General features: G+C 64.3%; 52 protein-coding genes (1 of these 52 only partly in view). 24 read left to right on the forward strand and 28 right to left on the reverse strand.

What is annotated here, in order from left to right; genetic code table 11:
* From DFR45_RS08590 to DFR45_RS08610, 5 genes are all read left to right on the forward strand, one after another.
* Positions 1–1,426 (forward strand): AMP-binding protein (locus tag DFR45_RS08590; protein WP_114483300.1); only part of this gene is annotated, 1,426 nt, incomplete at its 5' end.
* Between the two features lie 109 nt (positions 1,427–1,535).
* Positions 1,536–3,188 carry a cyclohexanecarboxylate-CoA ligase gene (locus DFR45_RS08595; RefSeq protein ID WP_114483301.1) on the forward strand — a complete coding sequence of 551 codons (1,653 nt, stop codon included), beginning with the start codon at positions 1,536–1,538 and terminating at the stop codon, positions 3,186–3,188.
* A 50-nt stretch (positions 3,189–3,238) separates the two neighbouring features.
* Positions 3,239–4,888 (forward strand): cyclohexanecarboxylate-CoA ligase, encoded by a 1,650-nt coding sequence (locus tag DFR45_RS08600; RefSeq protein WP_114483302.1) that lies wholly within the window; start codon positions 3,239–3,241, stop codon positions 4,886–4,888.
* 106 nt (positions 4,889–4,994) lie between these two features.
* Entirely contained in the window at positions 4,995–6,227 is a 1,233-nt protein-coding gene (locus DFR45_RS08605) for an acyl-CoA dehydrogenase family protein (RefSeq protein WP_114483303.1), read from the forward strand.
* Positions 6,228–6,265: 38 nt separating this feature from the next.
* Positions 6,266–7,045 (forward strand): alpha/beta fold hydrolase, encoded by a 780-nt coding sequence (locus tag DFR45_RS08610; RefSeq protein WP_114483304.1) that lies wholly within the window; start codon positions 6,266–6,268, stop codon positions 7,043–7,045.
* A 77-nt stretch (positions 7,046–7,122) separates the two neighbouring features.
* On the opposite strand, the gene DFR45_RS08615 is transcribed toward DFR45_RS08610, so the two are convergent.
* Both DFR45_RS08615 and DFR45_RS08620 read right to left on the reverse strand, forming a co-directional pair.
* On the reverse strand, positions 7,123–8,541 hold the full coding sequence (locus DFR45_RS08615; protein ID WP_114483305.1) for an MmgE/PrpD family protein: 1,419 nt from the start codon (positions 8,539–8,541) through the stop codon (positions 7,123–7,125).
* Between the two features lies 1 nt (position 8,542).
* The gene (locus tag DFR45_RS08620; protein ID WP_114483306.1) at positions 8,543–9,307 is read right to left on the reverse strand and encodes an enoyl-CoA hydratase-related protein; all 765 of its coding nucleotides are present in this window, start codon (positions 9,305–9,307) and stop codon (positions 8,543–8,545) included.
* 162 nt (positions 9,308–9,469) lie between these two features.
* On the opposite strand from DFR45_RS08620, the gene DFR45_RS08625 reads away from it, so the two are divergent.
* The 4 genes from DFR45_RS08625 to DFR45_RS08640 all read left to right on the forward strand — a co-directional run bounded on the left by DFR45_RS08625 (position 9,470) and on the right by DFR45_RS08640 (position 13,281).
* On the forward strand, positions 9,470–10,759 hold the full coding sequence (locus DFR45_RS08625) for a CaiB/BaiF CoA transferase family protein (protein ID WP_114483307.1): 1,290 nt from the start codon (positions 9,470–9,472) through the stop codon (positions 10,757–10,759).
* The gene (locus DFR45_RS08630) at positions 10,756–11,598 is read left to right on the forward strand and encodes a TauD/TfdA dioxygenase family protein (RefSeq protein WP_114483308.1); all 843 of its coding nucleotides are present in this window, start codon (positions 10,756–10,758) and stop codon (positions 11,596–11,598) included. The genes DFR45_RS08625 and DFR45_RS08630 overlap by 4 nt, the downstream gene beginning before the upstream one ends.
* A gap of 166 nt (positions 11,599–11,764) precedes the next feature.
* On the forward strand, positions 11,765–12,631 hold the full coding sequence (locus DFR45_RS08635) for a 3',5'-nucleoside bisphosphate phosphatase (RefSeq protein WP_114483309.1): 867 nt from the start codon (positions 11,765–11,767) through the stop codon (positions 12,629–12,631).
* Between the two features lie 14 nt (positions 12,632–12,645).
* The gene (locus tag DFR45_RS08640; protein ID WP_114483310.1) at positions 12,646–13,281 is read left to right on the forward strand and encodes an L-threonylcarbamoyladenylate synthase; all 636 of its coding nucleotides are present in this window, start codon (positions 12,646–12,648) and stop codon (positions 13,279–13,281) included.
* 69 nt (positions 13,282–13,350) lie between these two features.
* Here the strand turns inward: DFR45_RS08640 and tal are convergent, their stop codons facing one another.
* The 3 genes from tal to DFR45_RS14370 form a co-directional block, all read right to left on the reverse strand.
* Positions 13,351–14,298, reverse strand: coding sequence for a transaldolase (gene tal / locus DFR45_RS08645; protein WP_114483311.1), 948 nt, complete (start codon positions 14,296–14,298; stop codon positions 13,351–13,353).
* Positions 14,299–14,417: 119 nt separating this feature from the next.
* The gene (katG, locus tag DFR45_RS08650; protein ID WP_199755311.1) at positions 14,418–16,577 is read right to left on the reverse strand and encodes a catalase/peroxidase HPI; all 2,160 of its coding nucleotides are present in this window, start codon (positions 16,575–16,577) and stop codon (positions 14,418–14,420) included.
* A gap of 140 nt (positions 16,578–16,717) precedes the next feature.
* On the reverse strand, positions 16,718–16,900 hold the full coding sequence (locus DFR45_RS14370; protein ID WP_147269960.1) for a hypothetical protein: 183 nt from the start codon (positions 16,898–16,900) through the stop codon (positions 16,718–16,720).
* Between the two features lie 302 nt (positions 16,901–17,202).
* On the opposite strand from DFR45_RS14370, the gene DFR45_RS08655 reads away from it, so the two are divergent.
* The 4 genes from DFR45_RS08655 to DFR45_RS08670 all read left to right on the forward strand — a co-directional run bounded on the left by DFR45_RS08655 (position 17,203) and on the right by DFR45_RS08670 (position 22,354).
* Entirely contained in the window at positions 17,203–18,405 is a 1,203-nt protein-coding gene (locus DFR45_RS08655) for an ammonium transporter (protein WP_114483313.1), read from the forward strand.
* A 261-nt stretch (positions 18,406–18,666) separates the two neighbouring features.
* Entirely contained in the window at positions 18,667–20,265 is a 1,599-nt protein-coding gene (locus DFR45_RS08660) for a thymidine phosphorylase family protein (protein ID WP_114483314.1), read from the forward strand.
* Positions 20,266–20,322: 57 nt separating this feature from the next.
* Positions 20,323–21,240 carry a ribose-phosphate diphosphokinase gene (locus DFR45_RS08665; RefSeq protein WP_114483315.1) on the forward strand — a complete coding sequence of 306 codons (918 nt, stop codon included), beginning with the start codon at positions 20,323–20,325 and terminating at the stop codon, positions 21,238–21,240.
* 142 nt (positions 21,241–21,382) lie between these two features.
* The gene (locus tag DFR45_RS08670) at positions 21,383–22,354 is read left to right on the forward strand and encodes an Rpn family recombination-promoting nuclease/putative transposase (protein WP_114483430.1); all 972 of its coding nucleotides are present in this window, start codon (positions 21,383–21,385) and stop codon (positions 22,352–22,354) included.
* A 169-nt stretch (positions 22,355–22,523) separates the two neighbouring features.
* Here DFR45_RS08670 and DFR45_RS14510 read toward each other — a convergent pair whose 3' ends face one another.
* Complete coding sequence (locus DFR45_RS14510) at positions 22,524–22,679, reverse strand: hypothetical protein (RefSeq protein ID WP_158637011.1); 156 nt, start codon at positions 22,677–22,679, stop codon at positions 22,524–22,526.
* A 228-nt stretch (positions 22,680–22,907) separates the two neighbouring features.
* On the opposite strand from DFR45_RS14510, the gene DFR45_RS14820 reads away from it, so the two are divergent.
* The 4 genes from DFR45_RS14820 (at position 22,908) to DFR45_RS08680 (ending at position 24,394) form a co-directional block, all read left to right on the forward strand.
* Positions 22,908–23,057: an antitoxin MazE-like protein gene (locus DFR45_RS14820; protein ID WP_422386742.1), complete on the forward strand. Its 150-nt coding sequence runs from the start codon at positions 22,908–22,910 to the stop codon at positions 23,055–23,057.
* A 22-nt stretch (positions 23,058–23,079) separates the two neighbouring features.
* A complete protein-coding gene (locus tag DFR45_RS08675) occupies positions 23,080–23,703 on the forward strand; it encodes an isochorismatase family protein (RefSeq protein ID WP_114483316.1) in 624 nt (207 codons plus the stop codon).
* Complete coding sequence (locus tag DFR45_RS14515) at positions 23,700–23,843, forward strand: hypothetical protein (RefSeq protein WP_158636990.1); 144 nt, start codon at positions 23,700–23,702, stop codon at positions 23,841–23,843. Before DFR45_RS08675 ends, DFR45_RS14515 begins: the two co-directional genes overlap by 4 nt.
* Positions 23,844–23,998: 155 nt before the next feature.
* Positions 23,999–24,394 carry a hypothetical protein gene (locus DFR45_RS08680; protein WP_241659405.1) on the forward strand — a complete coding sequence of 132 codons (396 nt, stop codon included), beginning with the start codon at positions 23,999–24,001 and terminating at the stop codon, positions 24,392–24,394.
* Here DFR45_RS08680 and DFR45_RS08685 read toward each other — a convergent pair.
* From DFR45_RS08685 to DFR45_RS08695, 3 genes are all read right to left on the reverse strand, one after another.
* Positions 24,360–24,659, reverse strand: a complete 300-nt coding sequence (locus DFR45_RS08685; RefSeq protein ID WP_421782416.1) for a hypothetical protein — start codon at positions 24,657–24,659, stop codon at positions 24,360–24,362. The genes DFR45_RS08680 and DFR45_RS08685 overlap by 35 nt on opposite strands.
* 259 nt (positions 24,660–24,918) lie before the next feature.
* Positions 24,919–25,740, reverse strand: coding sequence for a CsgG/HfaB family protein (locus DFR45_RS08690; RefSeq protein WP_114483317.1), 822 nt, complete (start codon positions 25,738–25,740; stop codon positions 24,919–24,921).
* Positions 25,741–25,866: 126 nt separating this feature from the next.
* The gene (locus tag DFR45_RS08695; RefSeq protein ID WP_114483318.1) at positions 25,867–27,789 is read right to left on the reverse strand and encodes an ATP-binding cassette domain-containing protein; all 1,923 of its coding nucleotides are present in this window, start codon (positions 27,787–27,789) and stop codon (positions 25,867–25,869) included.
* 37 nt (positions 27,790–27,826) lie between these two features.
* On the opposite strand from DFR45_RS08695, the gene DFR45_RS08700 reads away from it, so the two are divergent.
* Together DFR45_RS08700 and DFR45_RS08705 are read left to right on the forward strand one after the other, a co-directional pair.
* On the forward strand, positions 27,827–29,095 hold the full coding sequence (locus DFR45_RS08700) for a PLP-dependent transferase (protein WP_114483319.1): 1,269 nt from the start codon (positions 27,827–27,829) through the stop codon (positions 29,093–29,095).
* 104 nt (positions 29,096–29,199) lie between these two features.
* Positions 29,200–30,018, forward strand: coding sequence for a DUF2189 domain-containing protein (locus DFR45_RS08705; protein ID WP_114483320.1), 819 nt, complete (start codon positions 29,200–29,202; stop codon positions 30,016–30,018).
* On the opposite strand, the gene DFR45_RS08710 is transcribed toward DFR45_RS08705, so the two are convergent.
* The gene (locus tag DFR45_RS08710) at positions 30,019–30,693 is read right to left on the reverse strand and encodes an arylesterase (RefSeq protein WP_114483321.1); all 675 of its coding nucleotides are present in this window, start codon (positions 30,691–30,693) and stop codon (positions 30,019–30,021) included. It abuts the gene before it with no gap.
* Positions 30,694–30,713: 20 nt separating this feature from the next.
* On the opposite strand from DFR45_RS08710, the gene DFR45_RS08715 reads away from it, so the two are divergent.
* The gene (locus DFR45_RS08715; protein WP_114483322.1) at positions 30,714–31,454 is read left to right on the forward strand and encodes an ABC transporter ATP-binding protein; all 741 of its coding nucleotides are present in this window, start codon (positions 30,714–30,716) and stop codon (positions 31,452–31,454) included.
* Positions 31,455–31,646: 192 nt separating this feature from the next.
* Here the strand turns inward: DFR45_RS08715 and DFR45_RS08720 are convergent, their stop codons facing one another.
* Genes DFR45_RS08720 through DFR45_RS08750 form a run of 7 tightly spaced genes read right to left on the reverse strand, consistent with a single transcriptional unit; the run spans position 31,647 to position 39,748 of the window.
* Positions 31,647–32,897 carry an ABC transporter substrate-binding protein gene (locus DFR45_RS08720; protein ID WP_114483323.1) on the reverse strand — a complete coding sequence of 417 codons (1,251 nt, stop codon included), beginning with the start codon at positions 32,895–32,897 and terminating at the stop codon, positions 31,647–31,649.
* Positions 32,898–32,939: 42 nt separating this feature from the next.
* Positions 32,940–34,190 (reverse strand): ABC transporter substrate-binding protein, encoded by a 1,251-nt coding sequence (locus tag DFR45_RS08725; protein WP_114483324.1) that lies wholly within the window; start codon positions 34,188–34,190, stop codon positions 32,940–32,942.
* 56 nt (positions 34,191–34,246) lie between these two features.
* On the reverse strand, positions 34,247–35,056 hold the full coding sequence (locus DFR45_RS08730) for an ABC transporter ATP-binding protein (RefSeq protein WP_114483432.1): 810 nt from the start codon (positions 35,054–35,056) through the stop codon (positions 34,247–34,249).
* Positions 35,057–35,113: 57 nt separating this feature from the next.
* Positions 35,114–36,187, reverse strand: a complete 1,074-nt coding sequence (locus DFR45_RS08735; protein ID WP_114483325.1) for a branched-chain amino acid ABC transporter permease — start codon at positions 36,185–36,187, stop codon at positions 35,114–35,116.
* Positions 36,188–36,192: 5 nt separating this feature from the next.
* The gene (locus tag DFR45_RS08740) at positions 36,193–37,080 is read right to left on the reverse strand and encodes a branched-chain amino acid ABC transporter permease (protein WP_114483326.1); all 888 of its coding nucleotides are present in this window, start codon (positions 37,078–37,080) and stop codon (positions 36,193–36,195) included.
* Between the two features lie 3 nt (positions 37,081–37,083).
* Positions 37,084–39,012 (reverse strand): AMP-dependent synthetase/ligase, encoded by a 1,929-nt coding sequence (locus tag DFR45_RS08745; protein ID WP_114483327.1) that lies wholly within the window; start codon positions 39,010–39,012, stop codon positions 37,084–37,086.
* Entirely contained in the window at positions 38,999–39,748 is a 750-nt protein-coding gene (locus DFR45_RS08750; protein WP_241659403.1) for an ABC transporter ATP-binding protein, read from the reverse strand. Before DFR45_RS08750 ends, DFR45_RS08745 begins: the two co-directional genes overlap by 14 nt.
* A gap of 499 nt (positions 39,749–40,247) precedes the next feature.
* Here DFR45_RS08750 and DFR45_RS08755 point away from each other — a divergent pair, with 499 nt between their 5' ends.
* Positions 40,248–40,832, forward strand: a complete 585-nt coding sequence (locus DFR45_RS08755; protein WP_114483433.1) for a C40 family peptidase — start codon at positions 40,248–40,250, stop codon at positions 40,830–40,832.
* Between the two features lie 84 nt (positions 40,833–40,916).
* On the opposite strand, the gene DFR45_RS08760 is transcribed toward DFR45_RS08755, so the two are convergent.
* Entirely contained in the window at positions 40,917–41,414 is a 498-nt protein-coding gene (locus DFR45_RS08760) for an FKBP-type peptidyl-prolyl cis-trans isomerase (RefSeq protein WP_114483329.1), read from the reverse strand.
* 54 nt (positions 41,415–41,468) lie between these two features.
* On the opposite strand from DFR45_RS08760, the gene DFR45_RS08765 reads away from it, so the two are divergent.
* The 3 genes from DFR45_RS08765 to DFR45_RS08775 all read left to right on the forward strand — a co-directional run bounded on the left by DFR45_RS08765 (position 41,469) and on the right by DFR45_RS08775 (position 43,581).
* Positions 41,469–42,611 carry a cupin domain-containing protein gene (locus DFR45_RS08765; protein ID WP_114483330.1) on the forward strand — a complete coding sequence of 381 codons (1,143 nt, stop codon included), beginning with the start codon at positions 41,469–41,471 and terminating at the stop codon, positions 42,609–42,611.
* A complete protein-coding gene (locus DFR45_RS08770; protein WP_114483331.1) occupies positions 42,608–43,132 on the forward strand; it encodes a hypothetical protein in 525 nt (174 codons plus the stop codon). Before DFR45_RS08765 ends, DFR45_RS08770 begins: the two co-directional genes overlap by 4 nt.
* 209 nt (positions 43,133–43,341) lie before the next feature.
* The gene (locus DFR45_RS08775; protein WP_114483332.1) at positions 43,342–43,581 is read left to right on the forward strand and encodes a hypothetical protein; all 240 of its coding nucleotides are present in this window, start codon (positions 43,342–43,344) and stop codon (positions 43,579–43,581) included.
* 212 nt (positions 43,582–43,793) lie between these two features.
* On the opposite strand, the gene bamC is transcribed toward DFR45_RS08775, so the two are convergent.
* The 10 genes from bamC to ntrB all read right to left on the reverse strand — a co-directional run.
* Positions 43,794–44,888, reverse strand: coding sequence for an outer membrane protein assembly factor BamC (bamC, locus tag DFR45_RS08780; protein WP_114483333.1), 1,095 nt, complete (start codon positions 44,886–44,888; stop codon positions 43,794–43,796).
* A 36-nt stretch (positions 44,889–44,924) separates the two neighbouring features.
* Entirely contained in the window at positions 44,925–45,821 is an 897-nt protein-coding gene (gene dapA, locus DFR45_RS08785) for a 4-hydroxy-tetrahydrodipicolinate synthase (protein ID WP_114483334.1), read from the reverse strand.
* A 116-nt stretch (positions 45,822–45,937) separates the two neighbouring features.
* Positions 45,938–46,708, reverse strand: coding sequence for an SIR2 family NAD-dependent protein deacylase (locus DFR45_RS08790; protein ID WP_114483335.1), 771 nt, complete (start codon positions 46,706–46,708; stop codon positions 45,938–45,940).
* 67 nt (positions 46,709–46,775) lie between these two features.
* Positions 46,776–47,594 (reverse strand): uroporphyrinogen-III C-methyltransferase, encoded by an 819-nt coding sequence (cobA, locus tag DFR45_RS08795; RefSeq protein WP_114483336.1) that lies wholly within the window; start codon positions 47,592–47,594, stop codon positions 46,776–46,778.
* Between the two features lie 38 nt (positions 47,595–47,632).
* Entirely contained in the window at positions 47,633–48,568 is a 936-nt protein-coding gene (ybiB, locus tag DFR45_RS08800) for a DNA-binding protein YbiB (protein ID WP_114483337.1), read from the reverse strand.
* Between the two features lie 66 nt (positions 48,569–48,634).
* A complete protein-coding gene (locus tag DFR45_RS08805; protein ID WP_114483434.1) occupies positions 48,635–51,469 on the reverse strand; it encodes a nitrate reductase in 2,835 nt (944 codons plus the stop codon).
* On the reverse strand, positions 51,466–51,870 hold the full coding sequence (nirD, locus tag DFR45_RS08810) for a nitrite reductase small subunit NirD (protein WP_114483338.1): 405 nt from the start codon (positions 51,868–51,870) through the stop codon (positions 51,466–51,468). The genes DFR45_RS08805 and nirD overlap by 4 nt, the downstream gene beginning before the upstream one ends.
* A gap of 60 nt (positions 51,871–51,930) precedes the next feature.
* A complete protein-coding gene (nirB, locus tag DFR45_RS08815) occupies positions 51,931–54,423 on the reverse strand; it encodes a nitrite reductase large subunit NirB (RefSeq protein WP_114483435.1) in 2,493 nt (830 codons plus the stop codon).
* A 22-nt stretch (positions 54,424–54,445) separates the two neighbouring features.
* On the reverse strand, positions 54,446–55,258 hold the full coding sequence (locus tag DFR45_RS08820; RefSeq protein ID WP_114483339.1) for an ABC transporter ATP-binding protein: 813 nt from the start codon (positions 55,256–55,258) through the stop codon (positions 54,446–54,448).
* Positions 55,255–56,075, reverse strand: the 3' portion of a protein-coding gene (ntrB, locus tag DFR45_RS08825) for a nitrate ABC transporter permease (RefSeq protein WP_114483340.1). 97 nt of this gene lie beyond the right edge of the window; only the last 821 of its 918 coding nucleotides appear in the window; its start codon lies off the right edge, out of view; the stop codon is at positions 55,255–55,257. The genes DFR45_RS08820 and ntrB overlap by 4 nt, the downstream gene beginning before the upstream one ends.

Raw genomic sequence — 56,075 nt, forward strand, 5'->3', positions numbered from 1 at the left:
GGAGCGTGGCGACGTGGTGTCGTACCAGCTGCCCAACTGGTGGGAATTCATCGCCCTGCACCTGGCCTGCCTGCACGTGGGTGCCGTCACCAACCCCGTGATGCCGATCTTCCGCCATCGCGAGCTCACGTTCATGCTGGGCCTGGCCGAGACCAAGGTCATGATCGTGCCGCAGAACTGGCGCGGCTTCGACCACCTGGCGATGGTGCGCGAGATTCAACCCAACCTGCCCAAGCTCGAGCACGTGTTCGCCCTGGGCGGCAGCGGCGACGCCTCGTTCGAGAAATACTTTCTCGAGCGGCGCTGGGAGCAGGAAATCCCCGACGCCGAAAAGATGCTCAAAGACCGGCGCATGCAGCCCAACGAGGTGATGCAGGTGCTCTACACCTCGGGCACCACAGGGGAGCCGAAAGGGGCAATGCACACGCCCAATACCCATTTTGCCAACCTGACGCAGATTGCCAAGCGCATGGAGCTGACCTCTGACGATGTTTGTTTCATGCCTTCACCGATGGCGCACCAGACTGGCTTTGGTATCGGCATGGAAACGCCGCTGATGTTGGGCTGCAAGATCGTTTTGCAGGACATCTGGGACGCAGAGGTCGGCCTGGGGCGCATCCAGGACGAGGCCGTAAATTTCATGATGGCGGCCACCCCTTTTCTGGCCGATCTGGCCGATCACCCGGCACTGCCCAAATTCGACGTTTCTTCATTGCGGGTGTTCATCTCTGCCGGTGCACCGATCCCGCGTGCGCTCGTGCAGCGCGCCACCGAGCGCCTCAAGGCGCATATCGTTTCTGGCTGGGGCATGACGGAAAACTTGCTCGTGACCACCACGCGCCTGAACGATCCACCCGAGAAAGTCTTTGGCACCGACGGCGTGCCCATGCCGGGGATGGAAATTCGCGTCATCGATCCGGCGGGGAAGGTGCTGGGCGTGGACCAGGAGGGTGAATTGCAGTCACGCGGCCCGAGCAATTTCGTCGGCTACCTCAAGCGCCCGGAAAAATTCGACACCGACGCCGAAGGCTGGTTCAAGACGGGTGACCTCGCACGCATTGACGCTGATGGCTACGTGCGCATCACGGGCCGGGCCAAGGACATCATCATCCGCGGCGGCGAGAACATCCCCGTGGTCGAGGTCGAGCAGCTGCTGCACAAGCACCCCGCGATCCAGGTTGCCGCCGTGGTCGGCGTGCCCGACCCGCGCCTGGGCGAGCGCGCCGCCGCCTACGTGATCCTGCGCCCGGGCCACAGCTTCACGATGGAAGAAATGCAGCGCTTTCTTGCCGAGCACCAGATGGCCAAGCAGTATTGGCCCGAGTTCCTGGCCGTGTCCGAAGCCTTGCCGAGCACGCCCAGCGGCAAGATCCAGAAATTCCGCCTGCGCGAGATGGCCAAAGAGCAATTCAAGGCGCCGCAGTAGGTGTTGCACGATGTGCACAAGCCAGCTTCAACCAAGCGCATTGCTTCATGGCAGCGGCTGGTTTGTGCGCGTTCCATTCCCTTTTCATTATTCCAAGGAGACCTGAGACATGATGACTTCACAAATGAGTCAAGAATTACAAAAAATCTACCAAGCGAGCGGCCACTGGCACAACAAGACGCTGCTCGACTATCTCGACGAAGTCGCACCCTCGCGGCTCGACAAAGTCGCGGTGACCGACATCAACAGCATGACGGGGCGCAAAAATTCCATCTCGTACCGGCAGCTGCTGCAAACCTCCAAGCGCATCGCCCTGGGCCTGATCTCGCTGGGCGTGCAGCGTGGCGACGTGGTGTCGTACCAGCTGCCCAACTGGTGGGAATTCGTCGCCCTGCACCTGGCCTGCCTGCACGTGGGTGCCGTCACCAATCCCGTGATGCCGATCTTCCGCCATCGCGAGCTCACGTTCATGCTGGGCCTGGCCGAGACCAAGGTCATGATCGTGCCGCAGAACTGGCGCGGCTTCGACCACCTGGCGATGGTGCGCGAGATTCAACCGAACCTGCCCAAGCTCGAGCACGTGTTCGCCCTGGGCGGCAGCGGCGACGCCTCGTTCGAGAAATACTTTCTCGAGCGGCGCTGGGAGCAGGAAATCCCCGATGCCGAAAAGATGCTCAAAGACCGGCGCATGCAGCCCAACGAGGTCATGGAGCTGCTCTATACCTCGGGCACCACGGGCGAGCCCAAGGGGGCGCTGCATACGCCCAACACCCATTTTTCGAATGTCATGACCCTCAAGGAGCGTTTTCGCAGGACGGGCGATCACGTGTTCTTCATGCCCTCGCCGATGGCGCACCAAACAGGTTTCCTTGCCGGTATGGAGCTGCCCCTGGCATTGGGCGCCAAGCTGGTGCTGCAGGATGTTTGGGATGCCGAGGTGGGGCTCGCCCGTATCCAGGATGAAGGCGTGAATTTCACGATGGCCTCGACGCCCTTTCTCGCAGACCTGACCGACCATCCGGCATTGCCCAAATACGATTTGTCGAGCTTCGAGATTTTTATCTGCGGTGGCGCACCGATCCCACGTGCGTTGGTGCAGCGTGCGACCGAGCGTCTCAAGGCGCACATCGTTTCGGTCTGGGGCATGACGGAAAACCTCATCGTCACGACCACGCGCCTCGAAGACCCTGCTGAGAAAGTTTTTGGTACCGATGGGCTGCCGCTGCCGGGCATGAAGATTCGTGTCGTCGATCCTGCGGGCAAGGTGCTTGGCGTGGATCAGGAAGGCGAATTGCAATCCTGGGGCCCAAACCATTTCGTCGGTTATTACAAGCGTCCCGAGCTCTACGGTATGGACGAGGAGGGGTGGTTCAAGACGGGCGACCTCGCGCGCATTGACGCTGACGGCTACGTGCGCATCACGGGCCGGGCCAAGGACATCATCATCCGCGGCGGCGAAAACATCCCCGTGGTCGAGGTCGAGCAGCTGCTGCACAAGCACCCCGCGGTGCATACCGCAGCTGTGGTCGGCGTGCCCGACCCGCGCCTGGGCGAGCGCGCCGCAGCCTACGTGATCCTGCGTCCTGGGCACAGCTTCACGATGGAGGAGATGCAGCGCTTTTTTGCTGAGCACCAGATGGCCAAGCAATATTGGCCCGAGTTTCTCGCGGTATGTGAAGACGTTCCGCGCACGCCCAGCGGCAAGATCCAGAAATTCCGCCTGCGCGAGATGGCCAAAGAGCAGTTCAAAGTTCCGCAGTGATTTAGTTATTTTTTCTTTTCTTTTTTCTGATCCCAAGGAGACTTCTGCATATGTTCGAATCCCAACTGCCCCCCCATCTGCAAGCGCGCTACCAAGCCAGTGGCCACTGGCACAACAAAACGCTGCTCGACTTCCTCGACGAAGTCGCGCCCTCGCGCCTCGACAAAGTCGCGGTGACCGACATCAACAGCATGACGGGGCGCAAAAACTCTGTCTCGTACCGGCAGCTGCTGCAAACCTCCAAACGCATCGCTTTGGGCCTGATCTCGCTGGGTGTGGAGCGCGGCGACGTGGTGTCGTACCAACTGCCCAACTGGTGGGAATTCGTGGCCTTGCACCTGGCCTGCCTGCACGTGGGCGCCGTCACCAACCCCGTGATGCCGATCTTCCGCCACCGCGAGCTCAGCTTCATGCTGGGCCTGGCGGAAACCAAAGTCATGATCGTGCCGCAGAACTGGCGCGGCTTCGACCACCTGGCGATGGTGCGTGAGATTCAACCCAACCTGCCCAAGCTCGAGCACGTGTTTGCGGTGGGCGGCAGTGGCGATGCTTCGTTCGAGAAATACTTTCTCGAGCGGCGCTGGGAACAAGAAATCCCCGACGCCGAGAAGATGCTCAAAGACCGGCGCATGCAGCCCAACGAGGTCATGGAGCTGCTCTACACCTCGGGCACCACGGGCGAGCCGAAAGGCGCGCTACATACTTCGAACACCCACTTCGCGAATCTCAGACAAATCGTCCAACGCTTTCGTTTGACGGGCGACCATGTGTTCTTCATGCCATCGCCCATGGCGCACCAAACGGGCTTTCTCGTCGGCATGGAGATGCCGCTTTCCCTTGGCGGGAAGATGGTGTTGCAGGACATCTGGGATCCAGAAGTGGGCTTGGGGCGTATCCAGGACGAGGGCGTGAACTTCATGATGGCGGCCACGCCTTTCATGGCCGACCTCACCGACCATCCGGCGCTGCCGAAGTACGACATCTCCACTTTCGATATTTTTCTCTCAGCGGGAGCGCCGATCCCGCGTGCGCTCGTGCAACGTGCGACCGAGCGCCTCAAAGCGCACATCATCTCGGCCTATGGGATGACGGAGAACTTGCTCGTCACCTCGACGCGGCTCGAAGATCCGCCAGAAAAGGTTTTTGGCACTGACGGCGTACCGGTTCCTGGTATGGAGTTGCGCATCGTCGACCATACGGGCAAGGTGCTGGGGCCGGAACAAGAGGGCGAGATACAGTCCCGCGGGCCGGGGCAATTCGTGGGCTACCTCAAGCGCCCCGAAAAGTTCGACACCGACGAAGAAGGCTGGTTCAAGACGGGCGACCTGGGCAAGCTCGACCCCGATGGCTACGTGCGCATCACCGGCCGCGCCAAGGACATCATCATCCGCGGCGGGGAAAACATCCCCGTGGTCGAGGTCGAGCAGCTGCTGCACAAGCACCCCGCGATCCAGGTGGCTGCGGTGGTCGGCGTGCCCGACCCGCGCCTGGGCGAGCGCGCTGCTGCTTACGTGATCCTGCGCCCCGGGCACAGCTTCACGATGGAAGAAATGCAGCGTTTTCTTGCCGAGCATCAGATGGCCAAGCAATATTGGCCTGAGTTCCTCGCGGTTTCTGAAACCTTGCCGAGCACACCCAGCGGCAAGATCCAAAAATTCCGCTTGCGTGAAATGGCCAAAGAGCAGTTCAAGACGGCCTGAGGTTTCCGTCAGACCCGCTTTGCGCGCCCGCCTCCCCACTCTTTGGCGTCAGGGGCAGGCGTGCGGCGGCTTTTTCTGATCCTGGCCACCCAACGAGAGATACCCCATGGACTTTACGATTGATTCCGACACCCAGGCGATTGCCGAGGCGCTGCTGCGCTTCGTCGAGCGCGAGGTGCTCCCGCTCGAGGAGCAGCACCGCGAGCTCCTGGGTAGCGAGCGCACGATGTTCGACGCGCAGGGCCGCTACGTGCCCGAGGTGCTTGCGCTGCGGCGCCAGGTGCGTATGCGCTCGGCCGAGCTCGGCTTTTACAACCTGTTCGGCGCCGAGTCGCTGGGCGGCAGCGGGCAGGGCGCGCTGGCGATGGCGCACATCCAGGAGGCGCTGAACCACCGCGTGGGCCCGGGGCATCCGCTGGTGCAGACCGTGGTGATTTCGTCTCCCTTCACCAACGGCTTGTCGCCGGTGCTGCGTTATTTGAAGCCCGAAGTGTTTGCGCTGTATGGCGCGGGTATTGCGAGCGGCGAAAAGACGCTGTGCTTCGGTCTGAGCGAGCCCGATGCAGGCTCGGACGTGTTCGGCATGAAGACGCGCGCCGTGCGCGACGGCGATGAATGGGTGATCACCGGCACCAAGCAGTGGATCACCAATTCACCTTATGCCGACTATGCGATGGTGTTTGCGCTCACCGACCCTGAAGCCGCAGCGCGCCACAAGGGCGGCGTGACGGGCTTTTTCGTCGATACGCGCGCGCCGGGCTTTTCGGTACCGCGCGTCATCAACACCATGGGGCATCTGGGCGGCGACACGGGCGTGATCGTGCTCGAGGGCGTGCGCGTGCGCGATGACCACCGGCTCGGTGAAGTCGGTCGCGGCCTGCAAGTGGCCATGGACGGCGTCAACACGGGGCGCATGGGCATGGCAGCGTCGTGTCTGGGGCTGGCGCGCTGGGCGCTCGACCAGGCGACCGAATACGCCAAGGTGCGCAAGACCTTCGGCGTGCCGATTGCCGAGCACCAGGCGATCCAGTTCATGCTCGCCGAGAGCGCGATGGACATCTACGCGGCCAAGAACATGATCCAGAACTGCGCCTGGCGCCTCGATACGGGGCGCAACGCGACCGCGCAGGTCAGCATGGTCAAGGCCTTCTCGACCGAAATGCTGGGCCGTGTGATGGATCGCAGCATCCAGATCCACGGCGGTATGGGCCTGACGAACGAGCTGCGCCTCGAAGAGGGCTACCGCTATGCACGTGTGATGCGCATCCCCGACGGCACGGCAGAAATCCAGCGCCGCACCATCGCGCGCCAATTGCTCGGCGGTCACGTCGATTTTTGAAAACCAGCAGGTGACACAAAGGTCACAAGGAGACAGGAATGAAAGACCATGAATTCATGGTGGGCGGCCATCGCCTCGCGGCGAGCACCTGGGGCGAGGTCGGTGGTGACCGGCCCACCATCGTGATGATGCACGGCGGGCTGGACTGTATCGCCACCTGGAAAGACCTGCCGCAAGTGATCGTCGAGGCCACGGGCTGGCCGGTGCTCGCTTACGACCGCTACGGCTATGGCCGCTCGGAGCCGCTGGTGGGCGGACGCGAGCCCAGCTACCGGCGCGAAGAGGCCGGGCCGGTGCTGGGCGAGGTGCTGCACCACTTCGGCATCCGCAAGGCGCTAATGTTCGGCCACAGCGACGGCGGCGCGATGTCGGTGCTGGCCGCGGCGGCGCATCCCGACGTGGTCTGCGGCGCCATGGGCTGCTCGCCCACCATCGCCATAGACCAGTTCATGGTCGATGCCATGGCGAATGCGCGGCGTGCCTACGAGCAGGAGGGGCTGCGCGAAAAGCTCGAGCGCTACCACGGCGCGGGCACGGACGCGATGTTCTGGGGCTGGTTCAACGCCTGGGCCAGCCAGAAAGCGCTCGAGTGGAACATGAACGCCGAGATCGCCGCAGTGCGCTGCCCGGTGTCGGCGCTGTTTGGCAATCAGGATGAATACGGCTGGCGTCCGAGTGCGCTCGCCTTGTTCGCGCACGGCAGCATGTCGCTCGAAGTGCTTGCCTTGGCCGGGCAGGGGCACCATCCGCAGCAGCGCGCGCGCGGCGAAACTATTGCGCAGCTGCAGCGCCTGATCGCACGCATCGGTCAAGCTTGAGCGGCACGGCCTGACGCGCGCTGCAGTGCGCCAGGCGTGGGAGAACTTTGGCGGACGAGGTGCCCGGGCTCAGCCTCTCAATCCGCGCAGCACGAGGCAGGCGTGGCCAGCATGCCCGCGAGCGGTGAGAGGTCGCTCAGGTCTTCGAGTTGCGCCACCAGCGTGACCAGGCGCGCGCTTTGCGCGGCGCCGAGCACCGGATCGACGAGGCGGTGGAACTTTTCTTCGAGGCGCTGCTGCTGCGCCTGCAGGTCGCTCGCGGGGCGGCCGCTGTCGTGCTGCTGGCGCAGCGTGGTGCCGCTGGCCGTGTGCACGATCACTTCGCTGAGCGTGAGGCCCGGGCATTCGGGCACGAGCTCGACCGTGATGCGCTGGCGCAGCGCGGCAACCTCGGGCTGGCCCACGGATTCGTCGGTGTAGGCATCGAGGCCGGCCGTATCCACGCCGGCCAGTGCCATGGCGACGGTGTGGCGCAGGCTGAACTTGGCTTCGAGGCCGGTGCGCGGCTCGGGGATGTTGCACACGCCTTCGCTGCTCGCGCCCACGCGCACCTGCACGTGGGCGATGTCGGCAGGCGTGAGCTGGTGCTGTGCGCGCAGCTGGCGCGCAGCCTCGATGGCGGCGTGCGTGCCGTAGCAGGCCGCGTGGAACTTGAACAGGTTGTGCAGCAGGTGCCAGCCGCCTGCGGGCGCGGCCAGCGCAATGTCCAGGCTGGGTGTGCCGCCGTGCGTGGCGATCAGGCCCTGTGGGCATTCGAGCGCGTCGGGGCGGCTCGTGAAGCCGCGCGCAGCAAGCAGGGCCGCGTGCAGGCCGTCGGCGCTCGCGCGGCCTGCGTGCAAGGGCTTGCACATGATGCCGAACATGCATTTGAGGCCCGCGGCCATGGTGCTTGCGATGCCCAGGGCCGTGGCCGTGTCTTCGGCATCCAGGCCCAGCAGGTGCGCGCAGGCCGCGGCCGAGCCCAGCGTGCCCAGCGTGGCCGTGGTGTGAAAGCCGCGCGCGTATTGCGCGTCGCCGCTGGTGCGCCCGATGCGGCACATGGTTTCGTAACCGGCGACGAAGGCGGTGAGAAAGTCGCGCCCACTTGCGCCGCGCGTCTCGGCCAAGGCGAGCAGGGCCGGGATCAGTGCGACCGAAGGGTGGCCCGTGCAGGCCATGTTGACGTCGTCGTAGTCGAGCGCGTGCGAGGCCGCGCCGTTGATCAGCGCCGCCTGCCGGCTCGAGGTGGCAAGCGCGTGGCCTATCACCGTGGCCTGCGCGTGGCCGCCCTGCTCGCGCGCTTCTTCGGCGAGCATGTGCACCAAAGGCTCGCAGGCGCCCGCGAGCGCCACGCCGATCCAGTCGAGCAGGCATTGGCGCGCGAGCAGGCGCACGGCGGGCGGCAGATCGGCATGGTGCAGCGCAGCGCTGCGCGCGGCGAGCGCGCGTGTGAGCCCGGGCACCGTGGCCGCGGGCGCTGTGGCAACGTCGGAGGCAGTGGTGGCGGGCGTGGTCATGTCAGCGTCCTTTCCAGACGGGTTTGCGTTTTTCGCGGAAGGCGCGTGGGCCTTCGAGCGCGTCTTCGCTCAGGTACACCGTGGCGAAGGCGTGGTTCGAGGCGCGCAGTGCTGCGGTGCGGCCCATTTCAGTCGAGAGGCGCACCATCTCCTTGGCGGCGCGCACCGTGAGCGGCGCGTTGGCCATGAGTTTTTGCGCGAGTTCGATCGCGCCTTGCAGCGCCTGGCCCTTGGGCATCAGGCGGTTGATGTAGCCGAGCTCGTAGGCGCGCTGCGCGCTCAAGGGCTCGCCCGTCATCGCGACTTCCATGAGGATGCGCTGCGGCAGCATGTGGATCACGGGTGCGGCCCAGGGCATGCCACGGCCGACCTTGGCTTCGGTGATGGCGAACTTGGCGGTCTCGTCGGCCACGCACAGGTCGCACATTTGCGCGAGCAGCCAGCCGCCCGCGTAGGCGTAGCCATGCACGGCAGCGATCACGGGTTTGGTGACTTCGATGTTGTCGCCGAGCACCGGCATGAAGCCCGGCGGCGGGATGCGCAGCTGCGTGTCGGCGGCTTCGACCAGGTCCATGCCGGCGCAGAAGTTCTCGCCAGCGCCGGAAAGAATGGCGATCTGCGCCGTTTCGTCGGCCTCGAAGCGGCGCCAGATGTCAAAAAAGCCCTGGCGTACCGCATTGCTCAATGCATTGCGGCGCTCGGGCCGGTTGATGGTGATGAAGGCGATGCCGTCTTTGACTTCATACAGAAGCTCATTGCTGCTCATGGGGGCTGTCTCCGTGCGGTGCTGGTTGGAAAAAAGAGCAGACTATCAAACGATTGTTTGGTATTCTGACCCACTTTCGAAGTATAGAGGCAGGGCTGTGGCATCCCTTTGGGAGATGCCTGAACCCGTGCCGGAAAGTATGAAACAAGGGGACTTGGGACAATGCTAAAAACGGCTCAAACGAACGAAAATACTGCGTCAGAAGCTCACGAAAAAGAAGCATTCAGGGCGAATACAGGGCAAAACCGGAGCGGGGCTGCGCCGCTCGCAGGCGTGCGCGTGATCGATCTGAGCGCGGTGCTCATGGGGCCTTATGCGACGCAAATCCTTGGTGATCACGGTGCCGACGTGGTCAAAATCGAATCGCCCGAGGGTGACTCCACGCGCGCGATCGGGCCGGCGCGCCATGCGGGCATGGGGCCGATGTTCTTGCACCTGAACCGCAACAAGCGCAGCGTGGTGCTGGACTTGAAGACGCCCGCGGGCAAGGCCGCGATGCGCCGGTTGCTCGAGACGGCGGACGTGTTCGTGCACAACCTGCGCCCGGCCTCGGTCGCGCGGCTCGGGTTCGACTACGACAGCGTCGCTGCGATCAACCCGCGCATCATCTGGTGCGGCGTCTATGGCTACGGCGAGGAGGGCCCCTACGCCGGGCGGCCGGCCTACGACGACCTGATCCAGGGCGCCGTGGGCGTGGCAGCATTGCAAAAGCGCGCGGGCGCCGAGGTGCCGCGCTACGCGCCGCTCAACATCGCCGACCGTATGACCGGCCTGCACGCCGCACACAGCGTGGCCATGGCGCTCTTTGCGCGCGAGCGCACGGGGCGCGGCTGCCGCATCGACATCCCCATGTTCGAGACCATGGTGGGCGTGGTGCTGTCCGACCACATTTACGGCCGCAGTTTCGTGCCACCCACGGGCGAGGCCGGCTACAGCCGCCTGCTGTCGCCGAGCCGCCGGCCCTACGAGACCAGCGACGGCTACCTGTGCGCCATGGTTTACAACGACGGCCAGTGGCAACGCTTTTTGCGCGCCATCGGGCGTGCAGACCTGCTGGTCGACGCGCGCTTTGCGAGCCTGGCGAGCCGCACGCGCCATATCGACGAGGTCTATGGCTTTCTCGCGCAGACGCTGCGCACGCAGAGCACCGCGCATTGGCTCGACCTGTTTGCACGAATCGACCTGCCTGCGGGCCCGGTCAACACCATAGAAGAACTGTTCGACGACCCGCACCTCGCGGCCGTGGGCTTTTTCCAGCAGGTCGAGCACCCGAGCGAAGGGCCCATGCTTACCTTCGGGACGGCCGCGCGCTGGGTGGGCTACGAGGTCGGCGCGCTCGCGCCAGCACCGCGCCTGGGCGAGCACACCGAAGAGGTGCTGCGCGAATGCGGCTTTGATCCGAACCAACTCAACAACGAACCCAAGCAAGAAAAGAAGGAGAGCAAACCGTGAGCACTGCCAACTGGAAGGTCGAACGCCTCGCCGGCGCCATCGGGGCCGAGATTTTTGGCGTCGATCTGTCGCGCCCGCTCGATGCCGCCGAACGCGCCGCGCTGCGCGCGCTGTGGCTCGAGCATGGCGTCATTTTTTTCCGTGACCAGCCGCTGTCGAGCGCGCAATTCCTGGCCTTTGCCGAGGGCTGGGGCACGCCGGTCGAATACCCGTTCGTCAAGGGGCTCGCGGACTACCCCGTGATCATCGAGATCAAGAAGCTCGAACACGAAAAGGTCAACTTCGGCGGCGTGTGGCACAGCGACACGGCCTACCTCGAGCGCCCGCCCATGGCCACGCTGCTGCTCGCGCGCGAGGTGCCGCCCTACGGCAGTGACACCCTGTTTGCGAACCAGTACCTGGCTTATGAAACCCTGTCCGAGGGCATGAAAAAGCTGCTCGACGGGCTGGACGCCGTGAACACCTCGGCCAAGGCCGACACCACGCGCACGCGAGAAGACCGGCTCGCCGAAGTCGGGCGCAGCGACGCCGCGAGCCAGTACGAAGCCACGCACCCCGTGGTGCGCACGCACCCCGAAACCGGGCGCAAGGCCTTGTACGTCAACTATGCGCACACGGCGCGCTTTGCCGGCATGACCGAGGAAGAAAGCGCGCCGCTGCTGCAATGGCTGTTTGCGCACCAGAAGAAGGAGGAATTCACCTGTCGCTTCCGCTGGCGCGTGGGCTCGCTCGCGCTGTGGGACAACCGCTGCACGCACCACTCCCCGGTCAACGACTACCACGGCTTTCGCCGCGTGCTGCACCGCATCACCCTGGCGGGGGACAAGCCGCGGCGCTGAAGCGCGCGGCAAGCGCGGCGGCGTCATATTTTTGGAACGGTTTTTTGGAACGATTTTGGCCTTTTGACAAGGTACAGCAAGCGCAAGCAGCTATTCTTATGAAAGCGCCGCCGCACTGGTTAACCCCACTGCCACCTGCCTGCGTGCGCTCGCGTAAGATTCTTGCGTGACATCGCCTTACCAAAACCCCGACCTGCATTCGCATTCCGTCGTCTCCGACGGCACCCTGACGCCCGAAGCGCTGGCGGCGCGGGCGCGCGCCAATGGCGTTGACCTCTGGGCCTTGACCGACCACGACGAGGTTGGCGGCCAGCACCGCGCCGCGGCCGCGGCGCGCGCCCAGGGCATGGCCTACCTTTGCGGCACCGAAATTTCCGTGAGCTTTGCGGGCGAGACAGTGCACATCGTCGGCCTGGGGTTCGACCCCGACGACGCGGCGCTGGTGCAGGGCCTGGCCACCACGCGCGGTGGGCGCGAGCAGCGCGCGCGCGAGATGGCCACGCAGCTTGCCGCGCACGGCATCGAGGGCGCATTCGAAGGCGCGCTGCGCTACGTGGGCAACCCGGACTTGATCTCGCGCACGCACTTTGCGCGCTTTCTCGTCGAAGCCGGCGTGTGCCGCGACACGCCCGAGGTGTTTCGCAAATACCTGACCGAAGGCAAGCCCGGCTACGTGCCGCACCGCTGGGCCGCGCTTGGCGACGCGGTGCGCTGGATCGTCGGCGCGGGCGGCGTGGCCGTGATCGCGCACCCCGCGCGCTACCGCCTCACCGCAAACGAGGAATATGCGCTGTTTTCCGAATTCCGCGCGCACGGCGGGCAGGCCGTGGAAGTCGTCACAGGCAGCCACACGTCGGCCGAATACGCAAGGTATGCGCGCATGGCGCAGGAGTTTGGCCTGGCGGCGTCGCGCGGCAGCGATTTTCACAGCCCCGAAGAATCCTCTTACGACCTCGGCTGCCTGCCGCGCCAGCCTGCAGGGCTCGCCTCGGTGTGGGACTTGCTCGAAGCGCGCATCCAGCATCCTGCCTGAAGCGAGGAACGAGCATGGCCCAGTTCTTTGAAGTCCACCCCGACAACCCGCAGCCGCGTCTGCTGCGCCAGGCTGCGGCACTGTTGCAGCAAGGCGGCGTGCTTGCCGTGCCCACCGATTCGAGCTACGCGCTCGTGTGCCAGCTCGACGACAAGCAGGCCGTGGAGCGCCTGCGCCGCGTGCGCCAGGTCGATGACAAGCACCTGCTCACGCTGCTGTGCAGCGACCTTTCGCAGCTCGCGAACTATGCGCGCGTCGATAACCGGCAATACCGCCTGCTCAAGCTCGGCACGCCCGGGCCTTACACCTTCATCCTCGAAGCGTCCAAGGAAGTGCCGCGCCGCGTGAGCCACCCGCAGCGCAAGACCATAGGCCTGCGCGTGCCGGCACACAAAGGGCTGCAGATGCTGCTCGAGCTGCACGGCGCGCCGCTGCTCGCGACCACCCTGATCCCGCCGGGCGAGAGCGCGCCGCTAAACGACGCACAGGACATCCGCGCGCGCTACGAGCATCTGGTGGACGCCGTGGTCGATGCCGGCCCCTGCCCCGCCGAGCCCACCACGGTGATCGACCTCGTGCCCATGGCCACGGGCGGCGAGCCCGTGGTGCTGCGCGAGGGTCGCGGCAGCCTCGAAGCGCTGGGGCTTTGAGCATTTTTTGTGGCCTTTTTGGTCTCTAGCGCTTGTGTAGCCTGCGCAAGCAGCTACGTTTTGAGTAGTTTATTGCACTAGCACCAGCTGCTCGAGCTTGCGCGTATCGGCGCAGAAGTTGCGGATGCCCTCGGCGAGCTTTTCCGTGGCCATGGCGTCCTCGTTGAGCGCGAAGCGAAAGCCCGGTTCGTCGTACTGCACGGGCGTGATGTCCATGGCACGTGCGGCTTCGGGGTCTAGCGCGCGCTGCAGCGGCGCCTCGCTCGCGGCGAGTTGCGCGAGCAGCTCGGGCGCGATCGTGAGCAGATCGCAACCCGCGAGCGCAATGATCTGCCCCACGTTGCGAAAGCTCGCGCCCATGACTTCGGTGGGAATGCCGAAGTGCTTGAAGTAGTTGTAGATCTCGCGCACCGAGCGCACGCCGGGGTCGTTGGCGCCGGCCATTGCGGCTTCGTCCCACTGCGCGCCGGCCTGTTTTTTGTACCAGTCGTAGATGCGCCCGACGAAGGGCGAGATCAGCTGCACCTTGGCCTGCGCGCAGGCCACAGCCTGGCAGAACGAGAACAGCAGCGTGAGGTTGGTGTGGATGCCGCGGCGCTCGAGTTGCTCGGCCGCGCGAATACCCTCCCAGGTCGAGGCGATCTTGATGAGCACGCGGTCGATGTGGATGCCTTCGGCCTGGTAGAGCTCGACAAGGCGCTCGGCGCGCGCCACGGTGGCGCTGGTGTCGAAGCTCAGGCGCGCATCGACCTCGGTGGAAACGCGCCCCGGGATGATGGCCAGGATCTCGCAGCCAAAGCGCACGAGCAGGCGGTCGATCAGCTCGTCCAGGGGCTGCCCGCGCCAGCGCGCCACCGTGGCTTGCAGCAGCGGCGCGTATTCGGGTTTTTGCACCGCCTTGAGGATCAGCGAGGGGTTGGTCGTGGCGTCCCGCGGCTGGTATTGCGCCAGCTGCTGGAAGTCGCCGGTGTCGGCAACCACGGTGGTGAATTGTTTGAGGGCTTCGAGCTGGTTCATGGCAAAACGAATGAAAAAAGCTGACAGCGCAGATGGAGTGGGCGCTGTCAGCGATTCATTTTAGGGGCCGGCCATCGCGGGCCATTGCAGGCCATCGCGGGCGGGCTCGCGCGGTCGCGTCAGGCCAGATCGAAGCGGTCGGCGTTCATCACCTTGACCCATGCGGCGACGAAGTCGTGCACGAATTTTTCGCGGCTGTCGTCCTGCGCATAGACCTCGGCGTAGGCGCGCAGGATGGCGTTCGAGCCGAACACCAGGTCCACGCGCGTGGCCGTCCACTTGGGCGCGCCGCTCTTGCGCTCGCGCAGTTCGTACAGGTTGCTGCCCGCGGGCTTCCAGGTGTAGGCCATGTCCGTGAGGTTGACGAAAAAGTCGTTCGTCAGCGCGCCCACGCGCTCGGTGAACACGCCATGCTGGCTGCCACCGTGGTTGGTGCCGAGCACGCGCATGCCGCCGATCAGCGCCGTCATCTCGGGTGCCGTGAGGCCCAAGAGTTGCGCGCGGTCGAGCAGCAATTCTTCAGGCGTGACGGCGTAGTCCTGCTTGAGCCAGTTGCGAAAACCGTCGGCCAGCGGCTCGAGCACGGCGAACGAAGCGGCGTCGGTCATCTCGGGCGTGGCGTCGCCGCGGCCCGGCGCAAAGGGCACTTCGATGGCCACGCCCGCGGCCTTCGCGGCTTGCTCCACGCCCACGTTGCCCGCGAGCACGATCACGTCGGCCACGCTCGCGCCGGTCTGCGCGGCGATGGGCTCGAGCACGGCGAGCACGCGCGCGAGGCGCTCGGGCTCGTTGCCGGCCCAGTCTTTTTGCGGCGCAAGGCGGATGCGCGCGCCGTTGGCGCCGCCGCGCTTGTCCGAGCCGCGGAAGGTGCGCGCGCTGTCCCAGGCGGTGGCGACCATGTCACCGATGGACAGGCCACTCGCGGCGATCTTCGCCTTGACGGCGGCCACGTCGAAATCCTTGCGGCCCGCCGGCACCGGGTCTTGCCACAGCAGGTCTTCCTGGGGCACGTCGGGGCCGATGTAGCGCGACTTGGGGCCCAGGTCGCGGTGCGTGAGCTTGAACCAGGCGCGCGCAAACACCTCCGAGAAGTACGCCGGGTCTTTGTGGAAACGCTCGGAAATCTTGCGGTACGCCGGGTCGAACTTCATCGCCATGTCGGCGTCGGTCATGATGGGCTTGCGGCGGATCGTCGGGTCTTCCACGTCCACGGGCATGTCTTCTTCGCGGATGTTCACGGGCTCCCACTGCCAGGCGCCGGCCGGGGATTTTTGCAGTGCCCAGTCGTAGCCGAGCAGCAGGTCGAAGTAGCCGTTGTCCCAGCGCGTCGGGTGCGTGGTCCAGGCGCCTTCGATGCCGCTGGTCACGGTGTCACGGCCTATGCCGCGCGTGACGTGGTTGACCCAGCCCAGGCCCTGGTCTTCGATGTCGGCGCCTTCGGGTGCGGGGCCGAGGTTGGCGGGGTTGCCGTTGCCGTGTGCCTTGCCCACGGTGTGGCCGCCGGCCGTGAGGGCCACGGTTTCTTCGTCGTCCATGGCCATGCGCGCAAAGGTTTCGCGCACCTGCGCTGCGGTCTTGAGCGGGTCGGGCTTGCCGTTGACGCCTTCGGGGTTGACGTAGATCAGGCCCATTTGCACGGCAGCGAGCGGGTTTTCGAGCGTGGCCGGGTCATCGACCTTGGCGTAGCGCGCGTCGCTGGGCGCGAGCCATTCTTTTTCGGAGCCCCAGTAAACGTCTTTTTCAGGGTGCCAGATGTCTTCGCGCCCGAACGAAAAGCCGTAGGTCTTGAGCCCCATCGATTCGTAGGCCATGGTGCCCGCGAGGACGATCAGGTCGGCCCAGCTGAGTTGGTTGCCGTACTTTTTCTTGATCGGCCAGAGCAGGCGGCGCGCTTTGTCGAGGTTGGCGTTGTCGGGCCAGGAGTTGAGCGGTGCAAAGCGCTGGTTGCCGTGCCCCGCGCCGCCGCGGCCGTCGGCCGTGCGGTAGGTGCCCGCAGAGTGCCAGGCCATGCGGATCATGAGCCCGCCGTAGTGCCCCCAGTCGGCGGGCCACCAGTCCTGGCTTTGCGTCATGAACGCGAGCAGGTCTTTCTTGAGCGCGGCGACGTCGAGCTTCTGCACCTCTTTGCGGTAGTCGAAGTCCGCACCCAGCGGGTTCGTCTTGGTGTCGTGCTGGTGCAGGATGTCCAGGTTCAGGGCCTTGGGCCACCACTCCATCGTGGACATGCCGACTTGCGTCACCGCACCGTGCACCACCGGGCATTTGCCCGCAGCTGCCATTTTTTCTGCGCTCATGGGATGAATCTCCAAAAGAAAGTTTGCAATTGGCCTGCGAGCAAGCCCCCGAAAAACCAGATCGTCGCCGCGCCCAAAGTCCGTTTGATGAACCGTGTGCCTGCAGCATCGACCTGGGCGCAATGCTAAGGCTTGGTGGCGGCGGCGGCCATTCGAAACTTCCAATCACGGCGATAGGCACAAAGCAATGAAGGCCGCACACGGCAGCGCTGCCTCAGCATGGTGCAGGATAGGAGCCTGTCGGACTTTGGAATCGTCGGCTGCGAATGCGCCGCAGCGGCCCATTTTTTACCGGCTTCTTGCCCCATAGCACCACTATGGGGCAGCGAATCCGGCAAAAACTGGACTCGCTGGGGCGCATTCTCGCTATCGACGCCCAAAGTCCGACAGGCTCCTCGCGCCAGAGGTTCGCCAACATGGGGCATGCGCCGCGTTTTGCGTCATGGGCGTGCGTACTACGCCGTGCTGGCGCGCATGATGGTGCGCAGATGGTGCAAGCAAAGAGATGCTGGGCTCTACTGTGGCCCGGTTCTTGCTTGTCTTTGGTGCGCCAGGTTCCGGCGCGTTTTTCTTGCACCAAACTGGCGCGCAGATTTCAAGAGGTCATTGCATGCAAACCATTCCCCAGGGTGCCGACACCCTGTTCGTCCTGCTCGGCGCTATCATGGTTCTGGCCATGCACGCGGGCTTTGCCTTTCTGGAGCTGGGCACCGTGCGGCGCAAGAACCAGGTCAACGCGCTCGTGAAAATCCTCGTGGACTTTTGCATTTCCACGGTGGCGTACTTTCTGGTCGGCTACGGCGTGGCCTATGGCGTGCACTTTTTCGTCGGGGCCGAGCAGCTCGCGGCGTTTCATGGCTATGCGCTGGTCAAGTTCTTCTTCCTGCTGACCTTTGCGGCGGCCATTCCCGCGATCATCTCGGGCGGCATCGCCGAGCGCGCGCGCTTTGGCCCGCAGCTGCTTGCCACGGCGGTGATCGTGGGCCTGGTCTATCCGTTTTTCGAGGGCATCGCGTGGAACCAGCATTTCGGCGTGCAGGCCTGGCTGCTGCGGCATACGGGCGCCGAGTTCCACGACTTTGCGGGCAGCGTCGTGGTGCACGCCGTGGGCGGTTGGATTGCGCTGCCGGCCGTGCTGCTGCTGGGTGCGCGCAGCAACCGCTACCGCAAGGACGGGGCGATATCGGCGCACCCGCCGTCGAGCATCCCTTTCCTGGCGCTGGGCGCGTGGATCTTGATCGTGGGCTGGTTCGGCTTCAACGTCATGAGCGCGCAGATGCTGGACAAAATCTCCGGTCTGGTCGCGGTGAACTCGCTCATGGCCATGGTGGGCGGCACGCTCGCGGCGCTGCTGCTGGGGCGCAACGACCCCGGCTTCGTGCACAACGGCCCGCTCGCGGGTCTGGTGGCCGTGTGCGCGGGCTCGGACCTCATGCACCCGCTGGGTGCGCTGGTGGTGGGCGCCGTCGCGGGGGCGATCTTCGTGCACATGTTCACGCGCACGCAAAACCGCTGGAAGATCGACGACGTGCTCGGCGTGTGGCCGCTGCACGGCCTGTGCGGCACCTGGGGCGGCATTGCTGCGGGCATCTTCGGCAGCAAGACGTTTGGCGGCCTGGGCGGCGTCAGCTTGGGCGCGCAGCTCGTGGGTACGCTGCTGGGTGTGGCCTGGGCGGCGCTCGGAGGCTGGCTCGTCTATGGCACGCTCAAGCGGCTGCTGGGCCTGCGCCTGAGCCAGGAGGAAGAATTCGACGGTGCCGATTTGTCCATCCACCAGATCGGCGCCACGCCCGAGCGCGAGGTGAATTGGTGAATGCTTCCATAAAGATAGCTGCTAACGCTTGATATATAAGGGCTATAGGCATTTTTTATCAATATTTTGCAGACTTGCCGCACCTGCGCATGCTGCGCAGGGCCCGGGCGGGCAGGGGCGCGTTTTGGCTGTGTCTGGACTTACGCAAACAAGGATGCAGCAAAGTGTTTTGCCATGGGGCGCGCGCCTCGCCTGACCCCGATTTGCGTAAGTCGTGTGTGTATAGTCGTTGCATTTACCTGCGCCGCCCTGCCATCGCCCATGAACGTCGAAGTCACCGAACCCGTCCCACGTCCCGCCTCCGCCAACCCCGACGTGCCGCGCTCGCAGCTCGCGCTGCGCCGCGTGGCCATTGATACCTGGCAGGAAAACGTCGCCTTCCTGCACCGCGACTGCGCGGTCTATCGCGCCGAGGGCTTTCAGGCGCTCTCCAAGGTAGAGATCCATGCCAACGGCAATCACATCCTGGCCACGCTCAACGTGGTCGATGATGACGCCATCGTGGGCCGCGACGAATTGGGCCTGTCCGAAGACGCTTTTGCTCAGCTTGGCGTGGCCAACGGGCATCTCGCGAGCGTGGCGCAGGCCGAGCCGCCCGAATCGATGGGCGCGCTGTTTCGCAAGCTCGCGGGCGAGCGCCTCTCGCGTGCCGACTTCGGCGCCATCGTGCGCGACATTGCCGAGCACCACTATTCCAAGATCGAACTCACGGCCTTCGTCGTGGCCTGCAACCGCGACGAGCTCGACCGCGAGGAGGTGTATTTCCTCACCGACGCCATGGTCGCCTGCGGGCGCAGGCTCGACTGGCACGAGCCGCTGGTGGTCGATAAGCACTGCATCGGCGGCATTCCGGGCAATCGCACCAGCATGCTCGTGGTGCCCATCGTCGCGGCGCACGGCATGCTGTTTCCCAAAACCTCGTCGCGCGCGATCACCTCGCCCGCGGGCACGGCCGACACCATGGAAGTGCTGGCCGAAGTCGAACTGCCGCTCGAGCGCCTGGCCGAGATCGTGCGCGACTACCGCGGCTGTCTGGCTTGGGGCGGCACGGCCCAGCTCTCGCCCGCCGACGACGTGCTGATCTCGGTCGAGCGGCCGCTCGCCATCGACTCGCCGGGGCAGATGGTGGCCTCCATCCTCTCGAAAAAGGTCGCGGCCGGCTCCACACACCTGGTGCTCGACATCCCCATTGGCCCCACGGCCAAGGTGCGCTCCATGCCCGAGGCGCAGCGCCTGCGCCGCCTGTTCGAATACGTGGCGCGGCGCATGGGGCTCGCGCTGGACGTGGTCATCACCGACGGCCGCCAGCCCATCGGCAACGGCGTGGGGCCGGTGCTGGAGGCGCGCGACGTGATGCGCGTGCTGCAGAACGACCCGGCCGCGCCCAACGACCTGCGGCAAAAGGCGCTGCGCCTGGCGGGCCGCGTCATCGAATTCGACCCCGACGTGCGCGGCGGCGACGGTTTTGGCATTGCGCGCGACATCCTCGACTCGGGCCGCGCGCTCGCGCGCATGAACGCCATCATCGAGGCGCAGGGCAGCAAGCACTTCGACTACCAGCACCCCGCACTCGGCGCGCTGACGTTCGAAGTCTGCGCGCCGCACTCCGGAGTGGTCACGGGCATAGACAACTTCCAGATCGCGCGCATCGCCCGCCTGGCCGGCGCGCCCAAGGTGCCGCAGGCCGGCGTCGATCTGCTGCACAAGCTCGGCGACCAGGTCGCCGCGGGGGCGCCGCTGTACCGCGTGCATGCGAGCTACCCGGCCGACCTCGAGTTTGCGCGCCAGGCGAGCGGCCGCAGCAGCGGCTACACGATAGGCGCCGCGGACGAGGTTCCCCAGGCTTTCGTTGAGTTCTGAGCGCCGGCCCTGCGTGCGCTGCTGCGCTTGCAAATCTATTTTTGATAGCGACCCTCCATGGATTCATCTGCCTGTTTGCTGTATTTTGATGATGAAGCCGAATCCGCCCAGCGCCTCGCGCAGGCCGCGGACTTGCCTGCGCGCTGCGTAGAGCGCCATCGCTTCCCCGATGATGAGCTCAAGCTGCGCCTGCCCGTGGACGCGGATGGGCGCCTGCCCGCGCAGATCGTGCTGCTGCGCAGCCTGCACCGGCCGAACGAAAAGCTCATCGAGCTTCTGCTCGCGGCGCAGACCGCGCGCGCGCTTGGCGCGCGGCGCATCGTCCTCGTCGCGCCTTATCTGGGCTACATGCGGCAGGACAAAGCCTTCACCCCCGGCGAGGCAGTGAGCCAGCAGATCGTGGGGCGCTTTCTCGCGGACCTGTGCGACGCGCTCATCACCGTCGATCCGCACCTGCACCGCGTGGCGCGGCTGCAGGACGCCGTGCCCGTGCCCGCGGCCGTGGCGCTGAGCGGCGCCGAGGCGCTGTCCGACCTGATCGCGCAGCGCCGCCCCGGCGCCTTGCTCGTCGGCCCCGACGCCGAATCCGCGCAGTGGATCGCCCAGGCCGCCGCGCGCCACGGCTTTGCGCACGCCGTGTGCACCAAAGAGCGCCACGGCGACCGCGAGGTGCGCATCCGCTTGCCCGATCTCGCACCGCACGCCCTCCAAGGCCGCGCCGTGGTGCTGCTCGACGACATGGCCAGCACCGGCCGCACGCTCGCCCAGGCCGCGCGCCTGCTGCGCGCCGCCGGCGCCGCCTCGGTCGACGTGGCCGTGACGCACGCGCTGTTCGTCGGCGACGCGCTGCAAACGCTGGCGCAAGCCGGCGTCGGCGCAGTCTGGAGCACCGACTGCATCGCGCACCCGAGCAACGCCGTCTCCATGGCGGGGCCGCTGGCACGGGCGCTGCGGGAGGTGCTGGTGCGCTCTTGATCTTGATCTTGACTTACGCAAACAAGGATGCAGCAAAGTGTTTTGCCATGGGACGAGGGCCTTGCCTGACCCCGATTTGCGTAAGTCGTGTTGATGCGGCGCTGCGCCTTCCCATTCGCCGTGCATCCATAGAATGCCGCCCATGCCTTCCGAAGATGACGCCTCGTACAAACTGCTGTTCTCGGCGCCCGAGGTCGTGCGCGACCTGGTGCTGGGCTTCATCCCCGATGCGTGGCTGCACAGCCTGGACTACTCCACGCTCGAAAAAATGCCCGGCAGCTACATCACCGATGACCTGCGCCAGCGCGCCGACGACGTCGTCTGGCGCGTCAAGGCCGACGGCGAGTGGATCTACCTGTACCTGCTGATCGAATTCCAAAGCAGCGTAGATGCCTGGATGGCCGTGCGCATCATGACCTACGTGGGCCTGCTGTACCAAGACCTGATCCGCCGCGGTGAAGCGCTCGAGGGCAAAAGGCTGCCGCCCGTGCTGCCCATCGTGCTCTACAACGGCGACGCCAAATGGACGGCCGCCACCGACATCGCCACGCTGATCCCCAAAGTCCCCGGCCTGGTGGCCCAATACCTGCCCAAACTCGAATACCTGCTGATCGACGAAAACCAGTACGCCGAAGCGGACTTGGCAGAGCTGAAAAATCTGGTCGCGGCCATCATCCGCTTCGAGCACCCGGAAAACGAGCAAGCGCTGCTGGCGTTGATCGACGTGCTCAACGACATGCTGCAAAGCAATGCGGAGCTCAAGCGCACTTTTGCGATCTGGATTCGTGCGGTACTCTTGCGCCAAAGCAAGCACACCCTGGTGCTGCCCAAGGTGCAAGATTTGAAGGAGTTGAAAATGACGCTGGCAGAACGCTTTGACCAATGGGCTCGCAAGTACGAGCAAAAAGGGCTCGAAAAAGGCATCGAGAAAGGCATCGAAAAAGGCATCGAGAAGGGGGAAGCCCTCCTGCTGCAGCGGCTTCTGACGCGCCGATTCGGCCCTTTGCCCGGCGACATCGTCGGGCGGATCTCAGGGGCGACGGCCGCGCAGCTGGAGCAGTGGGGCGAGCGCGTTTTGGATGCCGCCAGCCTGGAGGAAGTCTTTCGCCCCTGAGGGCGTCGTGCCGCGCGACGACATGGCCAGCACCGGCCGCACGCTCGCCCAGGCAGCGCGCCAGCTGTGCGCTGCTGGCGCCGCCATCGGTCGATGGGGCTGTGATGCACGCACTGTTCCCACTGCCAAGCGTGGCAACGTACCCTATGCAAAGATCATGACCAGGTTCTTAGACACTGGCCGCAGTAGACCAAGCCCGGCGGTCGAAACGGCTGCTCCACCTGCGCAACCCTCGGCGCAAGAATGCTAGGAGCCTGTCGGACTTTGGAATCGTCGGCTGCGAATGCGCCGCAGCGGCCCATTTTTTACCGGCTTCTTGCCCCATAGCACCACTATGGGGCGGCGAATCCGGCAAAAACTGGCCTCGCTGGGGCACCTTCTCGCTTTCGACGCCCAAAGTCCGACAGGCTCCTAGTGTAGTGTTCGACCCTATCTGCGACATAAAACCGCGTCTTTTCGGCCTGGGCCGCGTTGCAAATCCTCGCGATACCACCCGGTATCGCTGCGGTTTGCGCCTTGCCCAGACCAAAAATCCATCGGTTTTATTTGTCGCATCAAGCATCAAACACTACACAAGCGCCAAAGCCGCTTGGTGGCGCAAGCCGACAGTACCGATGTTGCAATGCAGCCATGGATGGATGCATGTTTGGCCAGTGTGGACGGCTGGACGGCATGCGCCATTGCACCTGCGCACCACCACTGATTTACCGCAAACCCCGCTTCCCATGCTCCTAGACGCCTCCACTTCCCAACTCGTTCTGGTGGACTACCAGGAACGCCTGATGCCCGCCATTTTTGAAGGCGCCTCCGTGCTCGCGCGTGCGCGGCTGCTTGCGCAGGTGGCGCGGCGCTTGCAGGTGCCCGTGTGGGGCACCGAGCAAAACCCCTCGCGCCTGGGCGCGAACGACGCCGCGCTGCGCGCGCTGTGCCAGCAAACCCTTGCCAAGATGCACTTCAGCGCGGTCGAAGAGGGTCTTGGCGAATGGCTGCGCCCGCCCGCCAAAGCCCCCGCGGGCAACGCGCGCAGCCTGCCGCGGCATCTGCAAAAACCGCAGCAGGCCGCGCCCGCACGCGGCAGCATCGTCATCGCGGGCTGCGAGGCGCATGTGTGCCTGCTGCAAACCGCGCTCGACCTGCTCGAAGATGAATTCGAGGTCTGGGTCGTCACCGACGCCTGCGGCTCACGCACCGAGCGCAACCGCGACGCCGCCTTCGATCGCCTCGCCGGGGCCGGTGCGGAGCTCGTCACTACCGAAATGGTCGCTTTCGAATGGCTGCGCAGCTGCGAGCACCCGGCGTTCAAGGACTTGTTGCCCTTGCTCAAAGAGGGCGGCACGCCCGGCGCGTGAGGCGCTTGCAAGAGGGCGAAACAGAGTTTGAAGATGACCGCCTGATCGGCGGCCTGTGGGCCAGCCTGTCGCAAGGGCGCTGCCGCTTCGTGATGGTCAAAGACAAGCGCTGGGATTGGATCGAAGAGAAACTGGTGTGACGAAATCGAGCACAGGCACGAAATAAACCACCCCGAGCGGGAGCGATGTCAAGGCCAGGCTCGCCGACCTCGAGCGCGCCGGGCTGGTCGGGCTGGTACATGACCTGTACGCGGCCAGCAAGGAGAACCAGGCTTTTCTGCACACCCGCTTTGCCTTGGGCGACGACCCGCTCAGGCCTTACAAGGCGACGATCACGCAATGGATCAACCCTGCCGACTACCGCAAGCCGCTGTCTGTGGCCAAGGCCAAGAAGGTCATCAGCGACTACCAGAAGGCGCTGGGCCAGCCCGAGGGCTTGGCGGAGCTGGCGGTGTTTTACTGCGAAGAAGTGTTCGATTTTCTGTCCGGTTGTGGCATGGATGACGAAGGCTTTTACGTCGCGCTGGAGCGTATGTTCGAGCAGGCGCTGAAGTACGTGCTGGCCTTGCCCGAGGCGCGGCGTGCGCCATTTCTTGCCCGGCTGGAGCAGGTGCGCGCACTGGGGCAGAACGTCGGCTGGGGCGTGGGCGACAACTTCAACGACTTGTGGTTGGAGGCTGGTTTGGACTAGGAGCCTGTCGGACTTTGGGGTCGTTAGGCAGCGCCCAGCCAAAAAACGCCCCGATCTCCGCGCGCTGGCGCATGGCGTCGTCCCAGCCGAGTGCCATCAGCGCCTGGGTGTAGCCGGGCTCGAACAGCAGGTAGCTTGCGAGTGCGCCGGTGCGCGGGTCGTTTGGCTGCACGCCCAGGATGCCGAGCAGGGCGCGCACCGAGGCGGGCAACTCGCCCACGTACTGCGTGGCCAGGGCGTCGAGCGGCTGCGAGGGGGCGATCACCAGCAGGTCTATGGGGCGCAGCGGGCTTTGTGCGCGCGGCCGGCGCCGTCGTGGAGCCCGTCACTGTTGCTCCGGCCCTCTGAAATTTGAATGTTTTCCCTAATCGTCCAAATGAGAGGTGACGTGGAAAAATTGCAACTTCAAAGGGGTGAATCTATAAAAAAGCGGCGCGGCGCGCACCAAAAATGTCGACGGCGGCGCCCCGTCGACGATGCGAATCGTCGCCTAGCCCCCAAGAAGTCGGCCATAGCGGCGAGGCTCAATTGTTCATGGCGGGTGTCGATGGTGTATCTGTGGCGCCCTCTTCAGTGGGCTTGGCCGACTTGAGCGCAGGACGGTATACGACGGCGTCTTTGGCAAGCGAGTCCACGATGAAGCTCGTAGCCATGATGATGGTTTCCGTCGCAATCTTATCCATTACCGGCGACTTGGTCACCGAAAACGCACCGCCCACAGCGCCTGCTCCTATCAGACCGCCGCCTGCGAGCCCCCAAGATGAGCTCTCATTGTTCGCTTCGAAACTTTTAGAGGCTTTCACACTGGCGGTCTGTACCTCGATCAGGCGGACATCCATGGCCAGATTGGCGGTTTTTTTGGTCGATTGGATGCCGCCGATGATGGGGATGAAGCCACCGCCAAAAGAACTCTTTTGCGTCTCCAGGCCGATGGAGGTGATCGCACCGCTGATGAGATAGTCCGCCGGCTTTGCCTTGATCGTGACCCCGGCCAATTCCATCTCCTTGCGCAGCTCCTCCATGGCCTCACGCTCTTGGACTTCGAAGCAGTTCGTGGCCTTGAGGGCGGTCGTCAGTGCGTTGGACATCCCTTCGCCGACCTTGCTCAAGTCCTGCAGCTGGCCAGAGGCGTTGGCGAGTGCCAGCAGTGCGCTCATTTGCCCATTGGCCTCGATTTTTTGGCAACCACTGGCCTTGCAGTTGAGTTTGCCGATCGAAACCGACGCTACTGGTTTTGCGCATCGTGGCAGCAAATCACCGATGTTTTTTTCGGAAACGGTCGTTTCAGCAGCGGCCGTTGCCCCAATACCAAGTGCAATGGCTGCCAGTAGTGTTTTCCTTGTCATACGGATTCCTCGTGATTTTTGACAGATTTGTTGTTTATGGTATTCGAATGTAACAAAAGTGAGCGGCGATGGGCAAGGCAGACGGCGCCCCTGTTCATAGGTTTTTGAGGAGCGAAAGCCCTCAGCTCAGCCCGCCAGGCTCTCCCAGCGCTCGAGCGCGGCCATGAGCTCGTCTTCGATCGCGCTGATGCGCGTGAGTGCGGCGGCGGCGCGGGCTGGGTCGCGCGTGTAGAGGCTGCCGTCGGCGAGCTCGGCTTGCAGCGCTTTTTGCTCGGCTTCGAGCGCGCTGATGCGCTCGGGCAGCTGTTCGAGTTCGCGCTGGTCTTTGTAGCTCAGCTTCTTTTTCGGTAGCTGCTCACGCTTGCTTGGCGTGCCTTGAGTGGCGATTTCATTCGAATTTTTGGAGGCGCCGCCCGCACCGCTGGAGCCGGCTGCTGGGGCCGCTACTGCTCCCGCCGCTGGCGCGAGCGCGCGGCTGCGCTGCGACTGCTGCAGCCAGTCCTGCACGCCGCCTTCGTACTCGCGCCAGCGGCCGTCGCCCTCGTAGGCGATGGTGCTGGTGACCACGTTGTCCAAAAAGGTGCGGTCGTGGCTCACGAGGAACACCGTGCCCTCGTAGCGTGCCAGCAGGTCTTCGAGCAGCTCCAGCGTGTCGATGTCGAGGTCGTTGGTGGGCTCGTCGAGCACGAGCACGTTCGCGGGCCGCGCGAACAGGCGCGCCAGCAGCAGGCGGTTGCGCTCGCCGCCCGAGAGCGAGCGTACGGGCGAATGCGCGCGCGCCGGCGCGAACAGAAAGTCGCCGAGGTAGCTTTTGACGTGCTTGCGCTGGCCGCCGATCTCTATCCACTCGCTGCCCGGGCTGATGAAGTCTTCGAGCGTGGCGTCGAGGTCGAGCGCGGCGCGCATCTGGTCGAAGTAGGCGACCTGCAGGTTCGCGCCGCGGCGCACCTGGCCCGCGTCGGGCTGCAGTTCACCGAGGATGAGCTTGAGCAAGGTGGTCTTGCCCGCGCCGTTGGGGCCTATCAGCCCGACCTTGTCGCCGCGCAGGATGAGCGCGCTGAAGTCGCGCACCACGCAGCGCGTGCCAAACGATTTGGACACGCCTTGCAGCTCGGCCACGATCTTGCCCTGGTAGCCGCCGCTGCCGCTGGCCACGTCCATGCGCACGTTGCCCACGGCCTCGCGCCGGGCCTGGCGGTGCGCGCGCAGCTGCTCCAGGCGGTGGATGCGGCTCTGGCTGCGCGTGCGGCGCGCTTCCACGCCTTTGCGAATCCAGACTTCCTCCTGCGCGAGCAGCTTGTCGGCCTTGGCGGCGATGGTGGCCTCCTGCGCCAACTGCTCCTCTTTTTGTTGCTGGTAGCGCGCGAAATTGCCGGGGTAGGAGCGTAATTTGCCGCGGTCGAGCTCGACGATGCGCGTGGCGATGCGGTCCAGAAAGGCGCGGTCGTGCGTGATCGTGACCACGCTGCCGGGGAAGGCGAGCAGCAGCTCTTCGAGCCACTCGATCGCGGCGATGTCGAGGTGGTTGGTGGGCTCGTCGAGCAGCAGCACGTCGGGCCGCGCAACCAGCGCCTGCGCAAGCGCGACGCGCTTTTTCATGCCGCCCGAGAGCGTGGCGATGCGCGCCTCGGGCTCGAGCTGCAGGCGCTGCAGCGTTTGTTGCACGCGCTGCTCCCAGTTCCAGCCGTCGTGCTGCTCTATGAAGGATTGCAGCGCGTCCAGGTCCACCCCGGCTTCGTGCGCCAGGTAGCGCTCACGCGCGGCGATCACGTCGCGCAGGCCGGCCGCGGCGGCGCTGAAGATGGTGTCATGCGCGTCCAGCTGCGGCTCCTGCGCTACGTAGGCCACGCGCAGGCCCTGCTGCACCTGCAGCGTGCCGTCGTCGGGCTGCATCAAGCCGCCGAGGATTTTCAAAAGGGACGATTTGCCCGCGCCGTTGCGCCCGATCAGGCCCACGCGCTCGCGCGCTTCGAGGGCAAAGTCCGCGTGGTCCAGCAAGGCCACGTGCCCGAAGGCGAGCTGTGCGTTCAATAAAGTGATCCATGCCATGGGCTGCGATTATCCAAGCCGCGCTACCATCCCCGCCATGCAAGACAGCCAAGACCTGACGACGCGCCTCATCCACCACCCTTACACGCCGCCGCCGGGCTTTGCCGCGCCGCAGCCGGGCGTGTTCAAGGCCTCGACGGTGATCTTCCCGAACGTGGCCGCGCTGCGCTCGCGCGAGTGGAAGGACAAGAGCGGCTACACCTATGGCCTGCACGGCACGCCCACCACCTTCACGCTCGAAGAGCGCCTGTGCACGCTCGAAGGCGGCTTGCACTGCCTGCTCGTGCCCAGCGGCCTTGCGGCCATCAGCACTGTGGGCCTGGCGCTGTTGCAGCCGGGCGACGAGGTGCTGATCCCCGACAACGCCTACGGCCCGAACAAGGAGTTTGCGCGCGGCGAGCTCGCGCGCCTGGGCGTGGGCCACCGGCTGTACGACCCGCTGGACGCTGCCGACCTTGCCGCGCAGATCACGCCGGCCACGCGCCTGGCGTGGCTCGAAGCGCCGGGCTCGGTGAGCATGGAGTTCCCTGACCTGCCTGCGCTGGTACGCATCTGCCGCGCGCACGGCGTGTGCTGCGCGCTCGACAACACCTGGGGCGCGGGCCTGGCCTTTGCGCCGTTTGACTTGCTGCGCGACGGCGGCAGCCTGGGCGCGGACATCTCCATCCACGCGCTGACCAAGTACCCGAGCGGCGGCGGCGACGTGCTCATGGGCAGCATCGTCACGCGCGACGCGGCGCTGCACCAGCGGCTGCAGCGCACGCACATGCACCTGGGGCTGGGCGTGGGCGCGAACGACGCCGAGGCCGTGCTGCGCGCGCTGCCCAGCCTGGCGCTGCGCTACCGCGCGCACGACGTGGCGGCACGCACGCTCGCGCGCTGGCTCGCGCAGCAAAGCCAGGTGGTGCAGGTGCTGCACCCGGCGCTGCCAGGCGCGCCAGGGCACGAACATTGGCGCGCGCTCTGCGCTGGCGCCAGCGGGGCGGCGCAGGATGCTACGAAGGAAGTAGCTACAAGCGCTGATCCAGGCTTGGCTGCGGGGCTTTTTAGCATCATTTTCGACGCGCGCTACCGCGCCGAGCAGGTCGATGCCTTCTGCGATGCGCTGCGCCTGTTCAAAATCGGCTACAGCTGGGGCGGGCCGATCAGCCTGGTCGTGCCCTATGAGCTCGCTGCCATGCGCAGCCGCCCGGCGCCGCAGCTGCGCACCGGCCATTTGGTGAGGTTTTCCGTCGGACTCGAAGCGGTGGCAGATTTGCAGCGCGACTTGCAGCAAGCTCTGACACAGGCGCTGCCGCCGCTATAGCCGACCATCGTGTTCTGGTGTTTGATCTAAAACAAGGGTTTTCCATGATGGCGTAGCGGCGGCGAACGTCTTACTTTGGAGCATCTCTATTGCAGGAGGCTCCGATGAACGAATCCCCCGCCACCTCCGACCTCACCCCAGCCGCCGAGCCCACACACGCCATCACGCTGCAGCCCTTGCGCTGGGCCGACCCGCTGCGCTGGCTGCTCAAGGGCTTGCAGGACGTGCGCGCTGCGCCCGGCATTGCGCTGTTTTATGGCATTTGTTTCTGGTGCATGGCGCTGTTGCTCGGCTGGGTGTTTCGCAACCAGCCCGAATACACCATGTCGCTCGCGAGCGGCTGCCTGCTGGTCGGGCCGTTTCTTGCCATGGGCCTCTACGACACGAGCCGGCGGCGCGAAGCGGGTCTCGCGCCCGACCTGGGGCAGTCGATCACCTGCTGGGACAGCCACATGGGCAGCATGGGCATGTTGGTGCTCGTGCTGATCGTGCTCGAACTGCTCTGGGGGCGCGCCTCGCTCGTGGTGTTTGCGGTGTTTTTCGACACCGGCATGCCCTCGTCGAGCGGTGTGTTCGAGGCCGTGTTCAACCCGCGCAACTGGGAATTCGTCGCGGTCTATACCGTGGTGGGCGGCGCGTTCGCGGCGCTGGTGTTTTCGTGCACGGTGGTGTCCATTCCGATGATCCTGGATCGCGACACCGACGCGCTCACGGCCTGCATCACGAGTATGCGCGTGGTTGCAGCAAACCCCGGCGTGATGCTGCTGTGGGGCGCTTTGATCACGGCGCTCGTCCTGGCCTCGCTGTGGATCTGGGGCGCGGGCCTGCTGCTCGTGGGGCCGGTGCTGGGCCATGCAAGCTGGCACGCCTACCGCGCCGCGGTGGCGCCTACAACTGCACCCACGGCTACGGGCGCTGCCTGATCAGCGCAGCAGCTTGACGAGTTCTGGCCAGACGTTGGCCAGCAGGCGCGGCTGGGCCTGCGCGTTCGGGTGGATGCGGTCGGGCTGGAACCAGGCCGTGGGGTCGGGCCCGTCGGCCACGCCCGCGAGCAAAAAGGGCACGAGCGCCGTCTTGTGCGCGCGCGCCACTTTGGGAAACAACGCGGCGAATTGCTGCGTGTAGGCGGCACCGTAGTTGGGCGGCACCTGCATGCCCACGAGCAGCACCTTCGCGCCGGCCTGCTGCGCAGCCTGCACCATGGCCACGAGGTTGTCCTCGGTGTGCGCAAGGGCCAGCCCGCGCAGCGCATCGTTGCCGCCGAGCTCTATCACCACCACGCTGGGTCGGTGCTGTGCGAGCAGCGCCGGCAGGCGCGCGCGCCCGCCCGAAGTGGTCTCGCCGCTGATGCTCGCGTTGACCACGGTGGCGGCGATTTTTTCCTGCGCCAGTTTTTGTTCAAGCAGCGCCACCCAGCCACTGCCGCGCGGCAGGCCGTATTCGGCGCTCAGCGAATCGCCGAGCACCAGGATCACGGGTGCGCGTGCCGGCGCTTTGGGCGCCTGGCGCGCCTGCGTGGACACGACGAAAAGCCCCGCAGCCGCAGCAGCGCCCGCGTGCAGGATAAAGTCACGTCGATGCACAGTGCGAATCCTCATTCCCAACCTTTCATGACTTCATGACCCAAGCCGCGCCTTTTTCGCCGCCATCACCCCAAGCTGCCAGCCCCAGTGCAGAGCCCATGGTGGCCGTGGAGCATCTGAGCAAGTCGGTGACGGATTCGAGCGGCACGCTCGACATTTTGCGGGATGTGGACTTTCGCCTCGCGCCGCGCGAGACGGCGGCCATCGTGGGCGCCTCGGGCTCGGGCAAGAGCACGCTGCTGGCGTTGATAGCAGGGCTGGACACACCCACGCGCGGCACCGTGCGCCTGGCCGGTCAAGACCTGTTTGCGCGCGATGAGGACGCACGCGCCGCACTGCGCGCGCAAAAAGTGGGCTTCGTGTTCCAGAGCTTTCAGCTGCTCGCGCACCTCACGGCGCTCGAAAACGTGATGCTGCCGCTGGAGCTCGCCGGGCAGCGCGATGCACGCCGGCGCGCGACCGAGATGCTCGCGCGCGTGGGGCTGGCGCAGCGCCTGCGCCACTACCCCAAGCTGCTCAGCGGCGGCGAGCAGCAGCGCGTGGCGCTCGCGCGGGCTTTCGTCGTGCAGCCCGCGGTGCTGCTGGCCGACGAGCCCACGGGCAGCCTGGACTTCGCCACCGGCGAAAAAGTCATGCAGCTGATGTTCGAGCTCAACCGCGAGCAAGGCACCACGCTGGTGCTCGTGACGCACGACGCGCGCATCGCCGCGCAGTGCCGCCGGCGCATCACGCTCGAAGCCGGGCAGGTGGTGGAGGATGTGGGTGAGAACGAGTGACAGAATCACGGCTTACGCAAATCGGGGTGAGGCAGGCACTCATTCCATGGGAAAACACCTCGCTACATCCTTGTTTGCGCAAGTCCAGACAATGAGCCGTTATTGGGCGCGGCTCATCCTGCAGGGGACTTTCGGCACGCGCGCGTGAACGCAGCCCGCGCGCAGGGCGAAGTCTCGCCCTGCGGCCGGCACTCATTTGAGGGTTTTCGCGAATTCCGCGGATTCTTTTTCGACGATCTGTTGGATTACGTCCTGATAGGCGGCGATCCAGTCGGTTTGCGAAACCCACTTCTTGCCATCCCACATGTCGACGCGCGTTTTGCCACCGCCGCCATGGTCTTTCGCTGTAACGGTGATCGGCGCCATCAAGCCTCCGGCATCGAAATTTTTGATGCTTTCGAGGCCTTTTTTCATTTTTTCGGGTGTCAGTGGCCAGCCGCCTTGCTTGACAGCGAGGCGCGCCCCTTCAAAAACGATGGTATATATTGCAAGTCCCGTATTGTAATAAATATCATTGAGATGCTTGCGGTCGCCGGAGCCTTGGTTTTTGTCGTAGAGATCCTTGATGATTTGCTGTATCAAAGGATGATCCTGCCCACCAACGACATTGGTACCGCGTTTGATGCCTTTGGCATTATCCGGGCCGATGTTGTTGATGTCGACTTCGTTGAACCAATTGACGGAAATATATTTGTCAATCGGAATTCCATTGCGCTTCATCTCACGCGCGGCGACCACGTGCATGTTGGAGAGGTTCCAACTGATCACCCAGTCCGGATTGAAGCGGCGTATTTGCGTCCAGACGGCAGCTTGGTCATTCCCGGGAAGGGGGTGAGGGGCAAGAAACAATTCAAAGCCTTCTTTTTCGGCCAGGGTCTTCAATACGCCGATCGGCTCTTGGCCAAAAGGGTAATCCGGATAAACGTAAGCTATCCGTTTGCCCTTGATGTTTCCTTTGGCCTGGTCTTTGATGTATTGAATGTCGTTGGCCACCTGTCCCCAATAGGTGGGGCCGAGCGCAAAAATCCATTTGAAGACCTCGCCGTTGATTGCATCTCCACGGCCAGTGATGGCCTGGATCATCACCCGTTTATCGTCCATCATGCGCGGTATCAAGGCGCGTGAAACCGGCGTGGACATGAAGTCATAGGTAATCGCACCTTCACGCTTCATTTTTTCATAGCACTCGATGCCGCGCTGGGGCTCGTTGCCATGGTCTTGCACCAAAATCTCGACGGGATGGCCTTCGATGCCCCCTTTCTGGTTCACGATCTTGGCGTAATCACGTGCAGCCTGGGCGAATTGCGGCGTGACGAATCCATAGGCTTTCGTGAGGTCATAGCATAGAGCCAATTTGATCGGCTCCTGTTGGGCGTGCGCCATGCCGGACGCCGCCAATCCAAGTCCCGTCGCGACCAAATATTTGATCAAAATACGTTTCATGGTGTCTCCTTAATGATATAGGGATGAACCTGTGCTGGCTCGTTATTTTTTATTCTTGGCAAATTCGGCAGATTCTTTTTTTACGATTTCCTGAATGACGTCGGTGTATGCTGCTATCCAATCCGTTTGGGGAATCCATTTTGCTCCATCCCACATATCGACGCGCGTTTTGCCACCGCCGCCATGGTCTTTGGCGGTAATGGTAATGGGCGCAATAAACCCACCGGCATCAAAATTTTTGATGCTCTCGAGTCCTTTTTTCATTTTTTCGGGGGTCAAAGGCCAGCCGTACTGCTTGATCGCCAAGCGCGCACCTTCGGCGACTATGACATAACTCGCCAAACCTGAGTTGTAATATACATCGTTCATGTTTTTACGCTCGCCGCTGCCCTGGCCTTTGTCATACAATTCTTTGATGATTTGTTGGATCAAAGGGTGATCCTGGCCGCCGACAACATTGGTTCCGCGTTTGATGCCTTTGGCATTTTCCGGGCCGATGTTGTTGATGTCCACTTCGTTGAACCAATTGACGGAAATGTATTTGCTGATAGGGATGCCGTTGCGTTTCATTTCACGTGATGCCACCACATGCATGTTCGAGAGATTCCAGCCGAGAATCCAATCGGGATTGAAGCGGCGAATTTGGGTCCATGCGGCAGCCTGATCATTCCCCGGCATGGGGTGCGGAGCCAGCATCAATTCGAAACCTTCGCGTGCCGCGAGGGTTTTCAAAACCCCGATAGGCTCTTGCCCGAAAGGATAGTCTGGATAAATGAAAGCTATTTTTATCCCTTTGAGGTTTCCTTTGGATTGATTTTTGATGTATTGAATGTCGTTGGCAACTTGACCCCAATAGGTCGGGCCCATGGGGAAAATCCAGGTAAAAACCTCACCATCGACGGCATCACCCCGGCCAGCATAGGGCTGGATCATGACATTGCCATCCGCCATAGCGCGTGGCACCATGGCCCGAGAAACGGGGGTTGAAAAAAATTCAAATGTGATGGCCCCTTCACGTTTCATTTTTTCATAGCATTCGATGCCGCGCTGCGGTTCGTTGCCATGGTCTTGGATCAGCATTTCGACGGGATGGCCCTCGATGCCGCCGTGGAGGTTCAAGAGTTTGACGTAATCGCGCGCGGCCTGGGCGATTTGTGGGGAAACGAAGCCATAAGATTTCGTCAAATCGTAACAGCCGGCGAATTTGATGGAGTCCGGGGCCGCCTGTGCAGCCTGCATACCTGAAAAGGCCAACACCAGGCCAGCAGCAACTGAAAGACACTTGAGTTTCATGGCAATACTCCTTACAGTGAATGAAGTGAGAGAAGAAGGAAGGGAAAATGCGTGGATCAAGTGAGCCAGCGTTTGCGGCGACGGTAGTGCTTGATTTCATGGAAATTTCGACCTTCGGCACCGCCAAGGTAAAATTCCTGGATATCTGGATTTTTCTTCATGGCTTCGGCGCTGTCGTGCATCACGATACGCCCGTTTTCGATCAAATAACCGTGTGAAACCACTTCGAGGGCGGCCACGGCATTTTGTTCGACGAGCAATACCGAAAGCCCCTCTTGTTTGTTGATGCGTTGCACGATTTCAAAAATTTCCGCGACAAGAAACGGAGCCAGTCCGAGGCTGGGCTCGTCGAGCATCAGCAGTTTGGGTTGGGTCATCAAAGCGCGGCCGATCGCGAGCATTTGTTGTTCGCCGCCCGACAGATAGCCCGATTGAGCCGTGCGACGCTGATAAAGGCGCTTGAAGTATGAGTACACCATATCCTTATTGCGCAGCATGTCCTGGCGGTTGCCGCGCACGGCCGAAGCCGCGATGAGGTTTTCATCGGGCGTGAGATGTTCGAATACGCGCCGCCCTTCGAGTACATGCACGATGCCGAGTTTGACGCGCTCTTGGGGAGCCAGCGCGTCGATGTTTTGGCCCATGAAGCGTACTTCGCCGCGGGAGACCTTCCCACGTTCGGGGCGCAGCAGACCGCTGATGGATTTGAGCGTAGTGCTTTTGCCGGCCCCATTGGCGCCAAGCAAGGCGACCATTCCCCCTTGGGGCACCTCTAGAGAAACGCCTTTGATGGCGAGCGAAACGCTGTCATAAATGACTTCGACATTGTTGAGTTCGAGTATGGGCGGCGGAGATTGCATCTGCATACCCGCGGTGACGCTGATCGATACGCTGGACGTGATTTGCATGGGTATTCTTTCGGTTTATTTGCGCACGTAGCCGAACGGCCAAACCATCAGATAGTTGCGCACGTTGGCATACAGCTTGCCAAGTCCCATGGGCTCCACGAGCAAAAAGATGATGATGAGAGCACCATAAACTGCATTGGGGATATGGGCCAGAGTTTCCACACTCAGTGAAATCCCGGCGATTTTTGCCAAGCCATTGATCAGGCCATTCATGAAACCTGGCATCAGCAAAATGAAAGCCGCCCCGAAAAAGCTGCCAATGATGCTGCCCAAGCCGCCGACAATGACCATTGCGAGCAGTTCGATGGAGATGTTGAAAGCAAACTGTTCTGGCGTCGCAGCACGATAAAAAGTAAAGACCAGCAGAGCCCCACTGAGCCCGCCGATGAACGAGGACGTCGCAAAGGCCACGAGCTTGTAATAAAAACTGTGCACCCCGATCACGGCTGCGGCGTAGTCTTTTTCGCGCACGGCCACCAGGGCCCGGCCCAAGCCCGTACGCCGCAGATTGAGCATGAAAATGGTGACCAAAACGCACCAGCCCAGCGCTACGTAATACAAACCGGCTTCCGAGGTGATGGCCTGGCCTAGCAGCTTGAGCTCGGGAGCTTGCAGCGTCGCCTGTGTGCCGCCGCTGATCGCGGGTACGTGGGCAATGACCCAGTCCATCACGAATTGCATGGCCAAGGTGCTCAAGGCGAGGTACAGCCCTTTCACACGCAAAGCAGCAAAAGCAAAAACGACACCAATGACCGAAGCCACCAATCCGCCGAGGATCATGGCGATTTCCCATGGTATGCCGTTGCGTGCGGCGTGGATGGCTCCATAGGCTCCCATTCCCATGATGGCGGCGTAGCCGAAATGGAACTGACCGGCCCAACCGAGCACCAAATTCAGGCCCAGGACGGCGGCTGTCCACACCAACCACGGCAGCAGATGCGTGTTCAGGGTCAAAGAACTGAACGTGAATGGGGCAGCCAGTGCGAGCGCCAGCAATGCTCCTACCATCCAGCGATCGGCGGGAAGTGGGTACAGTTTCTGCGCTTGGGCATAACTCGTGTGATAAATACCTGCTTGGCGAAAGATCATGGTCGTCAAATCCTTTCGATGTCGTGGCGGCCAAACAGGCCATGGGGCCGAATCATGATGGTCAAAATGAGGGTGGCGGCGACGACCAGTTCACGGCTTCCGCCGCCCACCAGCGGATCGAGATAGCCTGAGGCCACTCCTTCCAGAAAGCCCAGCAACAAACCGGCAAGGATCGCCCCGCCTATGCTGTCGAGACCGCCGAGCACAGCCACCGTCAACCCTTTGAGCAGGAGCAGCGCAAGCCCTTGATTGACGCCTTGCACGGCTCCCCAGAGCACGCCGGCCGTGGTGGCAAGTACGGACGCCATGGCCCAGGAAAAGGCAATGCCCCGCTCCACCGAAATGCCAACCGACCAGGAGGCGATATAGTCATCCGAGATCGCGCGTAAGACGATGCCTTGTCGGGTATGAAAGAAAAACAAGAAGATGGCAAACAATGCCACGGCCACGATGGCACCGACGACATAGGCGCGATTGATGAGAAGCGGCCCGAGAAACAGTGGCTCGTCACTGATGCCGATGTTCATGGGGGCGCCGGTGCTGCCCCAGATGGACATGGTGGCCGCGCGTGTGAAGATGTCTATGCCCAGCGTCATCATCAAAATCATGATGATGGGCCGCCCGGCAAGGCGTCGCAGGGCCACACGCTCTATTCCCATGCCCACGAAAAACATCACCAGCATGGCCAAGGGAATCGCCAGCCACAACGAAACGCCGAGGCCATGGGCAATGGCCAACACCATGTAGGCGCCGAGCATGGTCATCGCGCCTTGCGCCAGATTGGGTACCGAAGATGACTTGTAGATGAGCACGATGCCCAGCGCCACGAGTGAATACATGAGCCCCGACAGCGCGCCATTGACGCCGAGCTCTGCAAACAGTGAAAAATCCATGCCTCAAACCTCCTGTATCGAGAGTTCGCGCTCGATGGAGCCGACCTCTCCGGTTTCATACGTGATTTGCGCTTTCATCGTGACGGACTTCTGGCCGCTGTAAATCGCTTCGATGACGGGCGCATATCGCTGTTCGATGACATTGCGACGCAACTTGCGCGTGCGTGTGACTTCGCCATCGTCGGGATCGAATTCTTTGTGCAGCGAGACGAAATGGCGCAGTTTGAGCGCGTCGGGCAAGATCGCGTTGACGCGTTGCACCGCTTGTGCGATTAGTTTCAGCACCTCGGGGTTTTGCGAGAGGTCGGCATAGGACATATACGAAATCCCACGCACTTCGGCCCAATGACCGACGGCCTCCATGTCGATACAGACCATGACCGCCAGTGAATCGCGGTCTTTACCGAGCACCGCAGCGTCTTTGATATAGGGGCTGAATTTGAGACGGTTTTCGATGTAATTGGGAATGAAGCGCTCGCCCTTGGCGGTATAGACGACTTCCGACAAGCGCCCAAGCACCACGATGTGCCCGTCGGGCTCCAAATAGCCGGCATCACCCGTATGGAGCCAGCCGTTTTCGAGGGCTTCCTGCGTGGCTTTCTCGAGCTTGTAATAGCCGGAAAAAACGCTGCCCGAGCGCACCATGATTTCGCCGTTGTCGGCAATTTTGACCTCGACGCCTGGCAGAGGTTTGCCCACCGTATGCAAGCGTACTTCTTGCGCGTCCTGCAGCGCCGTGAAAGCGCTGTTTTCGGTCTGGCCGTAGAACTGGCGCAATTGCACGCCAAGGGCGCGATAAAAGACGAAAGTGTCTTCGCCGATCGCTTCACCGCCGGTGAATGCGTGCTTGAGATGTGTCAGTCCGAACTGGTCCTTGATGGGGCCGAAAATGACCAGCTCTCCGAGGGGGCGCAACAGCTTTTCCTTCAAGGCTATGGGTTTTCCCTCGAGCTTTTGACGTTCGGCTTTCAGCGCCGAGTTCATGAAAACGTCATAAAGCCACTTCTTGAGGGGGGTGGAGTCTTCCATGCGCACCTGGATGGTCGTGAGCATGTTGTCCCAGCTGCGCGGCGCCGCAAGGTAAAACGACGGCGCAACCTCACGCAGGTCGTGCAGCACCGTTTCCTGGCGTTCGGGGATGTTGATCGTGAAGTGCAGTGCCACCCCGGCACCCATGGTGATGGCAAAGTCACCCACCCAGGCCATGGGCAAGTAGGCGAGCACGCTTTCGCCAAAGTCGAAAGCGCCGCCGCGAAAGGCGTTGCCAACGCCCGTGAGGATGTTGCGGTGGCTCAACACCACACCTTTGGGCTTGCCCGTCGTGCCAGAGGAGTGGACGAAGACTGCCGGGCCCTGCGGCGTGGCGTTTTCGATCAAGCGCCGGCGCAGATCCGGCTCGGCGGAGAGCCGCTGAGCACCTTGCGCCTGCAGCTTTTCCCATGAAAGGAGGCCAGGGTGCTGGTAATGGGTCAGGCCGCGCGGCTCGTCGTACACGATGTGCTCGATGGTCGTGCCGGCTTCTCCGAGGTCGAGCACTTTGTCCACCTGCTCCTGGTCTTCGGCGAGCGCAAAGCGCAGATGCGTTTCTTGGATGAAGTGGCGGATCTCGTCGGGCGTAGCGTCAGGGTAGGCCGGCATGGCGTAACCGCCGAGCATTCCCGCAGCGAGCATGCCCATGTAGAGGTTGGGGCGGTTGTCGCCGAGCACGAGCAAGGCGTCTTCGCTGCCAAAACCCATGCCTTGCAAGCCCGCAGCGCAGGCCAGCGTTGCTTCGAGCATTTGCGCCCAGGTGGTTTCCTGCCAAATGCCCAGGTGTTTTTCACGCATGGCAACGCGGTTGCCGAGCACTTCGGCATTGCGCGCGAGGATGCGAATCAGCGTGGTGTCGGGCTGCAAATCCCAGGTAGAGGAGTGCTTTTCAGTGCTTTGCATGGGCTCCCCCCAGGTAGGCTTGGATGACGCGTTCGTCTTTGATGACTTCGCTCGGAATGCCCGTGCCTATCGTTTCGCCGTAGCTCAACACCATCATGCGGTCGCAAATGCCGGTGATCACGTCCATGTGGTGCTCGATCAGCAGCACCGTGACGCCACGTTCATCGCGCGCATCGAGAATGAAACGGGCCATGTATTCTTTTTCCTCCTGGTTCATGCCGGCCATGGGTTCGTCGAGCACGAGGAAAATTGGCTCTGCCACCAACGCGCGCGCCAACTCGACGCGCTTTTTGAGGCCGATGGGGATGCTGTCCACGAGCTCGTCGCGCACGCTTTGCAATTGCATAAAGTCGATGATTTCTTCGACTTTGCGGCGGTGCGCGACTTCCTCGTTGCGGCTCAGCCACCAGTAAAGAGCGGTCTTCACGACGCCGGGCTTCATGTGGATGTGGCGCCCGAGCATGATGTTGTCGAGCACACTCATGCCGTTGAAGAGCGCCAGATTCTGGAATGTGCGCGCCACGCCCAGCGCCGCGATTTTGTGTGGCGGCATGCCGGTGATTTCCCGGCCGTTGAGCCAGATGCTCCCGACCTGGGGCGGGAAAAATCCCGTGATGGCATTGGTCATGGTCGTTTTGCCGCTGCCATTGGGGCCGACCAAACCGAAAATCTCACCGCGTTCGATGCGCAGGTTGACCCCCGTGAGGGCAACCAGTCCACCGAAGCGACGCTCCACGTCTCGACATTCGAGGACGGGAGTCGCTGTCTGCTGTTCAGCATGCATGTAGGGGATTCCGCTTTTTGATAGGAAAGTTGAAAAACCGAGCGATGGCCCACCCATGGCCCTAGCAGCCTGTTGGACTTTGGGCGTCGAAAGCGAGAATGGGCCCCAGCGAGGCCAGTTTTTGCCGGATTCGCCGCCCCATAGCGGGACTATGGGGCAAGAAGACGGTAAAAAATGGGCCGCTGCGGCACATTCGCAGCCGACGATTCCAAAGTCCGACAGGCTGCTAGCAACCTGTCGAAACAGAGGTGGGCCTTGCAAAAGCAAGGCGCGATGGTAGAGGCTAACGCTTGTTAGGCTGCCTGGGGTTTGCCCTAGTCAAGCTCACTTTTTTGCAGTCCTCGAGGGTTTTCCCTGCGTGTTCGCAAGGAGCGTTGACCGCCAGACTTTGGACTTTTCGCGCGTACGCGGGCTCGTGGCAGGGAGGTTGATCGTGGTAACCTTCGCCCCCATGCGCAAATACCTATGCTTTTTACTCGTCGCTTGTGCTGTAGGTGCACAGGCAGCGCCCGTCAACGGCTCGGCGGATGAGATGGATCGGTTGTTGGCCGAAAAGGTATTGGCCGACAAGGGTTTGCTGGGGCAGTGGAACGAGGTGCGCGCCTCAGTGGCCGAGAAAGCACAGTCGGTGGCAGACAGAGCCTCCGAGCTGGTGGTCAATGCCATGGGCTTTATCGGCGTGCCTTATCGCCGTGGTGGCAGCAGCGCCGAGACAGGATTTGATTGCAGCGGTTTCGTGCGCGCCATATACCAGCAGACCGTGGGCCTGGTGTTGCCGCGTAGCGCCAATCAGCAGGCGGCCAATACCCAGGTCATAGACAAGAAAGACTTGCAGCCGGGCGACCTGGTGTTTTTCAACACCATGCGCCGCGCATTCAGCCATGTCGGGATTTACGTGGGCGACGGCAAGTTCATCCACTCACCGCGCAGCGGCGCCGAGGTGCGCGTGGAAGACATGCACATGGCGTATTGGCAGCGCCGCTTCGACGGCGCGCGCAGGGTAGTGACTCCAGCGGCAGCGACGGCGCAGCAGTAAGAAAGCAACCGCAAACACCTTGTCGGGGTGGCGGTTGGGATGGCTGCGCTTGCCGCCATCTTTCGCTGTTACTGAAATAGGCTCTTATGTCTGGACGCGAAAAAAACCGGTACCTGCCGTTCCTCTGCCGACTTCTTCTTCCGTGGCTTCACGCACGGCATGAACCTTGAGTTGCAGGCGTAATGCCATCCCTGCCAAGGGATGGTTGCCGTCGAGTACCACATGTTCTGGGTAGAGTTGCGCGATGGTGTAGAGCCCCTCGCGCGGGATGTCTTGGCTGCAAGAGCGCGGCAAGGCGCTGCCTTCGAAGCACATTCCTTCTTCGATTTCGGCTGGGAACAATGCCCGTGGTTCGAGAAACAGTCGTTTTTCGTCGAAATCGCCAAAGGCATCTTCGGGTTCGAGGTGTAGCGAGAGCTTGGAGCCCGCGGCATGGCCTTGGAGCGCCTGCTCTATGCGTGGCAGCAAATCGTTGCCACCCACGAGAAACTCCACCGGCTCGTCGAGTACGTCGAGGACTTCGCCCAAGGTGTCTTGCAAGTTCCATGTGAGTGCGACTACGCACTGAGGGGTGATTTCCATAAGAGAATTGCCGTTTCGTGAGCCGTTTTGGCTCGTTCAGATGGGGCTATTTTCATGGATATTCAACAACCGGTCACGCTGTTGGGCGGTCTCAGCCCGGCGCAGTTCATGCGTCGGCACTGGCAGCGAAAACCTTTGCTGGTGCGCGGGGCGATAGCCCGGTTTACTCCGCCGGTGCGGCGTGCCGAGCTTTTTGCCTTGGCACGCAGGGATGACGTAGAGTCAAGGTTGGTGCAACAGAGGGGCGACACCTGGCAGTTACGCCATGGCCCGTTTGCGCGCCGTGCACTGCCGCCGCTGGCGCAGCCTCGCTGGACCTTGCTGGTGCAGGGAGTGGACTTGCATGACGAGCGGGTGCACGCATTGATGCAGCAGTTTCGCTTCGTGCCCGATGCGCGGCTCGACGACTTGATGATCAGCTACGCCACCGATGGCGGTGGCGTCGGGCCGCATTTCGACAGCTACGATGTATTTTTGCTGCAAGCCCATGGGCGGCGCCGTTGGCGTATCGGGCGCCAGAAAGACCTGCGCTTGCGCGAAGACATTCCCTTGAAGGTGCTGGCGCACTTCGAACCAGAAGAAGAATTCGTGCTCGAAGCCGGCGACATGCTCTATTTGCCACCGCGTTATGCCCACGACGGCGTGGCCGAGGGCGAGTGTATGACGTATTCGATCGGCTTTCGCGCCCCGGAGCGCCGGGAGCTCGCGCAGGAACTGCTGTTGCGGGTTGCGGAAAGCGTGGCTGAGCAAGAGGCACCGGAACACCGCTATCGCGATGCCGGGCAGCAAGCGGTTGCCAATCCTGCCGCCATGCCGGAAGAACTCCAGCAATTTGCGCGTGATGCGGTGACGCGCGCGCTGGCACAGCCCTGGATACTGGAGCGTGCGCTGGGAGAATATCTGAGCGAGCCCAAGCCCAGTGTGTGGTTCGAGCCCACCGCCAGCGGGTTGCTGCAAGGCGGCATCGTGCTCGACCGCCGCACACGCATGCTCTACGATGCGCAGCACGTGTTCATCAACGGTGAGAGCTATCTGGCCGCGGGGCGTGATGCCGCCTTGATGCGCCGCCTGGCCGACATGCGCCGGCTGCAGGCGCACGAATTGGCGCGCGCCAGCGCAGAGGCGCTGGAACTTCTGACGTCGTGGTGCGAGGCTGGCTGGGCGCATGTTTGCAGCGATGAGGAGTCGCTCTTATGACGGACGTCGTCTCGATACCGCAAGAAGGCGGCCCGGCTGAATTGCCCACAGGTCGCTTTGCCGGGCGCGAGGTTTTCGTGGAGCAGTTGCGCGCTGCTTTTGCCATGGCTGCGCAAGCCGGCTGGAAGGAAATCATCGTCAGCGATGCCAATTTCCACGACTGGCCCTTGGGGGAGCGCGCCGTCATCGATGCACTGCAGGCCTGGGCGGGTAGCGGCAGGCGATTCACCATGCTCGCCTGCACTTACGACGAGGTGATCCGGCGGCACGCGCGTTTCGTGCGCTGGCGTGCTACCTGGGAGCACATCATCACCTGCAGGCGCAGCGCCGGCGCCGATCCACTAGAGATTCCCAGCGTGTGGTGGTCGCCGGGCTGGGTGCTGCAGCGGCTCGACGTGGTGCGCTGCGCCGGGGTGATGAGCACGGCGCCAGAGCGCCTCGTGGCCGTGCATGAGCTGCTCGAAGAGTGGGTGCGCAACAAGAGCGCGCCGGGTTTTCCGTCAACCACATTGGGGTTGTGACGTTGCTGTTGACATGCACCTGGGTAGTGCTTGGATGCAACAGTGTTCATTTTTCAGTGCATCTCAGTGTTAGTGGGTATTGACGAATCTCCCTATAATCCACTTTTGTGCATCGATGAACTTCCAAGTGCATCCTGCCAGCGCGTAGATGGCTAGAGGAATCTGTCGCGATGGTGTTTCCGTTTCATCTGTCAACTAGGAAAACTGCAATGAAAAACTCTCTCGTCCTGGCTACCTTGATCGCTGCTGCCGCCCTCGCCGCTTGCGGCAAGAAGGAAGAAGCCCCTGCGCCGGCTCCCGCTCCTGCTCCCGCAGAAGCTCCTGCTCCGGCTGCAGCGCCCGCTGCTGATGCATCGGCTGCTGCACCTGCTGCCGACGCATCCGCTGCAGCGCCTGCTGCCGACGCATCGGCTGCTGCACCTGCTGCCGACGCATCCGCTGCCAAGTAAGTCAAGCCTCAGAGAGGGTTGCCCGGGGTAATACACGGGCAACCCAGTGGCCATCCAGTCGGTGGCCACAAAAAACCCGCTGCACGAACGTGAAGCGGGTTTTTTTGTGCCTGCCCGCGAGTGGCGAGCGGAAAATCGTGCGGGTGGGTGTTGGCACGCCGCCCTATCGAAAACGGCTCAGGGGGGCGCGGTGGTGCACTGTGGATGGCAAATCAGCGCAGATCTTCCACGAGCACTTTGAGGATGCGCTCGGCATTGGCCGAGGTTTCTGGGGCGCCGGTTTCGTTCAACACGGAGACGGTGGTATTGCCTTCGTTTTCGGCATGCACGCGGATGCGGTACTTGAGCGGTGGTGCAGCGTCCGAGCTGCCAAAGATCTTGCCGAAAAAGCCGGGCTCCTTCTTGTCGGGGTTGGGCGCGACGTAGCGCACGAAATACAGCCCTTCGTTGCGGTTGCGGTCTTCGACCGTGAAGCCGGTGCGGTCGAGCGCCAATCCAACCCGGCGCCATGCGCGATCGAAGCCTTCGTTGAGGCGCACGATGGGCGTTCCATTGACGTTGGCCAATTGCGCTGCGGGGGCTTTCAGTTCGGGGGCGGCGGCAACGGCTTTGGCTTGTTCCTGGCTGACGCCGAGCTTGACCATCAGGCGACGCAAAAATTCGGCTTCGAGTTCGGGGTCGGGTTTGCGTGGCTGCCAGACGGTTGAGTCTTTGGTCGAGCTTGCATAGACCTCTTCCATGCCGCGGTGGGTGATGTAGATTTCGGTGCCCCCCGTGGGCGTGCGTTCGAAGCGGGTGCGGAATTTGTCACGCTCGCCCGTGGAGTAGAGCGAGTCGAACACCTTGCCAATCGTGGAGCGAATGAAGTCCTGGGGAATCTTGGCGCGGTTTTCGGCCCAGTCGGTTTCCATGATGCCGAGTTCGGGTTGCTCTATCACGAGGTTGAAGCCGTTTTCTTGCCAGAATTCGCGCACGGGCTCCCAGAGCTTGTCGGCGGGCCTATCGACGACGAGCCAGCGGCGGTCACCGTCGCGCTCTATGCGGACGTCGGCGATTTGCGCTATGGCGGTCTTGGATTGCGCCTCGGATTTGCTCGTCGCCTTGCCGGCTTCGAAGGCTGCGGCAGAGACGGCCCCACCCGGCACGGTGTAGCGGCTGTCTTGCGAGAGTTGGGTCAGGTCGGGTGGTACTTCGAGCGTGGGCGCTTTGGTGGCGCTTTTGTAGTCCACTTTGTCGCTCTCCAACACGGAGCAGGCGGACACGGCGAAAGCGAGGCCCAGCAGGCCCCATCGTGCAGTAGGGTTCACGCGAAAATCCTCGGAGAGTCTTGGATGGGGAGATGCTTACAGCAAGCCGCTCGCGCGCAAGGCCGCCTCGACCTGGGCTTCGTAGGCGGGCTGCAGCGGCGTCATGGGCAGGCGCAGCGTGGGGCCGCACAGGCCCATGCGTGCCATGGCCCATTTGACCGGGATGGGGTTGGCTTCGACGAACAATTGCTTGTGCACGGGCAGCAGGCGGAACTGGATTTCCATGGCGCGGCGCACGTCGCCGGCGAGTGCGGCGGCGCAGAGTTCGCGCATCAGGCGCGGCGCGACGTTGGCCGTGACGCTGATGTTGCCATGGCCGCCGCAGAGCATGAGTGCGACGGCGGTCGGGTCGTCACCCGAATACACGCCAAAGCCTTGTGGCAGCTCGCGGATCAGCCACTGTGCGCGTTCGATGTTGCCGGTGGCTTCCTTGATGCCGATGATGCCGGGTACCTGCGCGAGGCGCAGCACGGTGTCGTGCTGCATGTCCGCCACGGTGCGGCCGGGCACGTTGTAGAGGATGATGGGCAGGTCGCCCACGGCTTCGGCGATGGCCTTGAAGTGCCGGTATTGGCCTTCCTGCGTGGGCTTGTTGTAGTAGGGCACGACCTGCAGCTGGCTGTCGGCGCCGACATTTTTGGCGAAGCGCGCGAGCTCGATCGCTTCGGCGGTGGAGTTGGCGCCGCAGCCGGCCATGATGGGCATGCGCTGGGCGGCCTGCTCGACCGCGACGCGGATGATTTCGCAGTGCTCTTCGACGTTCACGGTGGGCGATTCGCCCGTGGTGCCGACCACGCTGATGCAGTCGGTGCCTTGCGCGATGTGCCAGTCGATGAGTTTGCGCAGGGTGGGATAGTCCACGCTGCCGTCCTCGTGCATGGGGGTGACGAGGGCGACGATGCTGCCGGTGAGGGTGACGCGAGAGGAGGTCATGTCCGCAAGTGGAATCAGGAATAGAGCATTCTAACGATATGAGCCCTGAGGGAGGCGTGCAGTTCCTTGCGCGCGTCCGAAGCCGGCAGCGGACATGCGGCGCCCGGGTTGCGCGCTCAATCGCAGAGCAAGGCCGGTAGCGTCTGCGCCGCGGTGCCGCGCAGCACGATATGAGCGACGCCATCGAGATCGCTGTCGTGCGGGTTGACGACGACCACTTTGGCGCCAGCCTGGCGCGCCTGGTGCGCGAGCCCGGCGGCCGGATAGACCTCGCCCGAGGTGCCGACCACGAGCATCAAGGTGCAGCGCTGTGCGGCCTGCTCGGCGGCGTGCAGCGTGGCCGGCGGCAGCATCTCGCCGAACCACACGACGTCGGGGCGCAGCAGGTTGCCGCAGTCGGGGCAGCGCGGCGGACTGTCGGCCTGCGCGCGGTCGGGCGCACAGACCCGGCCGCTGTGGCGCGCATGAAAGCACAGGTCGAGCCAGCGGTCTTGAAAGATGTTGCCGTGCAACGCCAAGGCGTCGGTGCTGCCGGCTTTCTGGTGCAGGCCATCGACGTTTTGCGTGATCACGGTGAGGCGCCCCGGGTGGCGCTGCTGGTAGGCGGCGATGGCGTAGTGGCCGGCGTTGGGCTCAACCTGGGCCATGGTGGCGCGGCGCTCGGCGTACCAGTTCCAGACGAGCTCGGGCTGGGCACGAAAGCCTTCTTCGGTGGCGAGTTCGGCGGGGTTGAAGCGCGCCCACAGGCCGGTCTGCGCGTCGCGGAACGTGGGGATGCCCGATTCAGCGCTCATGCCGGCGCCGGTCAGCACGGCAACGTGCTGCGCGGCCTGCAGCCAGGCGCGCACTTGCGCAAAGTCGGGGCTGGAGTCAGGGGATGCGGTCATGGCAATGGGCCTATGGAGAGAAGAGGCGGGCAAAAAGGCCGATGACCGAAACGGGCCGGAAAGACGCTCAACCGGCCATGGCCATGGGCCCAAGATGCGCTATATCTTGCCGATTTTGCCCCGCCGCGGCAATCCCGCGCACCACGTCGCCGACCACGATCACCGCGGGGCTGGCCAGGCCCTGCGCGGTGATGGCGGCCGGCAGCGTGGCCAGGGTGGCGGTGGCGTGGCGCTGCGTGGGCAGGCTGGCGTGTTCGATCACGGCCACGGGCGTGTGCGCGGGCAGGCCGGCGAGCAGGCCCTGCGCGATCTCTGCGGCGTGGCGCATGCCCATGTAGATCACCAGCGTGAGGCGCGCCGCGTGTGCGGTGTGCGCGAGCAGGGGCCAGTCCACCCCCGGCGCGCCGGGCTGGGCGTGGCCGGTGATGAAGAGCACGCCGTGCGCGTGTTCGCGGTGCGTGAGCGGCGCGCCCAGCGCGGTCATGCCCGCAAGCCCGGCCGTGATGCCGTTGACCACCGTGACCGGCACGCCCGCGGCGCGCAGGCGCTCGACTTCTTCGCCGCCGCGGCCGAAGATGAACGGGTCGCCGCCCTTGAGACGCACCACGGTTTCGCCGGCGCGCGCGGCCTGGAGCATGAGCTTTTCGATGAAGGCCTGCGGCGTGCTCTTGCAGCCGCCGCGCTTGCCCACGTGCACGATGCGCGCGCTGGGTGCGGCGTAGGCGAGGATGGCGTCGCTCACCAGGTCATCGACGAGCAGCAATGTGGCGGCTTCGATGGCCTTGAGCGCCTTGAGCGTGAGCAGCTCCGGGTCGCCCGGGCCGGCGCCGACCAGGGTGCAGCTGCCAGGATGCGGGTGGGCCGAGGAGGCGATGTTTTCGGTCATGGCAGGGTCCTTGATGCGGGTTCGGTGGCGGGGGCTTTTCAGGCGGTGCGGGCAGCGCTGGTGTTTGAGGCTACTTTGCGGCTCAACTGCACGATGTATTCCACCTGCTGGGCCAGGGCTGGCGGGGTGGGCAGTGCGCCGGCCAGCACGGCGCGTGTGTAGTGCGCGGTGCTGGCCGCGTCTATGCTGCTGGGCAGGCCCGGCACTTCGGGCGCGGTGCCGGGCTGCTGCGCTTGCACAGGCAGGTGCTGGCCATGCACGAAGGCGTCGTAGCGCGGCGCGCGGCGCGGGTCGGCGCAGACTTCGCCCTCCAGGCCGCGCGAGAGCAGGGCGTTCATGCCGCGCAGTGCGCAGGTGCCGCACAGCACCTCGAGGTATTCGGGGTGGGTGTAGCTGCCGACCAGCAGGGTCGGGCCCGTGCTGGGCGCGATGAGCTTGGCGACGCTGTGGCCGGGGTTGCGCAGGCCGACGACCTCGCGCACCGCGAGCAGGCGCGCAAGGCCCGGTTGCAGCTGGGCCGTGGAGATGTGGGCGAGCGTGCCGTTTGCTAATTTTTCGGGAGCTTCCAGCGCAGGTATGTCGAGCGCAAGGAGCACTTCTTGTGCCGTAACCCGGCGCGCCTCGGTGCGCATGCCGTGCAGCAGTACGGGCAGCCCTTCACGTGCCAGCAGCAGCGCCAGCAAGGGCGTGAGCACCGGCAGTTTGCGCGCGCCGTTGTAGCTGGGGAGCACCACCAGAGGGCGATCGCTGGCCGGGAAGGCGTTGAGCCGCGCCTCGGTGGCATCGAGAAAGCCGGCCATTTCGGCGGCGGTTTCGCCTTTGATGCGCATGGCCAGGCAGAACGCGCCGATCTCCAGGTCGCTGACGCTGCCGTCCAGCACCTGCGCGAACAAGTCCGCGGCCTGCTCGCGCGTCAAGGCGCGCGCGCCCCGCACGCCGCGGCCGATTTCTTTGAGGTACTGACTGATACCCATGGTGTGTATTGTTGCGGGGTGCTGATGAAAAATGGTTATATAGGAATATGCCTACAGGGCTTTGTGTCATGCCGCTGCAGCGGCGGCGCTGGGCAGGCTGCGGCGCACCAGGCGGCGCAATTGTGGGATGCAGGAGCCGCAATTGGTGCCGCATTGCAGTTGCTGCTGCAAGGCTGCCAGCCGTCCTTCCTCGCTGCCGTGGCAGCTGGCGAGGCAGGACAGGATGGCGTCTTCGCGCACGTTGAAGCAGGTGCAGACCTGGGGGCTGGCGGCGGCCAGGGTGATGGGTGCCTGGGCGCCGGGGGCCAGCAGCAGGCGGCCGTAGGGCTGGGCGGGCAGGGCGTCCTGCAGCAGCGGGCGCAGCCAGGTTTCGGCGCGGGTGTCGCCCGCCAGCACGAAGGCTTGCAGCAGCAGGTCGGCGCCCGACGCGGCGAGGCGCATGGTGCGGCGCTGGCCGGTCTTGCGGTCGGCATAGTGCAGCGCGTGTGCATCGGCAAGCCCGAGCAGTTGTTCGATCTGGGTCAGCACGGCGTCGGGCGGGGCTGCAGGGGCGGCGGCGCGCAGCAACACCCCGCTGCGCTCGCGCCCGAAAGGGACGCAGGCCGCAAAAGCGAACTGCGGCATCAGCGTGCGCAGCGCCGCGTGGGTGGTAAGCACTTCGTCCTCGGGCAGCCAGGCCATGGCGAGCAGTGACCAAGGCAATGCGGCTTTGGTGATGCGCACGGCGCTGTGCTTGAACTCGGGCTGTTTGGAGCGGGGGCACAGCGCCGCGCCGGTGAGGCCATTCACGCCGCTGCCCGGGCTTGCATTGCTGCCGCTGCCGCTACTGTTGCCGCTGCCGCCAAGAAACTCCGCGCCCCAGTGCATGGCCATGAAGGCCTGGCCAGGTGCCAGGGCGTCGCTGGGCTGCACGGGGGCGATGAGGCTGCCGCGGCGGCTGGCCACGTGCACCAGATCGCCCGGTTGCAGGCCGTGGCGCGCGAGGTCCTGGGGGTGCAGTTCCAGCGCGGGCTCGGGAACATGGCCGAACAGCCGGCCCAGCGTGCCCGTGCGCGTCATGCCATGCCACTGGTCACGCAGGCGCCCCGTGGTCAGGGCCAGCGGGTAGCGTGCATCGCGCGGTTCGGCCACGGGCTGGTAGGGCTGCGCGTCGAAGCGGGCACGCCCGTCGGCGGTGGGAAAGATGCCGTCCGCGTACAGCCGCGCCGTGCCCGAGGTCGCGCCCGCGGGGCAGGGCCATTGGGCGGGGGCGAGTTCGAGCGCGGCGTAGCTCAGCCCGGTGATGTCCAGGTCGCGTCCGCGCGTGGCGGCGCGGTGCTCGTTCCAGATCGATTCGGGATGGGGGTAGGGAAAGAGCGTTGCCTGTCCGGGGCGCAATACGGCTTCGAGGCGGTGCGCAAAGTCCACGGCGATGGCCCAGTCGTGGCGCGGGCCATTGTCTGTGGAGCCGGTGGAGCGCGGCGGCGGCACGGCGGCGCGCACGCGCGAGATACGGCGCTCGCTGTTGGTCACGGTGCCCTCTTTTTCGCCCCAGGTGGTGGCGGGCAGCAGCAGGTCGGCGAAGTCGCAGGTGGCGGCGGTGGCGAAAGCCTCTTGCACCACCACGAACTCGGCACGTTGCAAGGCGCGGCGCACCGTGGCCTGGTCAGGCAGCGACTGCGCGGGGTTGGTGCAGGCGATCCACAGCGCCTTGATTTCTCCATCGGCCGCGGCCTGGAACATTTCGACGGCGGTTTTGCCCGGGGCTTGCGGAAGGTCTGGAACGCCCCAGAGCGCGGCGATGTCGGCGCGGTGCGTCGGGTTGGCGAGCTCGCGGTGGCCGGGCAGCAGATGGGCGAGGGCACCCACCTCGCGTCCGCCCATGGCGTTGGGCTGGCCGGTGAGCGAGAACGGTCCGGCGCCAGGGCGGCCGATCTGGCCCGTGGCCAGGTGCAGGTTGATGAGCGCGGTGTTTTTGGCGGTGCCGCTGCTGCTCTGGTTCAGACCCTGGCAGTAGAGGCTTAGCGTGGGCTGGCGCGACTCGCCGGGTTCGATGCCGGCAAACCAGCGCGCGGCCAGGGTCAGATCGTCCACGCTGATGCCGCAGACCTGGGCCACGAGCTGCGGCGGGTAGTCGCGCACCAGGGTTTGCAAGCCTTCGAAGCCGTGCGTGTGGGCGGCGATGAAGCGCGTGTCCGTCCAGCCTTCGCGCAGCATCAGGTGCAGCATGCCGTGCAGGAGCATGACGTCGGTGCCGGGCTCTATGCGCAGGTGCAGGTCGGCGATTTCGGCCGTGTCGGTGCGGCGCGGATCGACGACGATGATCTTCAGTGCGGGCTGCGCGCGCTTGGCGTCTTCGATGCGCCGAAACAGGATGGGGTGCGCGTAGGCGGTGTTGCTGCCCGCGATGAACAGGCAGCGCGCGTGCTGCACGTCGTCGTAACAGGCGGGTGGCGCGTCGGCGCCCAGCGTGGCCTTGTAGCCCGCGACGGCGCTGCTCATGCACAGGCGCGAGTTGCTGTCGAGGTGCGGTGTGCCTATCAGGCCCTTGGCGAGCTTGTTGAAAACGTAGTAGTCCTCAGTGAGCAGCTGGCCGCTCAGGTAAAAGCCCACGGCTTCGGGGCCGTGCAGGTGCAGGATGTGGGCAATGCGGTCGCAGGCCCATTGCAGGGCTGCGTCCCAGCCGAGCGCCTGCGCCGGGCCCTGCCGCTGCAGGCGCCGCAGCGGCTGCAGCAGGCGGGTCTGGCGCGCGATGGGGGGCGCGGCCGTGAGGGCCAGCGTGGCGCCCTTGGTGCACAGACGGCCGAAGTTGGCCGGATGCTCGGGGTCGCCGCGCACGCCGGTGATCTGCCCGCCCTCGGAGGCGATGAGCACGCCGCAGCCCACGCCGCAGTACGGGCAGGTGGAGCGGGTTTCTGTCATGGGCATGGCTGCTGGCAGCCGCGCGTGGCCGCGTGGCCGGCAGGGCCAGCGGACGGGCGGCTGAGTTCGGTGGCGTGGTGGGCCAGTTCGTCGGCGCGCAGGCAGACCGTGTCGCCCAGCACCTGCACGGCAAAGCGTGGCGTGCTGCCTTCGTCGGGTGCCGCCGCCTGGCCATGCTCCAGGCTGATGGTCCAGTTGTGCAGCGGGCAGGCCACGCTGGTGCCGAAGACGATGCCTTGCGACAGGGGGCCGCCCTTGTGCGGGCAGCGGTCGAGCAGGGCGAAGACCTGATCGGCCTCGGTGCGAAACAGGGCGACGTCCAGGCCCTGCGCACGCGCCACGCGGCGCGCGCCGAGCACGGGGATGTCGCTCACGCGGCAGACGGGAATCCATTCGGTCATGGCGCTTCCTTGCATGGTTTGGTATTGAATTGATAGCTTGTTACGCTTGCTGAATGTGCCTCAGGCTGCTATTTCGCTTGCATTCAATGGCTCGAACTGGCGCGTGTCCACCTGGGCTTGCTCGAGCGCGGCCCAGGGGTCGGGCTCGTCGGCAAGGGCGTGTTGCAGCCGCGCCCAGAGCGCCTGGCGGCCGGCGGCGTCGTCGAGGATGCGTTTCTTGACGTAGTCCAGCCCCACCCGGGCGACGAAGTGCACGGTGCGCTCGAGGTACCAGCCCTCCTGGCGGTACAGCTCGCAGAAGGCGCCGGTGTATTCGAGCACCTCTTCGGCGCTCTTGAGCTTGGTGAAGAAGTGCGCAACCTCGGTCTTGATGCCGCCGTTGCCGGCCACGTACATCTCCCAGCCGCTATCGACGCCGATGATTCCCACGTCCTTGATGCCCGCTTCCGCGCAGTTGCGCGGGCAGCCCGAGACGGCGAACTTGACCTTGTGCGGTGCGTACATGCGCCACAGCGCGCGCTCGAGGTCCTTGCCCATCTGGGTGCTGTCCTGCGTGCCCATGCGGCACCACTCGCTGCCCACGCAGGTTTTCACAGTGCGCAGCGCCTTGGCGTAGGCGTGGCCGCTGGGCATGCCCAGGTCGCGCCAGACGGGGATCAGGTCTTCCTTCTTGACGCCGAGCAGATCGATGCGCTGCCCGCCCGTGACCTTGACGGTGGGGATGCGGTACTTGTCCACCACGTCGGCGATGCGGCGCAGCTCGGCGGCGCTGGTCTCGCCGCCCCACATGCGCGGCACCACGCTGTACGTGCCGTCTTTCTGGATGTTGGCATGGCTGCGCTCGTTGATGAAGCGGCTTTGCGGGTCGTCCTTGGCCTCCTTGGGCCAGGTGCTGATGAGGTAATAGTTGATGGCCGGGCGGCAGCTCGCGCAGCCATTGGGCGTGCGCCAGGCAAGGGTGCGGAACACGTCAGGGATGGAAAGCAGCTTGTGCGTGCGGATGGCGTCGCGCACGGCCTGGTGGCCGTGCTCGGTGCAGCCGCACAGGGGCTTGAGCCTGGGCGTGGCAGAGTAGTCACCGCCGGCGGTGAACATCAGCAGCTGCTCCACCAGCCCGGTGCACGAGCCGCAGCTGGCGCTGGCCTTGGTGTGCTTGCGCACCTCATCGAGCGTGAACAGGCCCTTTTCCTTGATGGCCTTGCAGATGGTGCCCTTGGTCACGCCGTTGCAGCCGCAGACCTCATCGGTGTCGGCCATGGCGGCGGCCTTGTTGTGGCCCTCGTGGCCGGTGTCGCCGATGTTCGATTCGCCAAACATCAGGCGGTCGCGCAAGTCGTGCACGCTGCGGCCTTCGCGCAGCAGCTTGAAGTACCAGCTGCCGTCCACCGTGTCGCCGTACAGGCAGGCGCCGACGAGTTTGTCGTCCTTGAGCACGAGCTTTTTATAGACGCCGCCCATGGGGTCGCTGAGGATGATTTCCTCGGCATCCTTGCCGCCCTGGAAGTCGCCCGCGCTGAACAGGTCTATGCCCGTGACCTTGAGTTTGGTCGAGGTCAGCGAGCCGGTGTAGCGCCCGATGCCGAACTCTGCGAGGTGCGTCGCGCAGACCTTGCCCTGCTCGAACAGCGGCGCCACCAGCCCGTAGGCAATGCCCCTGTGCGCCGCGCATTCGCCCACGGCGTAGATGCGCGGGTCGGTCACGGTTTGCAGCGTGTCGCTGACCACGATGCCGCGGTTTACGTGCAGGCGCATGCTTTCGGCCAGGGCCGTGTTCGGGCGTATGCCCACGGCCATCACCACCAGGTCGGCGGGCAGTTCGGTGCCGTCCTGCAGGCGCACGGCGCGCACGCGCCCTTGGGTTCCCTGGGCGTGGCTGCCCAGCAGCGCCTGCGTCTGCGCGTTCATCTGGAACTGCATGCCGCGCTCGTGCAAGGACTTTTGCAGCAGCTTGCCGGCCATGGCGTCGAGCTGGCGCTCCATCAGCCACTCGCCTACGTGCACCACGGTGACCTGCATGCCGCGTTTCATCAGGCCGTTGGCGGCTTCCAGGCCCAGCAGGCCGCCGCCTATGACCACGGCGTGGCGGTACTGGGCTGCGGCGGCGATCATGGCCTGGGTGTCGGCAATGTCGCGGTAGGCGAGCACGCCCTCCAGCTCGGTGCCCGGAATGGGCAGCATAAACGGGTTGGAGCCCGTGGCGAGGATCAGGCGGTCGTAGCTGGCGCTGCGCACCTCGCCCGCAGCGTTGACGCCGGTGACCAGGCGCCGCAGCCGGTCCACGGCGGTTACCTTGAAGCCGGCGTGCAGGGTGATGCCGTGCTCGGCGTACCAGTCCCAGCCGTTGAGGACGATCTCGTCCAGCGTCTGCTCGCCGGCGAGCACGGGCGAGAGCAGGATGCGGTTGTAGTTGGGGTGCGGCTCGGCGCCGAAGACGGTGATGTCGTAGAGGTCTGGGGCGATCTTGAGCAGCTCTTCGAGCGTGCGCACGCCGGCCATGCCGTTGCCGACGAGCACGAGCTTCATTTTGGCTTGCGGGGGGATTTGCATGTCCATGGCAGTCTCCTGGGGCGCGGGGTCAGGCCGCATGCTCGACATGCGCCTGGCGGGTGTAGAGGAAGTCCAGCACGGCTTTGCGGCAGTGTTGGTAGTGCGGGTCTTCGGCCAGCGCGACGCGGTTGCGCGGGCGCGGCAGCGGCACGCTCAGCACCTCGCCGATGGTGGCCGCGGGGCCATTGGTCAGCATTACCACCTTGTCGGACAGCAGCACCGCCTCGTCCACGTCGTGCGTCACCATGACCACGGTGCTGTGCGTGCGCGCGACGATGTCCAGCAGCTCGTCCTGCAGCTTGGCGCGGGTCAGCGCGTCGAGCGCGCCGAAGGGCTCGTCCATCAACAGCACCTGCGGCTCCATCGACAAGGCGCGCGCAATGCCCACGCGCTGCTTCATGCCGCCCGAGATTTCGCCGGGGCGTTTGTGCGCCGCGTGCGTGAGCCCCACGAGGGCCAGGGCGGCGGTGGTGCGCGCGCGCAGCTGGGCTTTGCTTTCGTGCGCGCCAAACACCCGCTCGACGGCCAGGTACACGTTGTCGAAGCAGGTCAGCCAGGGCAGCAGCGAGTGGTTCTGGAACACTACGGCGCGCTCCGGCCCGGGGCCCTTAATCTCTTTGTTGGCGCACAGCAGTGCGCCTTCGGTGGGTGTGGTCAGGCCAGCGATGAGGTTGAGCAAGGTGGACTTGCCGCAGCCCGAGTGGCCGATCAGCGCCACGAATTCGCCCTTGGCAATGCACAGATCGATGTCGCGCAGCGCCGGGAACGGGCCTTTGGCCGTGTGGAAGGTCTGGGCCACGCCCTGGACCTGGATGAATTTGCGGTGCAGGGCATCGTTCATGTGCGCACCTCTTCGAAAGTCAGTGCCGTGGCCAGCTTGACGAGGGCGTATTCGAGCAGCAGGCCGACGATGCCGATCACGAAAATGGCGATGATGATGTTCTTGACGTTGAGGTTGTTCCACTCGTCCCAGACCCAAAAACCTATGCCCACGCCGCCGGTCAGCATCTCCGCCGCCACGATCACCAGCCAGGCGGTGCCCACGGCCAGGCGCACGCCGGTCAGCAGGTAGGGCAGCACGGCGGGCAGAAGGATCTTGGTCGCGATCTTCCACTCCGACAGCTGGAGCACGCGCGCCACGTTCATGTAGTCCTGCGGCACGCGCTGCACGCCGATGGCGGTGTTGACGAGCATGGGCCAGATCGAGCAGATGAAGATCGTCCATATGGCCGCGGGGTGGGCGCCTTTGAATACCAGCAGCCCTATGGGCAGCCAGGCCAGCGGCGACACCGGGCGCAGCAGGCTGACCAAGGGGTTGCACATGCGCTGCAAAAAGGGAAAACGCCCGATCACGAAGCCCGCCGGAATGCCCACCAGCGCCGCCAGCCCGAAACCCAGAGCCACGCGCTGCAGCGACGCCAGCACGTTCCAGCCCACGCCCTGGTCGTTGGGGCCGTTGCGGTAAAACGGGTCGCTGAACACCTGCCGCGCCTGCGCCCAGGTCTCCTGCGGCGTGGGGATGCTGTGCCCGGTGGCGGTCGAAACCAACGCCCACACGCCCAGCAGCAGGCCCAGCCCACACAGCGGCGGCAGCAGCGCGAGCCACAGGCGCCGTGACCAGGCACTCGCAGCTGGTGTAGCCGGCGGCGTGCGCGGCG

This window comes from Extensimonas vulgaris, assembly GCF_003337425.1.
In the GTDB taxonomy this organism is placed as follows: domain Bacteria; phylum Pseudomonadota; class Gammaproteobacteria; order Burkholderiales; family Burkholderiaceae_C; genus Extensimonas; species Extensimonas vulgaris.

What these genes read in the sequence shown, in the direction of transcription:
- DFR45_RS08805 (WP_114483434.1), bottom strand. Translation starts at nt 51,469, where the DNA reads ATGACAGAAACCCGCTCCACCTGCCCGTACTGCGGCGTGGGCTGCGGC.
- DFR45_RS14370 (WP_147269960.1), bottom strand. Translation starts at nt 16,900, where the DNA reads ATGGGGCAAGAAGCCGGTAAAAAATGGGCCGCTGCGGCGCATTCGCAG.
- cobA (WP_114483336.1), bottom strand. Translation starts at nt 47,594, where the DNA reads ATGACCGAAAACATCGCCTCCTCGGCCCACCCGCATCCTGGCAGCTGC.
- DFR45_RS08660 (WP_114483314.1), top strand. Translation starts at nt 18,667, where the DNA reads ATGAACGTCGAAGTCACCGAACCCGTCCCACGTCCCGCCTCCGCCAAC.
- DFR45_RS14510 (WP_158637011.1), bottom strand. Translation starts at nt 22,679, where the DNA reads ATGGGGCAAGAAGCCGGTAAAAAATGGGCCGCTGCGGCGCATTCGCAG.
- DFR45_RS08730 (WP_114483432.1), bottom strand. Translation starts at nt 35,056, where the DNA reads ATGCAGATGCAATCTCCGCCGCCCATACTCGAACTCAACAATGTCGAA.
- DFR45_RS08640 (WP_114483310.1), top strand. Translation starts at nt 12,646, where the DNA reads ATGGCCCAGTTCTTTGAAGTCCACCCCGACAACCCGCAGCCGCGTCTG.
- DFR45_RS08695 (WP_114483318.1), bottom strand. Translation starts at nt 27,789, where the DNA reads ATGGCATGGATCACTTTATTGAACGCACAGCTCGCCTTCGGGCACGTG.
- tal (WP_114483311.1), bottom strand. Translation starts at nt 14,298, where the DNA reads ATGAACCAGCTCGAAGCCCTCAAACAATTCACCACCGTGGTTGCCGAC.
- katG (WP_199755311.1), bottom strand. Translation starts at nt 16,577, where the DNA reads ATGGCAGCTGCGGGCAAATGCCCGGTGGTGCACGGTGCGGTGACGCAA.
- DFR45_RS08595 (WP_114483301.1), top strand. Translation starts at nt 1,536, where the DNA reads ATGATGACTTCACAAATGAGTCAAGAATTACAAAAAATCTACCAAGCG.
- DFR45_RS08655 (WP_114483313.1), top strand. Translation starts at nt 17,203, where the DNA reads ATGCAAACCATTCCCCAGGGTGCCGACACCCTGTTCGTCCTGCTCGGC.
- DFR45_RS08710 (WP_114483321.1), bottom strand. Translation starts at nt 30,693, where the DNA reads ATGAGGATTCGCACTGTGCATCGACGTGACTTTATCCTGCACGCGGGC.
- DFR45_RS08765 (WP_114483330.1), top strand. Translation starts at nt 41,469, where the DNA reads ATGGATATTCAACAACCGGTCACGCTGTTGGGCGGTCTCAGCCCGGCG.
- DFR45_RS08605 (WP_114483303.1), top strand. Translation starts at nt 4,995, where the DNA reads ATGGACTTTACGATTGATTCCGACACCCAGGCGATTGCCGAGGCGCTG.
- DFR45_RS08625 (WP_114483307.1), top strand. Translation starts at nt 9,470, where the DNA reads ATGCTAAAAACGGCTCAAACGAACGAAAATACTGCGTCAGAAGCTCAC.
- DFR45_RS08700 (WP_114483319.1), top strand. Translation starts at nt 27,827, where the DNA reads ATGCAAGACAGCCAAGACCTGACGACGCGCCTCATCCACCACCCTTAC.
- DFR45_RS08755 (WP_114483433.1), top strand. Translation starts at nt 40,248, where the DNA reads ATGCGCAAATACCTATGCTTTTTACTCGTCGCTTGTGCTGTAGGTGCA.
- DFR45_RS08720 (WP_114483323.1), bottom strand. Translation starts at nt 32,897, where the DNA reads ATGAAACGTATTTTGATCAAATATTTGGTCGCGACGGGACTTGGATTG.
- DFR45_RS08675 (WP_114483316.1), top strand. Translation starts at nt 23,080, where the DNA reads ATGCTCCTAGACGCCTCCACTTCCCAACTCGTTCTGGTGGACTACCAG.
- DFR45_RS08725 (WP_114483324.1), bottom strand. Translation starts at nt 34,190, where the DNA reads ATGAAACTCAAGTGTCTTTCAGTTGCTGCTGGCCTGGTGTTGGCCTTT.
- ybiB (WP_114483337.1), bottom strand. Translation starts at nt 48,568, where the DNA reads ATGGGTATCAGTCAGTACCTCAAAGAAATCGGCCGCGGCGTGCGGGGC.
- DFR45_RS08620 (WP_114483306.1), bottom strand. Translation starts at nt 9,307, where the DNA reads ATGAGCAGCAATGAGCTTCTGTATGAAGTCAAAGACGGCATCGCCTTC.
- nirD (WP_114483338.1), bottom strand. Translation starts at nt 51,870, where the DNA reads ATGACCGAATGGATTCCCGTCTGCCGCGTGAGCGACATCCCCGTGCTC.
- DFR45_RS08775 (WP_114483332.1), top strand. Translation starts at nt 43,342, where the DNA reads ATGAAAAACTCTCTCGTCCTGGCTACCTTGATCGCTGCTGCCGCCCTC.
- DFR45_RS08760 (WP_114483329.1), bottom strand. Translation starts at nt 41,414, where the DNA reads ATGGAAATCACCCCTCAGTGCGTAGTCGCACTCACATGGAACTTGCAA.
- DFR45_RS08615 (WP_114483305.1), bottom strand. Translation starts at nt 8,541, where the DNA reads ATGACCACGCCCGCCACCACTGCCTCCGACGTTGCCACAGCGCCCGCG.
- DFR45_RS08820 (WP_114483339.1), bottom strand. Translation starts at nt 55,258, where the DNA reads ATGAACGATGCCCTGCACCGCAAATTCATCCAGGTCCAGGGCGTGGCC.
- DFR45_RS08740 (WP_114483326.1), bottom strand. Translation starts at nt 37,080, where the DNA reads ATGGATTTTTCACTGTTTGCAGAGCTCGGCGTCAATGGCGCGCTGTCG.
- dapA (WP_114483334.1), bottom strand. Translation starts at nt 45,821, where the DNA reads ATGACCTCCTCTCGCGTCACCCTCACCGGCAGCATCGTCGCCCTCGTC.
- DFR45_RS08715 (WP_114483322.1), top strand. Translation starts at nt 30,714, where the DNA reads ATGACCCAAGCCGCGCCTTTTTCGCCGCCATCACCCCAAGCTGCCAGC.
- DFR45_RS08770 (WP_114483331.1), top strand. Translation starts at nt 42,608, where the DNA reads ATGACGGACGTCGTCTCGATACCGCAAGAAGGCGGCCCGGCTGAATTG.
- DFR45_RS08745 (WP_114483327.1), bottom strand. Translation starts at nt 39,012, where the DNA reads ATGCAAAGCACTGAAAAGCACTCCTCTACCTGGGATTTGCAGCCCGAC.
- DFR45_RS08705 (WP_114483320.1), top strand. Translation starts at nt 29,200, where the DNA reads ATGAACGAATCCCCCGCCACCTCCGACCTCACCCCAGCCGCCGAGCCC.
- DFR45_RS08735 (WP_114483325.1), bottom strand. Translation starts at nt 36,187, where the DNA reads ATGATCTTTCGCCAAGCAGGTATTTATCACACGAGTTATGCCCAAGCG.
- DFR45_RS08610 (WP_114483304.1), top strand. Translation starts at nt 6,266, where the DNA reads ATGAAAGACCATGAATTCATGGTGGGCGGCCATCGCCTCGCGGCGAGC.
- DFR45_RS08670 (WP_114483430.1), top strand. Translation starts at nt 21,383, where the DNA reads ATGCCTTCCGAAGATGACGCCTCGTACAAACTGCTGTTCTCGGCGCCC.
- nirB (WP_114483435.1), bottom strand. Translation starts at nt 54,423, where the DNA reads ATGGACATGCAAATCCCCCCGCAAGCCAAAATGAAGCTCGTGCTCGTC.
- DFR45_RS08665 (WP_114483315.1), top strand. Translation starts at nt 20,323, where the DNA reads ATGGATTCATCTGCCTGTTTGCTGTATTTTGATGATGAAGCCGAATCC.
- DFR45_RS08790 (WP_114483335.1), bottom strand. Translation starts at nt 46,708, where the DNA reads ATGACCGCATCCCCTGACTCCAGCCCCGACTTTGCGCAAGTGCGCGCC.
- DFR45_RS08690 (WP_114483317.1), bottom strand. Translation starts at nt 25,740, where the DNA reads ATGACAAGGAAAACACTACTGGCAGCCATTGCACTTGGTATTGGGGCA.
- DFR45_RS08600 (WP_114483302.1), top strand. Translation starts at nt 3,239, where the DNA reads ATGTTCGAATCCCAACTGCCCCCCCATCTGCAAGCGCGCTACCAAGCC.